The 40,630-nt window shown below is 42.6% G+C and carries 42 protein-coding genes; 34 read left to right on the top strand and 8 right to left on the bottom strand.

From position 1 onward, the window contains the following. The first annotated feature begins 295 nt into the window (after positions 1–295). The 3 genes from HGJ98_RS15185 to HGJ98_RS15175 all read left to right on the top strand — a co-directional run bounded on the left by HGJ98_RS15185 (position 296) and on the right by HGJ98_RS15175 (position 4,690). Positions 296–550, top strand: a complete 255-nt coding sequence (locus HGJ98_RS15185) for a hypothetical protein (protein WP_291352313.1) — start codon at positions 296–298, stop codon at positions 548–550. 198 nt (positions 551–748) lie between these two features. Next, positions 749–1,750: a 4Fe-4S binding protein gene (locus tag HGJ98_RS15180; protein ID WP_291352311.1), complete on the top strand. Its 1,002-nt coding sequence runs from the start codon at positions 749–751 to the stop codon at positions 1,748–1,750. 465 nt (positions 1,751–2,215) lie between these two features. Further along, entirely contained in the window at positions 2,216–4,690 is a 2,475-nt protein-coding gene (locus HGJ98_RS15175) for a PAS domain S-box protein (protein ID WP_291352309.1), read from the top strand. 115 nt (positions 4,691–4,805) lie between these two features. Here the strand turns inward: HGJ98_RS15175 and HGJ98_RS15170 are convergent, their stop codons facing one another. The 3 genes from HGJ98_RS15170 to HGJ98_RS15160 are packed head-to-tail and all read right to left on the bottom strand — an operon-like array spanning position 4,806 to position 7,900. Beyond that, positions 4,806–5,006 carry a MoaD/ThiS family protein gene (locus tag HGJ98_RS15170; RefSeq protein WP_291352307.1) on the bottom strand — a complete coding sequence of 67 codons (201 nt, stop codon included), beginning with the start codon at positions 5,004–5,006 and terminating at the stop codon, positions 4,806–4,808. Continuing rightward, positions 5,006–6,709, bottom strand: coding sequence for an aldehyde ferredoxin oxidoreductase C-terminal domain-containing protein (locus HGJ98_RS15165; RefSeq protein WP_291352305.1), 1,704 nt, complete (start codon positions 6,707–6,709; stop codon positions 5,006–5,008). The genes HGJ98_RS15170 and HGJ98_RS15165 overlap by 1 nt, the downstream gene beginning before the upstream one ends. A gap of 36 nt (positions 6,710–6,745) precedes the next feature. Next, on the bottom strand, positions 6,746–7,900 hold the full coding sequence (locus HGJ98_RS15160; protein WP_291352303.1) for an iron-containing alcohol dehydrogenase: 1,155 nt from the start codon (positions 7,898–7,900) through the stop codon (positions 6,746–6,748). A gap of 204 nt (positions 7,901–8,104) precedes the next feature. Between HGJ98_RS15160 and HGJ98_RS15155 the strand changes: the two genes are divergently transcribed. The 5 genes from HGJ98_RS15155 to larA all read left to right on the top strand — a co-directional run bounded on the left by HGJ98_RS15155 (position 8,105) and on the right by larA (position 13,653). Beyond that, positions 8,105–9,628: a helix-turn-helix domain-containing protein gene (locus HGJ98_RS15155; protein WP_291352301.1), complete on the top strand. Its 1,524-nt coding sequence runs from the start codon at positions 8,105–8,107 to the stop codon at positions 9,626–9,628. A 96-nt stretch (positions 9,629–9,724) separates the two neighbouring features. After that, on the top strand, positions 9,725–10,099 hold the full coding sequence (locus HGJ98_RS15150) for a hypothetical protein (RefSeq protein ID WP_291352299.1): 375 nt from the start codon (positions 9,725–9,727) through the stop codon (positions 10,097–10,099). A 38-nt stretch (positions 10,100–10,137) separates the two neighbouring features. Further along, positions 10,138–10,917, top strand: a complete 780-nt coding sequence (locus HGJ98_RS15145) for a transposase (protein ID WP_291352297.1) — start codon at positions 10,138–10,140, stop codon at positions 10,915–10,917. 534 nt (positions 10,918–11,451) lie between these two features. Beyond that, entirely contained in the window at positions 11,452–12,315 is an 864-nt protein-coding gene (locus HGJ98_RS15140) for a sugar diacid recognition domain-containing protein (RefSeq protein ID WP_291352319.1), read from the top strand. 78 nt (positions 12,316–12,393) lie between these two features. Then, a complete protein-coding gene (gene larA / locus HGJ98_RS15135) occupies positions 12,394–13,653 on the top strand; it encodes a nickel-dependent lactate racemase (RefSeq protein WP_291352296.1) in 1,260 nt (419 codons plus the stop codon). Between the two features lie 173 nt (positions 13,654–13,826). Here the strand turns inward: larA and HGJ98_RS15130 are convergent, their stop codons facing one another. Further along, positions 13,827–14,048, bottom strand: a complete 222-nt coding sequence (locus tag HGJ98_RS15130; RefSeq protein WP_291352294.1) for an alpha/beta-type small acid-soluble spore protein — start codon at positions 14,046–14,048, stop codon at positions 13,827–13,829. Positions 14,049–14,393: 345 nt separating this feature from the next. Here HGJ98_RS15130 and hypA point away from each other — a divergent pair, with 345 nt between their 5' ends. Further along, positions 14,394–14,735 (top strand): hydrogenase maturation nickel metallochaperone HypA, encoded by a 342-nt coding sequence (gene hypA, locus HGJ98_RS15125; protein ID WP_291352292.1) that lies wholly within the window; start codon positions 14,394–14,396, stop codon positions 14,733–14,735. 3 nt (positions 14,736–14,738) lie between these two features. After that, positions 14,739–15,419, top strand: a complete 681-nt coding sequence (hypB, locus tag HGJ98_RS15120) for a hydrogenase nickel incorporation protein HypB (RefSeq protein WP_291352317.1) — start codon at positions 14,739–14,741, stop codon at positions 15,417–15,419. 119 nt (positions 15,420–15,538) lie between these two features. Here hypB and HGJ98_RS15115 read toward each other — a convergent pair whose 3' ends face one another. From HGJ98_RS15115 to HGJ98_RS15100, 4 genes are read right to left on the bottom strand one after another with little or no spacing between them, the layout of a single operon-like run. Then, complete coding sequence (locus tag HGJ98_RS15115; protein ID WP_291352290.1) at positions 15,539–16,027, bottom strand: HyaD/HybD family hydrogenase maturation endopeptidase; 489 nt, start codon at positions 16,025–16,027, stop codon at positions 15,539–15,541. Positions 16,028–16,029: 2 nt separating this feature from the next. Further along, on the bottom strand, positions 16,030–16,620 hold the full coding sequence (gene cybH / locus HGJ98_RS15110) for a Ni/Fe-hydrogenase, b-type cytochrome subunit (protein ID WP_291352288.1): 591 nt from the start codon (positions 16,618–16,620) through the stop codon (positions 16,030–16,032). Between the two features lie 16 nt (positions 16,621–16,636). Continuing rightward, positions 16,637–18,199 carry a nickel-dependent hydrogenase large subunit gene (locus tag HGJ98_RS15105; RefSeq protein ID WP_291352287.1) on the bottom strand — a complete coding sequence of 521 codons (1,563 nt, stop codon included), beginning with the start codon at positions 18,197–18,199 and terminating at the stop codon, positions 16,637–16,639. Continuing rightward, positions 18,200–19,282, bottom strand: a complete 1,083-nt coding sequence (locus tag HGJ98_RS15100) for a hydrogenase small subunit (protein ID WP_291352285.1) — start codon at positions 19,280–19,282, stop codon at positions 18,200–18,202. A 405-nt stretch (positions 19,283–19,687) separates the two neighbouring features. On the opposite strand from HGJ98_RS15100, the gene hypF reads away from it, so the two are divergent. The 24 genes from hypF to HGJ98_RS14980 all read left to right on the top strand — a co-directional run bounded on the left by hypF (position 19,688) and on the right by HGJ98_RS14980 (position 40,170). Beyond that, complete coding sequence (gene hypF / locus HGJ98_RS15095) at positions 19,688–21,979, top strand: carbamoyltransferase HypF (RefSeq protein WP_291352283.1); 2,292 nt, start codon at positions 19,688–19,690, stop codon at positions 21,977–21,979. 1 nt (position 21,980) lies between these two features. Continuing rightward, positions 21,981–22,211, top strand: coding sequence for a HypC/HybG/HupF family hydrogenase formation chaperone (locus HGJ98_RS15090; protein WP_291352315.1), 231 nt, complete (start codon positions 21,981–21,983; stop codon positions 22,209–22,211). Further along, entirely contained in the window at positions 22,195–23,286 is a 1,092-nt protein-coding gene (gene hypD / locus HGJ98_RS15085; RefSeq protein ID WP_291352281.1) for a hydrogenase formation protein HypD, read from the top strand. The genes HGJ98_RS15090 and hypD overlap by 17 nt, the downstream gene beginning before the upstream one ends. Next, on the top strand, positions 23,287–24,279 hold the full coding sequence (gene hypE / locus HGJ98_RS15080) for a hydrogenase expression/formation protein HypE (RefSeq protein ID WP_291352279.1): 993 nt from the start codon (positions 23,287–23,289) through the stop codon (positions 24,277–24,279). It abuts the gene before it with no gap. 18 nt (positions 24,280–24,297) lie between these two features. Next, complete coding sequence (locus tag HGJ98_RS15075; protein ID WP_291352277.1) at positions 24,298–24,720, top strand: DUF3842 family protein; 423 nt, start codon at positions 24,298–24,300, stop codon at positions 24,718–24,720. A 69-nt stretch (positions 24,721–24,789) separates the two neighbouring features. Next, positions 24,790–25,710 (top strand): cysteine synthase A, encoded by a 921-nt coding sequence (gene cysK / locus HGJ98_RS15070; protein WP_291352275.1) that lies wholly within the window; start codon positions 24,790–24,792, stop codon positions 25,708–25,710. Between the two features lie 159 nt (positions 25,711–25,869). Further along, positions 25,870–26,292 carry a hypothetical protein gene (locus HGJ98_RS15065; RefSeq protein ID WP_291352273.1) on the top strand — a complete coding sequence of 141 codons (423 nt, stop codon included), beginning with the start codon at positions 25,870–25,872 and terminating at the stop codon, positions 26,290–26,292. Between the two features lie 124 nt (positions 26,293–26,416). Then, positions 26,417–27,160, top strand: coding sequence for a YebC/PmpR family DNA-binding transcriptional regulator (locus HGJ98_RS15060; RefSeq protein WP_291352271.1), 744 nt, complete (start codon positions 26,417–26,419; stop codon positions 27,158–27,160). A 110-nt stretch (positions 27,161–27,270) separates the two neighbouring features. After that, positions 27,271–27,654, top strand: coding sequence for a hypothetical protein (locus HGJ98_RS15055; protein WP_291352269.1), 384 nt, complete (start codon positions 27,271–27,273; stop codon positions 27,652–27,654). Positions 27,655–27,718: 64 nt separating this feature from the next. Then, positions 27,719–28,213: a crossover junction endodeoxyribonuclease RuvC gene (gene ruvC / locus HGJ98_RS15050; RefSeq protein WP_291352267.1), complete on the top strand. Its 495-nt coding sequence runs from the start codon at positions 27,719–27,721 to the stop codon at positions 28,211–28,213. Then, the gene (gene ruvA / locus HGJ98_RS15045) at positions 28,213–28,815 is read left to right on the top strand and encodes a Holliday junction branch migration protein RuvA (protein ID WP_291352265.1); all 603 of its coding nucleotides are present in this window, start codon (positions 28,213–28,215) and stop codon (positions 28,813–28,815) included. Before ruvC ends, ruvA begins: the two co-directional genes overlap by 1 nt. 30 nt (positions 28,816–28,845) lie before the next feature. Further along, the gene (gene ruvB / locus HGJ98_RS15040) at positions 28,846–29,871 is read left to right on the top strand and encodes a Holliday junction branch migration DNA helicase RuvB (protein ID WP_291352263.1); all 1,026 of its coding nucleotides are present in this window, start codon (positions 28,846–28,848) and stop codon (positions 29,869–29,871) included. A gap of 353 nt (positions 29,872–30,224) precedes the next feature. Then, complete coding sequence (locus HGJ98_RS15035; protein ID WP_291352261.1) at positions 30,225–31,583, top strand: SpoIID/LytB domain-containing protein; 1,359 nt, start codon at positions 30,225–30,227, stop codon at positions 31,581–31,583. 128 nt (positions 31,584–31,711) lie between these two features. Next, the gene (queA, locus tag HGJ98_RS15030) at positions 31,712–32,734 is read left to right on the top strand and encodes a tRNA preQ1(34) S-adenosylmethionine ribosyltransferase-isomerase QueA (RefSeq protein ID WP_291352259.1); all 1,023 of its coding nucleotides are present in this window, start codon (positions 31,712–31,714) and stop codon (positions 32,732–32,734) included. Between the two features lie 221 nt (positions 32,735–32,955). Continuing rightward, the gene (gene tgt / locus HGJ98_RS15025; protein WP_291352257.1) at positions 32,956–34,077 is read left to right on the top strand and encodes a tRNA guanosine(34) transglycosylase Tgt; all 1,122 of its coding nucleotides are present in this window, start codon (positions 32,956–32,958) and stop codon (positions 34,075–34,077) included. A gap of 88 nt (positions 34,078–34,165) precedes the next feature. After that, on the top strand, positions 34,166–34,456 hold the full coding sequence (yajC, locus tag HGJ98_RS15020; protein ID WP_291352255.1) for a preprotein translocase subunit YajC: 291 nt from the start codon (positions 34,166–34,168) through the stop codon (positions 34,454–34,456). A gap of 138 nt (positions 34,457–34,594) precedes the next feature. After that, complete coding sequence (locus tag HGJ98_RS15015) at positions 34,595–35,392, top strand: EcsC family protein (RefSeq protein ID WP_291352253.1); 798 nt, start codon at positions 34,595–34,597, stop codon at positions 35,390–35,392. Beyond that, positions 35,364–36,026, top strand: coding sequence for an HD domain-containing protein (locus HGJ98_RS15010; RefSeq protein ID WP_291352251.1), 663 nt, complete (start codon positions 35,364–35,366; stop codon positions 36,024–36,026). The genes HGJ98_RS15015 and HGJ98_RS15010 overlap by 29 nt, the downstream gene beginning before the upstream one ends. Positions 36,027–36,132: 106 nt before the next feature. Further along, the gene (secD, locus tag HGJ98_RS15005; protein ID WP_291352249.1) at positions 36,133–37,365 is read left to right on the top strand and encodes a protein translocase subunit SecD; all 1,233 of its coding nucleotides are present in this window, start codon (positions 36,133–36,135) and stop codon (positions 37,363–37,365) included. After that, a complete protein-coding gene (gene secF / locus HGJ98_RS15000) occupies positions 37,365–38,309 on the top strand; it encodes a protein translocase subunit SecF (protein ID WP_291352247.1) in 945 nt (314 codons plus the stop codon). Before secD ends, secF begins: the two co-directional genes overlap by 1 nt. 164 nt (positions 38,310–38,473) lie before the next feature. Continuing rightward, positions 38,474–39,328 (top strand): polysaccharide deacetylase family protein, encoded by an 855-nt coding sequence (locus tag HGJ98_RS14995; RefSeq protein WP_291352245.1) that lies wholly within the window; start codon positions 38,474–38,476, stop codon positions 39,326–39,328. A 146-nt stretch (positions 39,329–39,474) separates the two neighbouring features. Then, complete coding sequence (locus HGJ98_RS14990) at positions 39,475–39,600, top strand: hypothetical protein (protein WP_291352243.1); 126 nt, start codon at positions 39,475–39,477, stop codon at positions 39,598–39,600. 46 nt (positions 39,601–39,646) lie between these two features. Continuing rightward, on the top strand, positions 39,647–39,787 hold the full coding sequence (locus HGJ98_RS14985; protein ID WP_291352241.1) for a hypothetical protein: 141 nt from the start codon (positions 39,647–39,649) through the stop codon (positions 39,785–39,787). A 179-nt stretch (positions 39,788–39,966) separates the two neighbouring features. Beyond that, entirely contained in the window at positions 39,967–40,170 is a 204-nt protein-coding gene (locus HGJ98_RS14980) for a hypothetical protein (RefSeq protein WP_291352321.1), read from the top strand. Positions 40,171–40,630 lie beyond the last annotated feature (460 nt).

The raw sequence follows: 40,630 nt of genomic DNA, 5'->3' as shown, positions 1-40,630 counted from the left end.
AAGGACTATCTCTAACGAGGTAGTTCTTTCTATGTTCCATAATACTGCTACCGAACACGGAAGTTAAGAATCCACACTGCAGGAGCGTGCGTTATGAGTCGCAGTGTGGCGAAAAGCTCATTCGCTTTTCGTTCCAGGGCCAAGGATACTTGGGGCATAGCCCCTGGGAAAGTAGGTCATCGCCAGGTAACAAGCGAAAGGACTATCTCTTAATGAGTTAGTCCTTTCTGTGTTTCGTAATTAAGATACCGGGGTTCCACCCGTTCGGGATCCACACTGCTGGAGAGTGCTTTATATGTCGCAGTGTGGCGAAAGGCTCCCCTTCGCCACGAAGTGTTTCTTTGTGGTGGGTGGCTCGGCGATACTCTATCCTACGCCGGAAGGTATTCCTTTACGGATCACGGCTTCGGCGATACTCTCCACTGGAGACTATCGTGCCTTTCGTTCCAGGGTCAAGGATACTTGGAGCATAGCTCCTGGGAAATTAGGATCCAAACGGCAGGAAAATTCGTCAAGGGAAGCCAGGCAAACAGCAAGAAACTATCACTAACGAGGTTCTCTTTGAAACATTGCTGTGAGCTAGATCACAGACAAACTACTAAAAATCGCTTATAATTAAAACTGGTAAGAATCAGTGTAAAGTTCACATGTCTTTTTTGAATCCTGACTAGTATATTTCCATGCACATACTGGTTCAGGTTTTTTGTTGCCAGTACGGGGTAGTTCTATTCGGCTCAAAGGAGGACGTATGTTAAAGTGTAAAGAAAAATACACTTGGCGCAGGAGCATCCAATTTGTATTTGCAATAATGGTTGTTTTAATTGGTATACAATTTATTGGTTTTGTTCAGAGTATCTCTGATTCAGACGTAAATCTATTTAAAGGAAGACCTGCCGGAGTGGAGGCATTTCTTCCAATTAGTGCTTTAGTCGCTTTAAAAGCTTGGCTGACCACCGGATTTTTTGACCAGATTCATCCTGCGGGGCTTGTGATTTTTTTAGCTGCAATGAGCGTATCCCTTTTATGGAAGAGGGCATTTTGTTCATGGATTTGTCCATTCGGTACACTAGCAGAAGGTTTAGCTTTGCTGGGGCAAAAGATATTCAAGAAGAATTTTACGCCTCCGCGCTGGCTCGATTATGTTTTACGTTCTTTAAAGTATTTAATTATGGGTTTCTTCGTTTACTTCATTTTCGTCTTAATGGATGGGGCTTCCGCCTATGCCTTTTTGCAGACTCCCTATAACATGGTCGCAGATATCAAGATGCTGGAATTCTTCATTAATATGACTTGGGTAGGATTCTGCGTTATAACTGGTTTCATTTTTCTTTCTGTTCTCATTGAGAATTTCTGGTGTCGGTATCTGTGTCCCTATGGAGCGTTATTGGGTTTATTAGGTATGATAAGTCCTTGGAAGATACGAAGAGACCTCGACACGTGTATCTCCTGTTCACGGTGTTCGATGGCTTGTCCAAATCGTATCAACGTCGATAAAACTCAGATCGTATGGTCACCCGAATGTACAGGGTGTTTGAATTGTGTCAAGCAGTGTCCAGTGAGTGACACCTTGAAGTTTGATCTTCCCAAGCCCTCTTTCCCATTGTCGCAAAAGAGGTTAGCGTTATGTGTGGTCGGATTATGGTTCGTAATGATCGGAATCGCTCAGCTGACAGGTCACTGGGATACGAGTATCTCGATGGAAATGTATAGGATGTTGATTCCTAGGATGGATCAGTTTAGTCACTTTTAAGCAAATTTTGCAAAGGATTCCTTCGCCACGAAGTATTCCTTTTGGGGTGGGCGCCCCGGCGATACTCATCCTACACTGGTAATTATTTTTTGGAGAACAACGGCTTTGGAGAAACTCTCCGCAGGAGACTTTCGTCACCGGAGACTATCGAGGGTTTTCGTGTCTATTGAAATACAGAGGGACTATCTCTAACTGATAGTCCCTCTGTATTTCATAATACCATCAAATATAGATCATATTTGATTTAGAACTGGCCCTGTCGTGATATAGATACTATATAGTTACCTGACTGCAATTGCTTTATAGTGCTTCTAATCCTCAATTCTGGAATTGCCTAATCGGCATAGGGGTTTTAGGGTAGGACAATTATAATATAGAATTACTCATCATTTAAAGGATATTTTGATACATATGTCTAATTCCTCTAATTATAAATTGTCAAAACGAAAGGAGAAAAGGCGGAAAATGTCGGATGAAAGTGAATTTATAGAACTAAAGACGAATTCTGAAATACATGACCTTCTTTACGATCACTTATCGGAAGGGTTTGCCCTTGCCCAAATGATTTTAAATAAAAAAGACCAGCCCATCGATTACGAGATCCTGGAATTCGATATCTCATATACAATACATAAAAGTTTGAAACACAATCAAGGTTATGGCCACAGCTTTAAAGAGTTTTTGTCTGTTATTGAACCTGAGTGGACTCAGAAATTTGGAGATATTGTTCGATCCGGCAAGTCTGTAAAGTATGATAAATATATTAAAGTGCTCGCCCAATGGTTCGAGGTGCAGGCCTATTCTCTGCATAGAGATCGTCAATTTATTATAATTATTGCAGATATAACAGAGCGGAAAAATACTGAGGAAAAATTAACTCTACAAGCGAACCTCTTGTCTAGCGTTCATGATGCTGTAGTTGCATATGATGAGAATACTAACTTTATATATTGCAATAAGATGGCTGAACAAATATTTGGCTGGTCTGCCCATGAGTTAATGGGACAATCCATGAAAGAACTGTTTCCAAGTAATACCTCTAAGTCTCGGGCAAAGGCCCTTGCTAAGTTGTATGAGGAAGGCAGTTACATCGGGGAGATAGAGTATCGCCGCAAAGATGGGATGTTAATCAATACAGATGCTCACCTTAGAATGCTAGTAAATCATAAAGGAGAGTATAAAGGTTTAGTGGGTTCCTTCCGGGACATTACGCAGCGAAAACAGAAGGAAGAAGAACTAAAGATTCTCAAGGATGATTTGGCCGCCGAAGTTGAAGCCCTTAATAAGCTTCATTCTCTTAGCGCTCACTTCATTCTTAAGGATAATTTGCAGAGTATATATGAAGAGATTCTTGATGTGTCTATGAAATTGACTCATGCAGATAGAGGACATATTGCGATGCTCGACAAACAGGCTGGAAATCTAAAGGTCTATGCCCACCAGGGTTTAACAGAGGAAGGTATTAATTACTTTCATTGTGCCCCGGTTCAACATGGCAGGTCTGTTGCCTCAGCAGCATTAAAAACCTTACAGAGGGTTATCGTCGAGGACGTGGCACAAAGCCCCATCTTTAAGGGGACGCCAGGTTTATCGATCCTATTAAGTCGTGGGATTAAAACCATGCAAGCTACGCCCATGGTCAGCAGTTCCGGCAACGTAGTGGGCGTATTAGAAACAATGCATGAGGTTTCACACCTATTTAATGAACGTGAACTACGAATGTTGGACTTGTTAGCTCGACAGGCCGCAGATGCAATTGAGCGAACGATAGCTGAAGAAGCAATTCATCAAAACGAAAAACGTGCTATTGCTCTGGTTGAGGAATTGCGCAAAATGAATGAAAACAAAAATCAATTTCTTAGTATGCTCTCCCATGAACTTAGGAATCCACTGGCCTCTATTATGATGAGCCTTTCACTTTTGGATCGAGTGCCCCTTGGTGGAGAACAGGCGCGACAGGCTAAAGAAGTCATGAACCGTCAGACTGCCCAACTTTCTCGTTTAGTTGATGATCTGCTGGAAGTCACCCGCATTACGCGGAATATGATTAATTTGAAAAAGGAACCCGTCGAACTTAATGAACTTACTTCTAGGGCAGTTGAAGACTGTAAAGTACAGTTTGAAAAGAACAATGTCAGTCTTAAGGTTAAATTAACCGCTGCTCCGATATACCTGGAAGCGGATCAAGCACGTTTGACCCAAGCTATCGGAAACCTCCTGCATAATGCGTCAAAATATACATCAATAGGTGACCAAACCTTAGTAACAGTTTCAAAAGATGAGGATAATCAGGAAGCTGTGATTGATGTTTGGGATAACGGTTTGGGAATCAAGCCTGATGTATTACCCGATTTGTTCTTACCCTTTATTCAAGTAGAGAGCTCACTGGATCGGGGTGGTGGAGGGCTCGGCCTGGGACTGGCCATAGTAAAAGGCATAGCAGAACTTCATAACGGCAAGGTAATTGCTTTTAGCGAAGGATTAGGTAAAGGGACAAAATTTAGCCTTCGCTTACCTCTTCCAAAAATTAATTATCAGAGTCTAGAGAAACAATCGCAAGCTGATGAGAAATTCTCAAGAACACTTCGGATTTTAGTTATTGATGATATACGCGATGTCGCTGAAATTCTTTGTTTGCTCCTTAGGAATTTAGGACATGAAGTTGTATCCGCTTATAACGGGATTGACGGGATAGCCAAGGCGAAAGAGTTCCGTCCGGAAGTCCTAATCTGCGATATCGGACTGCCGGACATGAACGGCTATGAAGTGGCCAGGAGTATGCGATGTGATAATGACTTTACGAATACACTTTTAATTGCATTAACCGGTTATGTCCAACCGGATGATAAAGAAAGAGCCATTAAAGCAGGTTTCGATGTACACCTAGCTAAGCCAGTGGACTTAGCTGTACTAGAGAAGATATTGGATAAAGTCAGGTAATCGCAAAATTTTTAAACAGGCAACGCTAGGACCAAGTGGTTAATGAAAAAAAGGAGGGACAGGTTCCAATGTTTCAGTTGAAACAAGGAACCTGTCCCTCTGTTTATTGTTGATTTTAACCCCCTGAAACGATGGGAAACAGCTTTATATGAGAGCCATCTTCTAGGGTTTCCGTATAAGGTTGACCGTAGGGCAATAGTTTTTCGTTAACTATTACTAAGGTCAAGCCATCCGCGGATTCTTCAGCGGCCCTTAATGCATCAATCACTGTCATCCCTTTTTCATAGACGATTTCTCGTCCGTTAACCCTAATCATTAAAAATCAAAGAGTACATCCAATTCAAGGTCGATGATATCGAACTTTGAACCGGTTGCAACGGAACGCTCGTTGTAGAAGAAATCAGGCAGTCGGTCGTCTTTGACGGTCATTCCGGCCAGTTTGTTGAATGCTCTTTCAGTTAGGAGCGCTTTGATACCCATTGGGGCAATACGAGCCATACCACCTTGACCACCATATTGAGCTGCCATAAGATCACCAAGCAAAGGTAAATGTGTGACTGCATTAGCGAAGGCAAAGATACACATCATACTATCAGCAAAACTCATGGCTACTTGTAACTTGTTAGAAGCATAGGCCTGCGCTGCCCGTCCGCAATCATCGAAGGCACGGCCCATGGTAAGGCCGGCGGTATGGTCTGCACCCATCGGACTCGTGGAATAGGTGATACCAGTACCTTTGGTGTTGCGGGGATCGTATCCGGGTATAGACTGGTGTTTTACTACAGGGATACGTTTGCATCCCAGGCTCTTGCCCACGGCCTCGCATCCATTACCAATGAGGTTTCCAAACTCGGTACCTTCCATCATCTCCTGTAATAGAGCGAGAGCAGCAGCTACATCTCCCCACTGAATTCTACCACCCTCCATGCACATGGCTAGGGCATTGGCGATTTCAATCGTATCCACACCAAGATCATCACAGATGTGATCCATCTTGGCAATTACATCTAAATCATCAATGTGGCAGTTAGGCCCAAAGAGAGCTATTGTTTCATATTCAAAGCCCGATGTGAGATACTTTCCGTCTTTATCATTGTATGAGTTTGAACACTGTACAACACAACCTGGCTGGCAAGAGATCTTATTACGTCCTCCTCGAGCTGCTAAGTTAGACATGAATTTGTTTGAGCCAACCTCTGTATATTTAGGAAACAGTTTGCCGGAAAAGTTATCCACAGGAAGAACACCATTTGCACCAGTCACATCGATGGTAGAAATTGTCCCGATATTATGGAAAGCATCATTTTTGGCATTTTGAGCAACGACCTTATTAAACATTTGGCATATTTCATTAAACTTTTCTTCGTCGGCATAGGGTACCTTAAAGGGTTCTAAGGGTTTTTCAATTACGACAGCTTTAAGCCTCTTACTGCCCATTACTGCACCTAGTCCGCCGCGTGCGGCCGCACGGCTGGGATGACCCGAACCAAATTCTGAAACCTGTAAGGAAGCACTCTTATAAAGACGTTCGCCAGCACTTCCAATAGAAATAGTAGCGAGCTTATTGACGAAGCGTTCACGTACCTTCTCGACAAACTCGTAATTGTTGACTCCTTCGTACATCTTGGCGTCTTTCAAGGAAGCATTACCCTTTTCATCAATGTGTAAAAGCCAAAGATCATCATTGACGGGCAGGTTCTTTACAACTACTAACTTAATCCCTTGCTCTGCCAATAAGGCTGCTGCATAGCCACCAGCATTACTTTCTTTGATTCCACCAGTCAGAGGGCTTTTAGCTCCGACGGATAGTCGGTGCCCGGTGGTAAGCTTAGTTCCTGCAAACACAGTTGTGCACAGCAAAAGTTGGTTTTGATCGCTTAGGGGATCACACTGAGGAGGGACATTTTTCATGAGATAGGCTGCAACTAACGACTTGCCCCCTAGTTCCTGGTATTCTGCATCAAGAGGCTCTTTATTAACCGTTAGAGTTTTCATATCAATTACTAATTTTGACCACATAGTCATACTCTCCTTTCAATTCTTCAAGCAGTACAATCAAGCATCGTAAGCAGATTTTAATAGTTCTGCTACCTTTGCTGCAGTAATACGGTAAGGCACAAGGGCAAAACCCGTATCTGCAGTGATTAAGGGTGGTACTTTAAGTAATGCTTCAAGTGGAATACCGAGATCTTTTATGTTCGATATTCCAACCGATTTAATAAAGGATCGGAGGGCTGTACGAGCAATGGCTCCTATTTCCTCGGGAGTTGCATCCTCTGGGACGTCTGCCCCCAAACACTCGCAAATCATCCGTACCTTTTTGGATTCAGTTTTGGCCGCATACTCGATAACCTCTGGCAGTGTTACAGCGCAGGCAATTCCATGGGGTATGTGAAATTGAGCTCCTAGAGTATGACCAATTGAATGACCAAGATGAACTAAAGCATTCGTGAACGCCATTCCCGCAAACATGGAGGCAAGGAGCATATGTTCTCTAGCTTCAAGGTTTGAGCCATCACGATAAGCAACAGGAAGCCATTTGGCAATCAAACGAATAGAGTCCCTTGCTAAAGCATCCGAGAGAGGGTTGGAATGTGCGCCCGTTAAGGATTCAACAGCATGAGCTAATGCATCCGCACCGGTTGCTGATGTCATAGCGGGAGGTAATCCCAGGGTAAGATCAGGATCAAGAATTGCCAGAGTGCCTACGCATATTGGGCTTACAACGCTGTCTTTGTTTCCCCGTGAGGTGCAAGAGATTACGCACATATTTGTGACTTCACTGCCGGTACCGCTTGTTGTGGGTATAAAGATCATAGGTACACCTGGTTTGAGATTTTTTTGAACACCGAAGTACTTCATGATTGGAGGAGTATTGTTGATTAATACATTGATTCCCTTAGCTGTGTCAATGGCACTCCCTCCACCTATCGCAACAATGCCGTCAATAGTCTCATTACGGGCCATTTCTGCTGCCTCTTCAACCATAGTATCCGGAGGATCTGGGAGTACCCCATCAAAGCATACGGTTTTGATACCAGCATTTTCAAGATTCTCAACTATTGTATCTGCAATTCCGACGGCCTTAAGCCCCTTGTCATAGACTACTAGTACTTTTTTACAACCTAGCGCGCGAACTTTGATGCCTGTACGTAGGGATGCGCCACTACCCATTACTGAAGGAACAAATACTTCATACGATGTAATCATTTTACCTACCTACTCCTTCCATTTAGACGGTTTTTTTAAATAATTCTGACAACTTGTTGTACTAATGCTATCACAGAGATGTTTAATGATATATGTACTAACCTTACAAAAAAATAGAGGTCTATTTGTAACATTTGCACTATTAAAAATAGTTTCAACTTTAACGAAATATATTGTGGTATATTAGTACTGGGTGGTGAGAAAATGTATTATAAAGAGCTGATAGACATACTTCAAGAAACTTATAAAATTCAAATCAAAACGATCTGTGACTCTCCTGCTATTATGGATATAAGACGTTTGGATAGCTCCGAATATCACTGGAATGAAAACGTATTATATATTGGGAGCCTTTTGGAAATAAAGACTCCACCGGATCGGCCTATTATGCTTTTATCAGTGGACGAGCATCTACCAATACTGGAGGGGAGTAATCATGCCCGTATCTGTCCTGAGGATCTAAGTAGTATTTCTAGAGTAGCCAAAGATTTGATTTTAGAGGATTTACGAGGAGATGGTCTGTACTTCGAATTAGCGCAGCTGGCTTTGACTGAAAAAAATATTAAGACGATTATCAACAGTGCGGCAAGACTGTTGGGAAATGCCTTAATCCTCGTGGATTCCAGTCAGAAGGTATTAGCACATTCGACTCTTTATGAAATAGTCGATCCTCTTTGGGTGCAGAACATCGAAATGGGATTTTGCTCTTACGAATTTGTTCAGAAAGTTCGTTCCAATAACCATATGAAGGAATGGAGCAAACATGGAAGAGCAACTCAACTCATTACACTACCTGGTGATCTGCAACCAAAGTTGGTGGCGCGTATTACCCAACAGAACAATGTTGTTGGCGCATTAATCATGGTTGAACACCATTCTCGAATTCAGCGGTTTCATTATCGTCTACTTCCTCTTATTGGACGATTAATACTAGATATTTTTAATCGAGACTTGGTTTCCGAAGGAGCTCAGGGGTCCTTATTTGGTGCAACACTTTATAATTTATTAGATGAGGCAGAGATTTCGAACCCCCAGGAATACATTACAATGACAAAGCTAAAATTTCCTGAGAAAATGTTTGTTATTGTTGCTCGGTATGTTCACAATATAGACAACCGTTACCTTAAGAGAACTCTTAACGTGGAGTTGGAACGCATCTTTCCTAAAGGACATTCAGTAAAATACAAGAATTATAACGGCATTCTTGTACCATCCGTTTCCGAGGAACAAAGGGAGGAACTTAGCAAACTAGCTCAAAACGAAGATATTAGCATCGGTCTAAGTTGGCCTTTTAATAGTATTTTAGAATTTAAACGACATTTTAATCAGGCCGTTGCGTCTATAAAGCAGGCACAAAGGTTTGGACAAATCAATCAGGTCTTTGACTATTGTGATTATAACTTTTATGACATGTTATATAATTACACTGGGAAAATGATTTTGGAACATTATACTCATCCTGCTTTGAAGGTTCTTCGCAAATATGACAAAGCTAATAGCACCGAACTATTTAATACATTACGTGTTTTTTTGGAGAATAAAAATAACCTCCGCTCAACAGCAGAGGCTTTATTTGTCCATAGAAACACTCTTATTTACAGAATGAATCGTATCCAGCAGCTCACAAACTTAGATCTTAACAAAGTAGGGGTAGTCTATTCTCTGATGGATTCATTTAGGATTGATTTTTTTATCATCGCGCGGCGAGAAGACTCTCATCCTCTATAGGTGGTGACATGAATCGTCGCCCCAAAATATTACCGGAACACCTGTTCTAAAACTATTCTCCCTGTGGTAAAATAAGGGTAAGGAATGTTGGAGGGGGTGTTCAAAATAATCCGAGTCTTAAAGACAACGTTCCATACTACTAAAGACAACATAGAACGTCTCTTTGCCTGTAATCGCACATCTGCTCATGTTTGGAATGATTCTCTAGAATTTGCCAAAGAACATTTTCAAAAAACCGGTCGCTGGATTGACCGAGGGACGTTGCATTTAGCTACCAAAGGTCAATACCCATCCACAGTCAGTCCATACAGGCGGTATACGAAAAATCTATTGATGCTAGAGAAAATGCCCATAAAGCGAGAGCATTGGGATTCACCCAAATTCGGTACCCCTACAAAGAAAAAAAGCATTTCAATTCTAAGTGGAAAAAAGATGGGTTTCGGGTTGGCGAAAACGGAAAAATCTAGTTAGGTTTGGGGCTTTTCAGTGGTACACGTCAAAAACCTATAGTGATTAGAGTAAAGGATTTGCCCAAAATCAAGGAGATTGAACTTATCTATGACCGGGGTCTGCGGTTAGCTATAGCCTATGATGACGGCATAACTCCAAAAGAAAACGATAATCTAGGTATTGCGGCAATAGACCTAGGTGAGATCCACACCATAGCTGCAGTTTGTGATAACGATCAAGGAGTGATCATTACCGGTCGGAAGATCCGAAGTCTCAAACGATTACGTAATAAGAAAATGAAGGAACTGCAAAAGAAGATAGCCAAATGTCAAAAAGGTTCTCGTCAATGGAAAAAGTACCGGCGAGCTTTGAACTACATCTTGGATAAGAGTGATGCCCAGTTGACAGATGCCCTTCACAAAACCACCCGTAAATTTGTAAATTGGTGTCGAGAAAATAACGTCAAGGAAGTCGTTGTAGGCAACATGGAAGGTATACAGCGACATACTTCTCCCAAAAAGAAAAAGAACAAGCGTAAACGTTCGAGTAAACACAATCAAAAAATGTCTCAATGGCAATTTGGTCGAACCACAGCCTACCTACAATACAAATTGGCAACCGAGGGAATAAGCCTACAAAAAGTAGATGAATCCTATACAACACAAACGTGTCCCGTTTGTGGGAGGAGAAAGAAAACATCCTCTAGGAATTACAGTTGTACTTGCGGATATCGGGAACACAGGGATATCCACGGAGCGAAGAACATCTTGAGCAAATACAAATATGGGAAGTTCCGGGAAATATCATTGGATCAACAAAAGTATCTACGGATCCCCTAAAGCGGGAAGTAGTAGATGCCATGAACCTGGCCCGTATGCAACAATTGCATATAGTTGCCGGCCTTACCGAAATAATGTACTCGCGCCTTGGGTGAGGTATCTCTAAGCGAGATGCCATTGAGACATACATTTTGGGCTTGCCGGAAGCCCCTATCCTTCAGCGAAAACAGTGTTTTCGCTCTAAACGTAGTTTAGGTGGGGGAGGTTCACTCAGTCATAATGTGAAATCGTAGATACTTTTAAGTCCGCCGATAATTATTTTTTAAGCATGGTAGCTGAATCTATCAAACGTAAGTATATGTTAAGACACTAGACATCTCATTTATTTTACTAAGAAACGAGACTATCCCCTTAATAATGGGGTAGTCTTATTGTATGTCTAACCTTACAGTTGTGAACAATATATCATACTTCTCCCTAAATAATGTGGTAAAATATAGTCAATAGTTTATTTAATGTTACTGGTCCGACCATCAGACAATGCGATATTATCTGGCTTGGTGGGTGATTAGGCTTAAAAAAGGGGATGAAGTTGTGGTCGCTAAGCTTAGTGAATTTGTTGCTAACAGAATAGTGGATTTTATTCATGAACAATGTGGGTTTTCTGTTATTGTTTGTAATGAGCAAGGGATAATCGTGGCAGATTCTGCTCAGACTAGAATTGGAGTACAGCATAAGGGAAGCCGACAAATTATGACCACAAATATTGACTCAACAACAATTACATCGGCGGAGGCTGAAGCTTCTGAAGGCAAGCTTAAAGAGGGCTATAACCAAGCAATTAAAATAGATGGCATAAAAATTGGTACTTTCGGAATAGCTGGACCGTTAGAGATCGTTAGTCCTGTTGCCAGAATTGCTGCTGGTATGGTCGTAATGATGTTAAGAGACGAAGAATTAAAAGACGTCATTCGCAATCAAGTACAAGTTTTAGGTAATGCAATAGAGCGAGCTGCTAGCGCAGTGCAACAAACAGCTGCTTCCGCACAAGAAGTAGCCTCTATTAGTCAAGTTATTGCGGCAGAAGCACAAGATGGAGAAAACCAACTTCAGTCTACCTCTGACATTTTAGAGTTAATTCGTAGGGTGGCTAAACAAACCAATCTCTTAGGATTAAATGCAGCTATTGAGGCAGCTCGAGCGGGAGAACATGGTCGTGGCTTTTCCGTTGTAGCAGGTGAAGTTCGTAAACTTGCGGATGAAAGTAATCGATCAGCTAATGAGATAAGTGTGCTTTTACTGGAGTTTCAATCCGTCATCCAAAAAATAGCAGCAAGTTCGTTACGCAACAGTACTATTACCCAGGAACAAGCACAGGCTAATCAGGAAATTGCAGTTTTAATTGAAGGTCTGCAAAAAGTGAGCGAGGAATTGAAATCCATGTCATTAAGTTTATAGTTCTTATCTATAGAAGAGCAATAATAACTTGTCTATACATATTATTAAAGCAATGTTACTTAAAAAGGAGAACAGACTATGGATGTTTCTTTAGCCTATGGTAAGACGGGGTTAAATATCAATGTTCCAGAACATACAAGAATTGTTGAACCAAAACACATGAAATTACCCAAGGATGACCACGATCTTGTAGTTGAAGCCCTTCGAAACCCTATAGGTACAAAACCTCTTCGAGAAATGGTTAAGTCAACTGATAGGGTAGTTATAGTAATTAGTGACATTACCAGACCAACACCAAACCATAAACTCGTTCCCTGGTTACTTGAGGAACTCTCCCATGTTGCTATAGAAAACATTACGATTTTAAACGGACTTGGAACTCATCGTGACCAAACAAGAGAAGAGTTCATCGATATGTTAGGTGAAACAGTTGTAAATACTGTACGGATTGTGAATCATCATTGTCACGAGAAATCGGAACTCTCCCATCTAGGCACAAGTAGCTTTGGCTGTGAAGTATATTTAAATAGAGAATATGTCGAGGCAGATTTTAGAATTGTAACAGGGTTTATCGAGCCGCATTTTTTTGCGGGTTTTTCTGGTGGACCTAAAGGAATTATGCCTGGTGTAGCGGGAATTGAAACGATTCTGACCTTCCATAACGCCAAAATGATTGGACATCCTATGGCAACTTGGGGGAAATTAGACAATAATCCTCTTCAAGAAATGACCAGAGAAGTCAATAATTTTTGCAAACCGGATTTTCTTCTAAATGTAGCTCTAAATGGTGAGAAAGAGATTACAAATGTCTTTGCCGGTGAATTGGTTGAGGCTCATGCTATTGGATGTGCTTATGTCAAAGAGCAAGCCATGATTAAATGTGATCAGCGTTATGATGTTGTAATTACAACAAATGCGGGTTACCCTCTTGATCAGAACCTATATCAGGCTGTAAAGGGTATGGATGCTGCACGAATGATTGTCAAACAAGGTGGTACAATTATCTGCGCTGCTGAATGCAGCGAAGGCATGCCCGAACATGGAAACTTCGTTCAAATACTACAAATGCGCAACTCACCAAAAGAGCTTCTGGAAATGATTAATGAACCAACCTTTCAAATGTTTGATCAATGGGAAGCCCAACGCCTGGCTATGATTCAGGAGTGGGCAGATGTCTACCTCTATTCTTTGTTACCAGAAGAATCAACAAAGATTGCTAATCTTACTCCTACGAACAATATTGAACAGACGCTAAAGGACCTAGTTAGTAAATATGGTGAAGAAATGAGTATTGCAGTATTACCACTTGGTCCACTTACGATACCGTATGTCGAGTAAGGTTATAATGACCAAACCCCTATACTGCATAGAAAAGTATTACAACGAAAAGCTTTGTTTTTCTTTAGATTAGAATTAGGAGTCTGTGAAATAGATATAAAAAGGTAAACGTACCTAAATAAGACAAGGGACACGTTAAAAACGTTGTCCCTTGCAATTTTTAGCTCTTGATCCTAATCTATAATATCCGAACCTTGTTCCGCCATTTCTTTCTCTGCGAAGCTAATCATTTTTTTGACCATATTTCCACCAATTTGACCAACTTCTCGGGTTGTCATGTTTGCAAACCCTTTTTCTTGAATATCGTCGTCTAAATGGAGCTCTTCGGCTACTTCCCACTTAAGTTCGTCCAACTGTTTTTCGGATTCCGGAACTTCAGGTGTATTTCGACTCATATGACCATCCTCCTTTTTCAGTTGTTTAGCACAGTATTATACTAACCATCAAGAAGGACTCTATTCATGTAACAATTACATAATTTATTCCAAGGACTGTTTAGGTAAATTTAAATGAGGTATCTGATGATTCTGCATTTTTAAAGGTTCACCTAAAGGATATCTACACCTCCTGTCGAAGTATTTATAAGTTAAGGGTTGTTTAGTATCTGGCTGTTATTAGGAGGAGTATCGGTCAGTGTACTTGTTCTAGGGGCCCTAACCTTGAATTATAAACTTGGAAAGAAAAAGAATACTAGGAAAGGATAGTTAAGTTTTTCCGGGTTTTCTTAACTGAGAAATGATGTGCATGAAATGTCTTTAATGGGAGGAGTATTTGAAGTCATTGAACAGACGATCTCCCAGCATAACGTAGAGAAAGTACTCCAGGTTAAACTTAAAGTCGGAGAACTAACGAATGCGGAACCAGATGCCCTTCAAATGGCCTTTGAAGCTTATAGCAAGGATACCATCTGTGAAGGAGCGGAGCTGATAATAGAGCGCGTTTCTGTGCAAGCTCGCTGCCGTAACTGTCATCAGGAGTTTAATGTTAAAAGTATGTTTTTTCTTTGTCCAAACTGTCAGAATACAAGCATTGAAATAATTCAAGGCGAGGAACTTTTACTTGAAAGCCTGGAGGTGGAATAATTGCTGGAATCTAACCGTCGTGAAATAGAAGTAATGGCTAATTTACTTAGTTCAAATGATACCCAGGCAGAAATAAATCGTGCCTTTTTCCGTAAGAGTCAATGTTTAGCAATTAATATTATTGGCTCACCGGGAGCAGGAAAAACCACACTCCTAGAAAAGACACTGCCTCTGTTAACTAAAAGTTTGCAAGTGGGAGTTATCGAGGGAGATATTTTTACCAGTAAGGATGCAGATCGCATTGCTACCCATGACATACCAGTCATTCAGATTAATACTGGTGGAGGGTGTCATCTTGACAGCAAAATGGTCAGTAAGGTTCTGCCGGAGTTTGATTGGAATGCCATGGATCTAATGATTATTGAAAACGTCGGAAACTTAGTATGCCCCGCTGATTTTGATCTTGGTGAAGCATTTAAGGTCATTGTGTTAAGTATTGTTGAAGGGGATGACAAGCCTTCTAAATATCCCGTAATTTTCCGTAATGCAAAAGCGGTTGTTCTTAATAAAATGGATCTTGAAGCGTTGACTGACGTGAACATGGAGATCATGAAACAAGATATTCTAACGATTAATCCACACATACGGATTTTCGAAGTATCTTGTCGTAATGGTAATGGGCTTAGTCAATGGATTAGTTGGCTGAATCAAGAGGTTTTAAATTTCAAGGACCAAAACTTATAGTTCAAGGAAGAGAATTCTGATTCTATTGTGGAGATCCGGACGCTAACTAAGGTAATCATAGTGATATTAAAGAGCCTTACACTCACTTTATTCTTAAAGTGGTGAAAGGCTCTTCGATTTTATGCCGATGTAAATTTCCCTTCGTGCAGTATGGAATCAATTTCTTTGCGAACTAATTCCGAAAGACGAGGAAATAGTGCCAAGATCTCTGGGCTTACTTCGAGTCCCCATTCTAAGCTTTTAGGCTGGATACCAAAAATTAAGGTATGTGGAGCTTGCCCTAATACATTAGCCATGGCGAGAACTTCTACGATGCCAATTTGATGAAATGAAACTTCATATTGTTCTGGGATTACTTGGAGGTCTCCTGGTTGAAAGCGGAATAATGCCCCTGGCTCAGCGTTAGCATTTAAGGCATCGACAATAATCAGAAAGTCTACATCTTGGATTAGATGAACGAGTTCAAGGCCTGCTGTACCCCCTTCGAGAACCTCTACATTTTCAGGAAGCTCTAGCTTTGTCAATTCATCTAAAAAGCGAACGCCCAAACCCTCGTCTGATAAGAGGATATTTCCTACTCCCATCACCATAATTCTTGGTGATTGCATTATTATATGCTCTTCTCCTTTCGTCGTTTGCCGAAGAACATGAATAAAAACTGCTCATAGGCTGAAGTGAAAACAAGATAAACATGAACGGCGATCACGGCGATAAATAACCACATAAGGAGGTAATGAAATCCTCTAACCGCAGCTAAACTCCCAAAATAACTGGCAGCACCTGACAATTGTTCTGGCCTGTACAGTATGAACCCTGTCACAGCTTGAACCACTGCCATAATCGGTAAGGCAATATAGGCCATTTTTTGTAGGGGATTGTATTTTCCGGTTTTTGGGTGCTTACCGATAAATAGGTAGTACTTAATTTGGGGCCAGATTGTTTTGACATCTTGTGAGTTAAAGAAGAAGGTGTCATAATCTTTATGTTTGCCAAAAAAGGAATAATAGAAACGGACAATGCCATTAATTATTAAGAGATACATAAATATAAAATGTAAATTACGCATTAGATTCATGGGCATTCCAGGATAAGGGGAATGAATAAACCAACCGGTAATTGTTAATATCAAAAAATTGATTAGATTGATCCAGTGGCTAACGCGCTGAAACAATGGGTGATCTAAGTCTAATTGGCTAGACATGTGCTTCCCTCCTTCACTACCAGCCGATCTGGAATTTCTTTATATCGTTGGTTACTGGATTAATAAGGTGAATTGCACAGGCAAGGCAGGGATCATAGGAACGAACGACTCGGACAATGTTGACAGGATTATCCAGGTCAGGTACAGGCACTCCAATCAGAGCTTGCTCAACCGGACCACGGATTCCCTTATCATCCCTAGGTGAGAAATTCCAAGTGGTCGGAACAACCATTTGATAATTCTCTGTTTTGTGATCTGCAACCTTGATAAAGTGACCAAGTGAACCCCGAGGTACTTCGGTCATACCCGCACCTTGCCCGGTAGCTGGGGGATTCCAATGATCTGTGTCGTGAATGCGGAATTCCTTAGAACCCATCTCCTTTTCTAAGGCATCTAACCAATTGAACATATCTTGGGCCATTAGGAGAGTTTCATAAGCGCGTGCAGCGTGACGTGCGACAGCACCCGGCTTAATACTATACTTGGCGATGATTTCCATAAGACCTTTTGGCTGCATAACGAGCATCCGGGCCAGAGGTCCAACTTCTATCGGTTTGCCATCATAGCGAGGAGCTTTAACAAAGGTGTAGGCACCCTTTTTATCTAGATCAGGCACCGTATCCTCGGTATAGGGGGTTTTTCCATTAGCGCTGGCCTTATACCAAGAGTATTGGACGTCTTCAGTGATTTTAGCCTCATCGACTGGGATAATATTACTTAAGTTACCATCCATGATCACGCCTGCTTTAAAGAATAAATCTTTTCCAGCATCATCACGGGCAAAGCCACCATAAGAAAGGTAGTTAGGACTCCCTCCGCCGACACCCGCTTGGGCTAAGGGCAGAAGTGGCCCTGTGCCAAAGGTTAACACATCTTGCAAGTATGTTTTCTCAATAAATTCAAGCTGCTCATAAAGCATGGAACGGAATTGCTCAACCATTTGAATATTGGGAAGCATCGTTACGCCGCCAACAACGATTGAAGATTGGTGGGGCTGCTTTCCGGCAAATAACGCGGACATCTTTTTAGCCTTCGCCTGCATCTCCAGAGCCTTTAAGTAGTGCGCAACGGCCATGGTCACCAATTCTGGATCGTTGACGCTGAAGTCATCGGGCTTGTAGCGCGGGGTTAGGGGAGCAGTATCGCCGGCTGTAACGAGTTTAACAAGTTTATCTTTAACTGCCAGAAGGCCAGGGTCTTTCCCTTGATATTGAGCAACAGCCATTACATCTATATAATCCAGAGCGCTCAGATGATAAAAATGCAAGGGATGATCATGCAGATACATAGCTCCAATAATTAGATTTCTGATAAGTCTGCCACCGGCTGGAACATTTGCTCCAAAGGCTTTGTCTAGGGCAAGAGAGGATGCCCAGCCATGGGAACCAGCACAAACTCCGCAGACTCGTTCTGTAACATACGTAGCATCTCGAGGATCACGTCCGCGGAGCATTGCTTCTATCCCCCGGTACATGGTCCCTATGACATGAGCGTCAACGACTTTACCATTCTCGACTTCTACTTCAACCCTTAAGTGTCCTTCAATGCGTGTTAAGGGATCAATAACAACTTTAGCCATCTACATGTCCTCCTTATGATCCTTATTGCTCAGTCTTCCGCTGGCTGCTGTAGCAATTAAATGGGCTCCAAGACCTATTGCTGCAGCTCCACCAATAACGGTCCCGACCGTATCTGCATCGACTTGACCGATACCTGGAAGCTTAAACATTTCTTGTTTGGAGTAGAGCGGGCTGAATCCATTATAAAACTCTTTTTCTGAACATCCGGAACAGGGAGATCCAGCATTAATACAGAAGTTGGCGTTGTCATTCCACCATACTTGGGCACAATCTGTATAAGTTTTAGGACCTTTGCATCCCTTTAAAATCAGACAATACTCTTTTTGCAGAGGGTCATTCCAATCTGTAAGATAGTTTCCATTCTCGAAGTGACCGCGCCGTGGACAGTTGTCATGTAGTAAACTGCCATAAAAGGCTACCGGTCGATTTTGGGAATCAAGCTCTGGGGCTTTTTGATAAGTTAAGTAGTATAGAATTGTGCCAATTAGAGTTGTAGGTTTGACAGGGCAACAGGGGAGATTAATGACTGGTTTGTCAATCCCCTCGTTTCTGAGGAGTTCTGCCACACCTACGGCACCAGATGCACACGCTCCCGGAATTCCAGCCCCCTCAGAGGCACAGCTTCCGATGGCGAGAATCACCTGGGCCTTCTGAGCTGATTCAATAAGAATTTCACGGAATGGTCTACCCCCAATCATACAGAAACGGTCTTGCTCTTTTGTACCAGGAGAGGATCCTTCTACAACGAGAACAAATTTTTCTTTAAGAGCTTCATGGTACGCTTCCTCTGAGGTATAACCAGACCCAGCCATAATGGTTTCGTGATAACGAATGGATAGCATGTCTAAAATGAGTTCAGCAGGTGAAGGATTTAAGGTAGAAATGGCAGATTCTGTGCACCCGGTACAATCCATCCCTTCTAACCAGATAACAGGTGGCTTCTTTAGTGCCTGCTCTGCTGCGTTAGCTACTTGAGGGACTATAAGTTCTGGTAATCCGAGTGCTGCTGTTGTTGCTGCAATTACTTTCATAAAATCACGCCGAGAGATCCCTTTAACTTTGAGTAAATCAAAATTACCCATACTTTGCAGAACACCTCCTGAATTTGAATCGTTCCTTCATCTACAAAAAAATTTAAAAAGATATATTTTACATATATTCTTCAAAATAGATATGATTCCCTTTGTTTACTTAAGAATATTTTGAAAATTAGCAATTTAATTATATTATTTAGTAATTAGAAATTCTGATGGCAGGTACTTGTCGAAATATTTGTTATAATAATGTACTTGAAGGAGTTAGAGTTAGACATGTACAATAGGGGTAATATAGTGAATGTGACCTAACGCTAAAGCATCAATACTTCGGTGACGATAGTTAACAGTGGAGACTATCGTCACCAAACGAGATATGGGGATACCCATATGAAGTGAGTTATCCCATAATTAAAAAAATGTATTGTTAATTGAAAGCTGGTTTTTTATATTATGAAACTAAACGCAAAGGCTATCTATTTTAATGGCATCGTTCAAGGGGTAGGCTTTCGACCGTTTGTTTTTAAACTTGCAGAAGAACTAGGTATTAAGGGTTGGGTGAATAACTCGAGCAATGGTGTAACCATCCATGCAGAGGGAAATAACCTGGACCTGTTCTATCAGCGTTTAAGGACGGAGGCCCCTCCTCTGGCTCAAATCCTGATAGCACGATCCGAGGAGATTGGGATTAAACATTATGGAACCTTCGAAATAGTTGAGAGTGAGAGTGAGACAGAGTCCGAGGCAGATGTTTTGATTTCGCCGGATGTTGCCACATGTAAAGATTGCCTTCGAGACATGGATAATCCTAAGAGTCGGTTTTACCAGTTTCCGCTTACAAATTGCACAAATTGTGGCCCTCGCTATACGATTATTCGTGATATTCCGTATGACCGTGCATTAACAACAATGTCTAAATTTCAAATGTGCAAGACCTGTGCAATGGATTATAAGAATCCGAAAAATCGACGTTTTCATGCCCAGCCAGTTGCTTGTGGAAATTGCGGACCAAAGCTTCAACTCATGGACGATCTCGGTAAACCGCTTCCAGGTATAGGGCTAGATCAGCTTGCGCAAGGCGGGATAATCGCAGTCAAAGGTCTAGGTGGGTTTCATCTCGTTTGCGATGCCCAAAATACTAAGGCTGTTCGTCGTTTGAGGGAACGAAAAGAACGGGGAGCTAAGCCCTTTGCTGTTATGGCTCGGTCTATCGCAAAAGCGCGAAACGAAGTCAATATTAGTACTAAGGAAGAGAAGTTGTTAAGAAGTTCTGCTGCCCCTATTGTTGTTCTGGAACGTAAGCAGGAAAGCACTGATTCTTTACCAGAGGAGATTGCGCCAGGTTTACATACTTTAGGGTTCATGCTTCCCTATACTCCTTTACACTATCTACTCTTTGAAGGGCCATCTGATTTTTTGGTCATGACAAGTGCTAACTTGAGTGGACGTCCCCTTATTTATACAAATGAGGAGGCCCTGGAAACCTTACAGGGAATCGCAGATTTTTTCCTTATCCATGATAGAGACATATTTCATCCTTGTGATGACTCAGTTGTTCAAGTCATCGGAGAGGAAGAGGTTTTTTTTCGACGTGCCCGTGGCTATGTTCCCTTACCTATCTTAATGTCGGCCTATCACGTCAAGGTCCCACAACTAGCTGTTGGCGGAGATCTTAAGAATGCTTTTTGTCTGGCAAAGGGGCATAGGGCTTTTGTCAGTCAGTACCTAGGAGATATGGAAGGGTACGAAAATTTCCAGCGCTTTCACCAAGAACTAGAATCCTTTCAACGAGTTGTCAACATCACCCCAAGTTTACTTTCTTACGATATGCATCCAAACTACCAAATGACGAGATTTGCCCTGGAACAGCCTTGGCCCAAACAATCTGTACAGCATCATCACGCTCATCTTGTCAGTGTGTTAGGAGAATGGGATAGAACAGAACCGACCCTCGGAGTTATCTGTGACGGAACTGGTTTGGGAGAGGATGGTTGCATCTGGGGATTTGAATTTCTGTATGGTAATTCCTTGGGCTATGAACGCAAAGCTCATCTTGAGTATTTGGGGCTGCCGGGGGGAGATGTAGGTGCAAAACACCCTCTGCGCATTGCTTATTCTTATCTTAGGACTCTTTTAACAGATGAGACGTGGGATAAGACGAAGCACCTATGGTCATCCCTTTCTACACTCGAACGGCAAATCCTAGATCGTCAACTTGAGACTGGAGTTCAGGTCTTTCAAACCTCAAGTGCAGGGCGGCTCTTTGATGCAGTCAGTGGATTGCTGGGTACTTGTACAAAGGTTACTTATGAAGGACAAGCCGCAATAGAACTAGAAAGTGCAGCAGTAAGGTTTTTTAAATCCAACAAACAATACCAAAACAAATACGAACAGTTTTCTTATCCTTATGAAGTTAGGGTAGAAAACGAGGTTTTTATTCTTGGTGTCGGAGTACTTCTTGAAGAATTAGTCTATGACCTTCTTAAGGGCGTGAGTCCCGAAAAAATTGCCTATCGCTTCCATGTTACCCTTGCCCAAGCTATCGTTGATTTGGCAGTGCGCTTAGATGTTGAGAGTGGTCCTTTGGTTTTAACCGGAGGGGTATTCCAGAACAAGCTATTAACTGAAGCAGTGCTGTCGAACTGTAAAGAAAAAGGGATTAGAGTCTTGCGGTCTCGCACACTCCCTCCCGGGGACGGTGGACTGGCCTTCGGACAACTATTAATAGCGAATGAGGTGTTGTGAAATGTGTTTAGCCATTCCTGCCAAAGTAGTTACGCTGAAGGGATCAATTGCTCAAGTGGATATGATGGGAAACGAACGGATTATTAGTACAGACTTAGTACCGGAGGTTAAACTGGGTGATTATGTATTAGTTCATGCAGGATTTGCCATTGGAATAATTGACGACGAGAGTGCGAAAGAAACAGAAGAACTTTTGTTGGAGGTAGCCAAAGCCTATGAAGAAGAGGAGTAAGGATTTACTGACTAAGGCGGGTGACTATCAAGCAGAGATCAAGGAACTGGCTAAGAGTCCGTATACAATCATGGAGGTCTGTGGAACACATACGGTCACCATAGCTAAAAACGCTATTCGAGAGCTGCTGCCAAACACGGTGCGCTTAATTTCTGGTCCGGGCTGTCCAGTCTGTGTGACGGATAGCAGTGATATTGACCGTTATCTGTATTTAGCTGCCCAGCCGAAGGTTATTACTGCAACCTTCGGGGACATGATTAGAGTACCGGGTACGGACAAAAGTTTGCAGGTACTAAGAGCGGAGGGGGCGGACGTTCGAATTGTTTATTCAACTCAAGATGCTCTGGAACTAGCCCATAGAAATCCTGATAAAGAGGTTGTTTTTTTAGGGGTTGGGTTTGAAACCACGATCCCAACCGTTGCGGTAAGCTTAGAAATTGCGAAACGAGAAGGAATCAAGAATTATTCTGTGCTATCCATGCACAAAGTCGTTCCCCCGGTTTTAAAACTGTTGGCGGAGGATGACCAATTGGCTGTTAATGCCTTTCTTCATCCTGGTCATGTCTGCTCAATTATCGGAATCGAACCGATTGAGTTTATGGCCAAAGACTATGGTTTACCCGGAGCAGTGACAGGATTTGACGCTCTTGATATTTTAGAAGGGATTGTTATGCTTCTGCGTCAACGTGAAGAGGCACGTTCAGATATCGAAATCCAATATCAACGTGTGGTTAAGGCTGCGGGGAATCCTAAGGCCAAGAATTTCATTGAGCGGGTTTTTGAACCGGTCGATGCGTCCTGGCGAGGTATAGGGCTTATACCACAAAGCGGCTTGGGTATGCGGGAGGAATACAGTCTTTGGGATGCAGCACGCAAATTTTCCTTACCCACGTTTAATTCACCGGAAACACCGGGGTGTCGTTGTGGTGATGTATTAAGGGGGCTCATCTATCCCACACAATGTCCCTTGTTCGCTAAACACTGTACGCCGATGAAGCCCATTGGCCCTTGCATGGTTTCGACGGAAGGGTCTTGTGCGGCTTATCACCGCTACTCTCAAAGGAGTGTGGATTGAATGGAACGCATTATGTTAGCCCATGGAAGCGGTGGACGACTGAGCCACGAACTAATTCGTGACCTTTTTCAAAAACATCTTGGAAATAAGTACTTAGATCAAATGAATGATGCAGTACTGTTGCCTGGCCAAGAGCAACTCGCCGTAACCACGGACTCTTTTGTGGTGTCGCCTTTATTTTTTCGAGGCGGGAATATTGGTAAGCTAGCAGTCTGTGGCACGGTCAATGATCTGGCGGTTAGTGGTGCAATTCCTAAGTTTTTAACCCTTGCCCTTATTTTAGAAGAGGGTCTGGGCATGGATGAATTGGAACAGATTATTAAAAGTGTTGCTGAGACAGCCGCTGAAGCCGGAATAGTTATTGTAAGTGGAGATACAAAAGTTGTGGAACGCGGAAACGCTGATAAGGTATTTATAAATACGACTGGGATAGGGTATATTACAGATCGTTTAGTAGGGCCGGATCAGATAAAGTCCGGTGATGAGATTTTGATTAGCGGGACGATAGGAGATCATGGGATTGCAATTTTGTCGGAGCGTGAAGGGTTGGAATTCCAGACTCCTGTACTTAGTGACTGTGCCCCTTTAAATAACTTGATTGATGCTTTTTATCTGCCGGGAGTTAAATGTATGAGAGACCCTACCCGTGGCGGCGTGGCAACTACTCTCAATGAATTAGCCCAACAGGCCGGAGTGAGTATGCTATTAAATGAAGAACAATTACCTGTGTCTCCCAGCGTACAAGGTGCCTGTGAGATGTTAGGACTGGATCCCCTTTATTTAGCAAATGAAGGAAAAGTGCTAGTCATTGCGGCATCAGACATTGCTGATCAAGTACTCTTGAACATGCAGGCTCACCCATTGGGCCGAAAGGCAGCTCGCATCGGACGAGTTCAAGAAGGAAAATCAGGGCTCGTGCTTTTGGAAACGTTTCTCGGGGGGAAACGTATTGTTGGTATGCTCGAGGGTGAACACCTTCCCCGGATTTGTTAGAAAGTATGAGGCGGTATTATGAGGATAGCAGTTATCGATGGACAGGGTGGGGGTATCGGCAAACACATTGTCGAACAGTTGCGCAAAAGACTCCCTGAGTTGAATATCCTTGCACTAGGTACGAATGCACTGGCAACCGGGGCAATGCTACGAGCTGGAGCAACAGAGGGTGCATCTGGAGAATCGGCCATTTGTTATAATGTGGAGCGGGTAGACATTATTGTGGGCTCGGTAGCTATTATGATGGTCTATGGCCTACTAGGAGAGATTACGGCGAATATGGCTACAGCAATTTCAGGCAGCAAAGCAGATAAATTACTTCTCCCCATCCAACGTGGAAATATTCAGCTCATAGGTGTACACCGCATCCCTCTGCCTCATCAGATTGAAGCCCTAGTGATAGAAGTAGAAGAACGACTTAAGAACCGTCCCCTTGTCTAGACTTGACAAAGGGTTTAATGATTGCTATCATTAAACCATAGTAATTTGATATGAAATGGGGTATTTGATGTGAGGGTTGTAGATAACATTACAGACTTAATTGGGAAGACCCCTTTGATTCGTCTGCAGCGTTTGGTTCAACCAGGTATGGCTAACATCTATGTTAAAGTTGAGTCTTTTAATCCTGGCGGGAGTGTCAAAGACCGTATTGCTTGGGGAATGATCATGGATGCCGAGGAACGAGGGGTGCTTCGTCCTGGCGGAACAATTATTGAGCCTACAAGCGGGAATACGGGGATTGGATTAGCGATGATCGCAGCTGCCCGGGGGTATCGATTGATTTTGGTCATGCCTGATTCCTTAAGCGTTGAACGACGGATGCTTATGTCTGCTTATGGTGCAGAGTTTGTTCTAACCCCTGGGGCCCAAGGAATGAATGGGGCAATCACCGAAGCAAAACGCTTGCTCAGTGAGAACCCGGATTACTTCATGCCGCAACAGTTTGAAAATCTTGCTAATCCAGAAGCTCATAGAAAGAGTACAGCGTTAGAACTTCTTGACCAGTTGAAGGATATCCATGCTTTTGTCGCTGGAATCGGGACAGGAGGGACAATCACTGGGGTTGGTGAGGTTTTAAAAGCCCGGCTTCCGGAAATAAAGATCATCGGGGCGGAACCGGCCGCTTCACCGGTTATTTCAGGCGGAAAACCAGGACCACATAAAATTCAAGGAATTGGTGCGGGATTTATACCAGACGTTTTAAACAAGACGATCTTAGATCAAGTTGTTCAAGTGAGCAATGAGGATGCCATGGATACAGCGCGTCGTATGGCACGGGAAGAAGGACTTTTGGTAGGAATTTCTTCTGGAGCAGCAATCAGCGCAGCTCTCCAAGTTGCCGCAACTTTAGGGGAAGGCAAAAACCTCGTTGTCCTAGCCCCGGATACAGGAGAACGTTATTTGAGCACTGAACTTTTCAGCAACCGCTAAATGAAACAGGGGGACAGGTGTGGTGTTTCGGTATTGTAACACCGCACCTGTCCCTGTGTTTCTCCATGTGTTTCTCCAAAGGAGCTCTTTTTTGGAGCTGCCGGTATTCTGTCACAGACATCGAGGAATTGCGTAGTCTTTTTAAGATAGGTGAGAGGGATGAATGAAACGATTAAACTGAGGTTTGCGATTGTCTTTTCTGTAGTTTTGGTTGGAGCGATTATATTTGGTGCAGTATATTGGGGTTCAGTTTCTTTTGGTAACAAGATTTCATATAAAGAAGTATCACTAGAGCAAATCGTTGCCAAGGAAGAGATTCAAAAAATAGAGAGTCAAAATGACTCAGGGAACCCATCCTGTGGTGTTATGGATAGTGGATTTAAAAACTACGCTACAATCATACCCCCAAAAGGGCAAAAAGTTGAAATTATTTCAGTGGGGAAATCAGAAAATGTAGGAATAGATATTGTTTATGATATTGTTGATGTATCTGATAACAATGCCCTGCCAGAAGGTATTGCCATAGAGTTTATAAATCTTTTTGGGTCCCCAGTTGGATTTGTCCAAAACCGGAGCAAATAGTATGCAATTTGGAAGTGATTGCTAAATATTGCATGTAACCACTCCTGTTTGCCTAATATACCTTTACAAGAGAAATTAGCTTGTGCTAAACTATTTAAGATTAGCATAAGGAGGCTTTAACAACATGTCGGGACATTCAAAGTGGTCAAACATTAAACATAAAAAAGGTAAGGCTGATGCTCAAAAGGGTAAAATATTCACGAAGCTGGGTCGAGAGTTGTTAATTGCTGCCCGTGCTTGTGGAGGAGACGTTAACGACTTTCGCTTAAAAATTGCCATAGAAAATGCTAAAGCCCAAAACCTGCCAAATGAAAATATTCAAAGGGCCATTCAAAAAGGGGCTGGTGGGACAGAAGGGGCAAATTATGAAGAGCTGCGTTATGAAGGATACGGTCCGGGTGGGGTAGCCATTATGATCGATATCTTAACGGATAATCGTAACCGAACTGCTGGGGAAGTACGTCATATTTTTTCCAAGAATGGTGGAAATATGGGGGAGACCGGCAGTGTAGGCTGGATGTTTGAAGACAAAGGGCAGCTGAGAATCCTGCGTGAGGGCCTAAAACTAAGCGAAGATGATTTAATGTTGACTGCCTTAGATGCAGGAGCTGAGGATTTTGAAGCAGATGAAGAAGGATTTGTTGTCTATACGACTCCTCAAGATATGGAGGCTGTGCGTCAAGCCCTTCTCGATCAGAATATCCCGGTTAATGAAGCGGAACTTAGCCCCATTCCACAAAATTCTATTGAAATCACTGACCCAGAACAAGCTCGTAAACTGGTTAATTTGATGAATAAGTTAGAGGATCATGATGATTCACAAGGAGTCTATTCCAATTTCGAATTGGCGGATGGTCTTGACTTCTAATGTATGACGATTACTAAGTTCATTCAAATCCACCATAGCTGAAGACGATTAAATTAAGCCCTCCTGGCAAGACTATAGCCAAGAAGACAATGTCAGGAGGGTTTTTCATTATGTCCAGGTGGAAAGTCATGAGTATGGTTCTTATAATAGGGGTGGGAATTGGTTGCTTGGTACCTGTTGCAACCTTATGGTGGTCCACGAATCATCGCGCCCATTCCGCATTGAATACGTTGAATCCAGAAAGCATAGTGGCAATTAATTCGGGAAGTGAAAGTGAAAGTTATCATTTTGGATTTGACCAAGGGGTGCTTTCCGTGATTGAAGGAAAGCCAGGTGAGAGCGGCAATGTAATTGTCACGGGATTAAATGTTGAGTCTTGGCCAAAGGAGATTTTAGATATGGCCCCGACGGTCGAATTCTACTCTTTAGATGAAGTTCAATCCTTTATTGATACTGCACAAGAATTCCCTGTGGCTGGAGTAATAACAGATTAGAGAAGAGAGAAAGGGAATCATCCGTCTTCTGTCGAAATCTACAAAGACTGAAAGGAAGACGAACATGATTATTTTAGGAATTGACCCAGGAACTGCCATTATGGGGTATGGCTTAATTGAACAAAAAGGAAATAGCTTAAACGCCCTTGCTTATTCTTGTTGGCGAACGCCTGCTCATACCCCTTTGGCAGAGCGTTTATTGATGTTGTATGAACAAATTGACCCGTTTCTGAGTGTACATCAACCGGATCACATTGCGGTGGAAGAGTTATTTTTTAATAGAAATACAACTACTGCTTTAGCAGTAGGACACGCAAGGGGTATCGTTTTATTGGCTGGTGCCCAACATGGTATTCCGATTTATGAATACACCCCCTTGCAGATCAAACAAGCTGTGGTAGGGTATGGGAAAGCTGAAAAAAAACAGGTCCAACAAATGGTAAGAGGATTATTAGGGCTAGATGAAGTTCCGAAGCCAGACGATACAGCAGATGCTCTAGCGGTTGCGATCTGTCATGCCCATAGCTATGTTTTGAACCGCAGAATGGGGGAATTCTGATGATTGGCATGTTGCGAGGTAAAGTTTGGGAGATACAATCTGAACGTTTAGTGATCGATGTACAAGGAACAGGGTACTTGCTTACTGTGCCCTATGGACTATTGGCAAAAGCACACCCAGGACAGGAACTTGTCGTGTATACCCACGTGGTTATGCGTGAAGATGATCTATCCCTTTATGGGTTCTCCTCCTTTGAAGAAAAGCAACTCTTTCTTCAAATGTTAAGTGTTTCAGGTATTGGTCCTAAAGCAGCTATTTCCCTCCTTTCAACCTTTGGCGCGATTCAGATTGAAAGTGCGATTGCTAGTGAAAATCTTAGTTTATTGACGAAGGTCCCTGGCATTGGCAAAAAAACGGCACAACGACTCATCCTTGAACTTAAAGAAAAGTTTAGGGGGCATAATTCACTTCAAGCTGAAGGTGTCTCGTACTCCGAACCTTCTACGAACACACAATCTGAGGCATTACAAACCTTATTGGCCTTAGGCTTTGGATTAGACGAAGCAAGACAGACCCTTGGTCAGGTCCTAAAAGTCGGTGGTGAATTAACGACTGAAGAACAGGTAAAGAAGGCCTTGCGTTTACTCGCACCAAGAAGTTAAATTTAGTCTGACAAGAGGGGGGGCTAGACTATGACTGAGCGTCTGGTTGCGCCACAAGAACAACCTGCAGATACTGAAGGGGAAGTACTGCGTCCTCAGCGCTTAAGTGACTACATAGGGCAGAAAAAGGTCAAAGATAACTTAAGTGTCTTTATTCGAGCCGCGTCGACTCGTGGAGAAGCGCTAGATCATGTCTTATTATATGGACCGCCCGGCTTGGGAAAAACCACTCTAGCAAATATTATTGCAGCCGAAATGGGCGTAAGCATTCGAACAACTTCCGGTCCAGCTATTGAACGTCCTGGAGACTTAGCAGCGATTCTAACCGCCTTAGAGCCAAGGGATGTTCTTTTTATCGATGAAATACACCGTTTAAGCAGTACGACGGAAGAAATCCTCTATTCCGCCATGGAAGATGGGTGTCTAGATATTGTAATCGGAAAAGGACCGAGTGCCCGTTCCATCCGCTTGTCTCTTCCTCCATTCACCTTAGTAGGAGCTACAACCCGAGCAGGTCAGCTAACCTCTCCTTTGCGTGATCGTTTTGGGGTTATCAGCCGTCTGGAATTCTATGAAGTAGAGGATTTAAAGGCAATCATTTCACGAACAGCAAGTATACTGCGCTTGAGTATTACTGAGGATGGTGCGGAGGAAATTGCCCGACGTTCTCGTGGTACGCCAAGGATTGGAAACCGCTTATTAAAGAGAGTTAGAGACTTTGCTCTAGTTTGGGAAGACGGAACTGTTAATCAGACAATAGCCAGAGAAGCACTAAATCGCTTAGATGTTGATCCAGAGGGCTTGGACCAGATTGACCAGAAAGCATTAAAGACGATTATTATGACCTTTGCTGGTGGTCCGGTGGGGTTAGAGACACTTGCTGCAACCATTGGAGAAGAATCTGTGACGCTAGAAGATGTAGTTGAACCCTTTTTACTGCAAATGGGATTTTTGCAACGTACTCCCCGGGGACGAATGGCCACTGCAAGAGCCTATCAGCATTTAGGCTTTTCACTTCCTCAGAGCAGGACTGAAACGATCCTTTTCCAGGATTAATGTGACCCATCTCACGACCAGAAATAAGGGGACATTGCTAAGTGAACACATTAGAGGAGTTCACGATAAAGCGAGTGCCGATTCTGAAGAGTTTATTGAGCCCAGGTTCACTTTCTGAACAACCTAGAGGTTGGCGCAATTCCTTGGGAATCCAACGAGAGAGCGCTGACACAAGGATGTGTCGAGCAAGGATGGCATAGGGCTTACTTTCATAACCCTAAATGAACTCACAAACCATCCCTTCGGTTCCCTGGAAAAATATTTGGAGCATAGATGCAGAGGAAAAAGGGCAATCTGAGCATAAACCCACCATTACGTGATTCGGATTAATGTGGAAAAGGGTGTGATTGAACATGCTCCAGATTGTGTATCGGTTACCCTTTTTGTGGATAGTGTCATTAATATTAATGCTGGCCCAAGCGACACCCTGTCAAGCAAAAATGATTTCGGTAGAGCTTGTATGGAATCTGAGTCAGGCCGGTTGGGTACAAATAGATATTAAAAAGGGCGACTATCAACTTATTTTAGACACTACAACTCGTAAGTTTCCAGCGGGTTCTACTCTGCAGGTTGGCTGGGGAGGATGGACTCCTGTCTTGCGAGTTAATCATGAAGAATTTCAAGTCTTCAGCGGGTCTGTTTTGGAAGTCAAAGAAACGAACCCGGGTAGTCTTCATGTTAAAACACCTGAAGGTATAGACGCAGTTTACCGTGGAGGTTTACAACTCAATTGGCAAGATGGTCATTGGCGGATAATTAATCAACTGGATAGTGAGGATTACCTAAAAGGGGTTGTGCCGATTGAAATGAGCAATGAGTGGGCAAAAGGAGGCGTGGAGGCGCTTAAGGCCCAGGCTGTAGCAGCTCGCACTTATCTTGTCAGACAGACCGAAAATGGCAAAAAGATGATTACAGATTCTCCGGATATACATCAGGCTTACGCGGGCATGAAGGTAGAAGGAGAGGCGTCAAAAGCAATCGAGGCTACTCGAGGGGAAATCATTGTTGATGCCAAGACCAAGCAACCCATTGATGCCCTTTATTCTTCCCATAGTGGAGGATATACTGAGGACGCTCAAAATGTATGGGGGAATATAGACATCCATAATATATCTCACCCGGATCTCTATTCCCAGGGAGTTGGGGGGCCGGTCAATCGATGGCGTTTCATTGTCTCTGCTCCGCTCCTGGGCTCAAAGTTTGGTTTAGGACCAGTACGAAAGGTAACACTTGATAAGTTTCCCTCGGGTAGGGTAAAAAGTGTCCAGATAGAAGATGAATTTGGACAAAATAAGACGGTTAAAGGTAGAACCTTTGTTCAAGCGTTTTATCCTTTTGGCCAGCCAATTCGCAAGGAAGCCTTTTTAGGAAGCTTATTTGAGGCTAAGGACGTTAACACAAACCGGGAATTGTTCAGAAAATCAGATTCTACAGAGTCTTTTGGTCCACTTGGATATTCAGGATTTTCCGAATTAGCAAAGTTGTATCAATCTAGACAAGGGCCTTTGTTATCCAAAGTAATGAGTTCATCCCTAGGTACCAGTGAGGATCCCCAGCCCTTTGGGGTCTTTATCTTTGAAGGCAGAGGTTGGGGGCATGGAGTCGGTATGTCTCAATGGGGTGCTTATCATATGGCCCAATTGGGGTATAAATATAATGAGATAATTGCGTATTACTATAACCATATTTCTATTGGGCAAAGCAGCCTCTAGTGATTTCGTCATGCCGTCACGGAGACAATCGTTACCAATCTAGAAAACAGGGTAGACGGTTAGAGTGCAAGAGTGAGATTGATTTATATAGTCTATGCTGATAAGCTTGACAGAAGGAGAAGGATACATTGAACGTCTCGGATTTTGATTTTGACTTACCGGAATCCTTAATTGCGCAACATCCGGTAGAGCCTCGTGATACCTCCCGGTTAATGGTGGTTGATCGGGAAAATGGAAGGATAGCACATCATACCTTTAGAGATCTTAGCCTGCTGTTAAGTAAGGGCGATGTCCTTGTACTTAATAACACTCGAGTTATTCCTGCGCGTTTAATCGGAGAAAAAGAGGGAACTCAGGTTAAAATCGAGATTCTCCTGCTTAGGAGACTCGAACTGGATGTTTGGGAAGCTCTAGTTAAACCAGGAAAGCGTCTTAAAGTTGGGCAAAGGGTCAGCTTAGGCCAGGGAATTTTGGTGGGAGAACTACAGGAGATTTTGGCCAATGGAAATAGAAAGATCCGTTTTAGTTATACAGGGGTTTTTGAAAGCATATTGGATCAGCTCGGGGAAATGCCTCTTCCGCCGTACATCACGGCTCAGTTAGAAGACCAAGAACGTTATCAGACGGTCTATGCTAAAGAGCGCGGATCAGTGGCTGCTCCTACGGCAGGGTTACATTTCACGCCGGAACTTTTGGGTGACCTCCAGAAGAAGGGCGTGGAAATCGTGGAGATTCTTCTCCATGTCGGCTTAGGAACCTTTCGCCCAGTCAAAGTAGAAGATATTCGTGAACATGATATGCATTCAGAATATTATCGAGTTGACATAGAAGCTGCAGAGCGAATTAATCGAGCTAAACAAGAAGGGCGCCGTGTCATTGCAGTGGGGACAACTGCCGCGCGGACGTTAGAATCAGTGGGGCATGAAGGAAGAGTTGAACCAGGAGAAGGGTGGACGGATATTTTTATCTATCCAGGCTATTCGTTTCAGGTTGTTGATGCCCTTTTGACGAACTTTCACTTTCCTAAGTCAACCTTGGTCATGTTAGTGAGTGCCCTAGCTGGGCGTGAGCTAATATTGAAAGCCTATGAAACCGCTGTTCAGGAGAAATATAGGTTTTATAGTTTTGGTGATTCTATGTTTATTGTGTGAGCCGACAGTATTTGTGTGAGCCGAAGGGTATTGGCAACAAGGGAGGTTCTATACCACTATTGGCGATGCACTTAATATGAGAGCCACGAGGTTTGAGGCGCAGGCACAACGAAACATCCTGAGTGTTCGCAAAGGATCTAGATCCTTCAGTCGTTCCTCCTTCAGGATGACATAGCACTTAAGTTGCGTTCCTATGATAAAAAAAGAAGGAAGTGAAGGGTTTGGCCTCGGTTTATTTGGAAATACTTAAAGAAGATTCCCGGACAAAAGCACGGTTAGGGAAGTTGCATACGCCCCATGGAATTATGGATACGCCGGTATTCATGCCTGTTGGAACACAAGCGACAGTAAAAACAATTACCCCGGAGGAAATCAAAGAAATTGGAGCAGGGATGATCTTAAGTAACACCTATCACCTATTCTTGCGTCCAGGTCATGAGCTGATTCGGGAAGCTGGAGGACTTCATCGCTTTATGAATTGGGATGGAGCAATTCTAACCGACAGTGGTGGATTTCAAGTATTTAGCTTGGGCGATCTGCGGACTATAAAGGAAGAAGGCGTAGAATTTAGATCCCATATTGATGGTTCACGACAATTCCTAAGCCCGGAAATTTCGATGCAAGTTCAGATGGCTTTGGGTTCTGATGTGGTCATGGCCTTTGATGAGTGTGCGCCCTACCCATGTACTCATGAGTATGCCAAGGATTCCCTAGAGAGGACAACTCGTTGGCTTAAACGTTGTAAGGATACGTTGACAACAACAGAAACTCAATCCTTATTTGGAATTGTTCAAGGCGGTATGTATGAAGATCTTCGACGTCAGAGTGCTGCAGAGATTACGGAATTAGACTTGCCTGGATATGCTGTTGGGGGTTTGAGTGTTGGGGAACCAAAAGAAATGATGTATGAAGTTTTGGATTATACTGTTCCCTTGCTTCCAAGAGAAAAACCACGTTATCTTATGGGTGTTGGTTCCCCGGATGCTCTTATTGAAGGGGTTATACGGGGAATAGATATGTTTGATTGCGTACTTCCAACGAGGATTGCCCGCAATGGTACAGCGTTGACTCGTTATGGTAAAGTGATTGTCCGCAATGCTGGATCAGCCCGGGATTTTGGTCCGATTGATCCTTCCTGCGACTGCTATACTTGTCGGAATTATTCCCGGGCTTATATAAGGCATTTGCTCAAGGCAGACGAAATTTTAGGTCTCAGACTAATGACGATTCATAATCTGCGTTATCTACAGATCCTAATGCTAGAAATTCGGGAAGCGATCAAGGAGGATCGTCTGCCAGAGTACCGTGAAAAGTGTTTTGCAGATTACGGATACGATGACTGAGATCGGAGGTTATAATTTTTAGCTATCAGGAAGGATTTTCACCCTGATACGGTGAATAGTTCAAGTATAAATAAAGGGGGAATACAAAGTGGATCAATCAACATTGACATTAGTTCTATATTTTGTGGTCTTTTTTGGGATTATGTACTTTCTCATGATTAGGCCTCAGCAGAAGCAGGCTAAAAAGCGGGCTGCTCTAATGAGTAGTCTACGCACTAGAGACCAAGTAATCACAACGGGTGGAATCTATGGTAAGATCACAAAAGTGAAGGAAGATTCCGTTATGTTAGAGATTGCGGACAAAGTAGAAATTGAAATGGCCAAAAGTGGAATTGTAAGTGTAGAAAATCGTGAGATTGAGCTCGAAAAGGGTAAGTAGAGTTCAATTAATTAAGTCTGGACAAATATTGTCAAAAGAAGTTAACTATAAATGCCCAGAATAGTAATTATTAATAAAAGCAAGTGGCATAAACCACTTGCTTTTAAGCTGTTATTAAGAGTAAAAAGAGGTGACACTGTGCCCTTGTATAGAGATCCGAGAAATCATGAGCCATCTTATGAAGACCATGTGCGAGCAGAGTTAAACGTTTGGGTTAGGAAATTGTTACAAAGGCCGGGATTATTGGAACGCACCTCAAAGGTTATACAGACTAAAATAAATGAGAGAGTTATTCCAGAAAAGGTTCATACCATAATAACTGCAACGGTTAAAGGATTGGTGAAATCGGTTGTCTTTGGACTTGAGTATATTCCTAATAGCCCTGTCTATTATGGAATTGGGTTACAAGAACGTGATCAAAAAGCTCAGAGACTTCTTTCGAAATACAGAAAGATTGCTGCTGCTGAAGGGGCTGGGACTGGAGCAGGAGGTTTTACCCTCGCTGTCGCCGATTTCCCGGCCCTTATCGTCATCAAAATGAGGTTTCTCTTTGAATTAGCGCATAATTATGGGTTTTCTACTGAAGATTATCGAGAGCGGCTTTTTTTGTTATATGTCTTTCAATTAGCTTTTTCGAGCCAAGAAAAACGTCCTGAATTATACAAAATCATTCTGAATTGGGATAAAACCATAAAAAGTTGGCCAGAAGAGAAAGAGGGTATAAAGCAAGTTAATTGGGAACAATTTCAGCGGGAGTACCGAGATGCCATTGATTTTAGAAAAACCCTCCAACTCATACCTGGGTTGGGAGCGATCGTGGGTGCCTGGGCGAATTACGGACTGGTCGATGATTTAGGAATGGTGGGTATCAATTGCTATCGATTGAGAATTTTGGGAGGGGTTCAGGTTGACAAAAGTCACTCTGCAAGATATTAAGGCGGATCCTTATGTACAAGCTCTGATTGATGCGGGAAACCGCCATCTCGCAGCTATTGGTTTTACGGAACACGGACTTAGACATGCAGGCTTGGTCTCTCATATTGCTTCAAATATTCTAGAAAAAATGGAGCATCCCGAAAGGGAGTGTGAACTAGCCGCCATTGCAGGATACTTGCATGACATAGGAAATGCTGTAAACCGTGTAGCTCATGCCCATTCAGGGGCAATTCTGGCGGCAGGGATTTTAGAACGGCATGAGATGCTGCCAGAAGAAATTGCGATCATCATTGGAGCGATTGGGAATCATGATGAGCAGGATGGAAACCCTGTCAATGTTATTTCAGCTGCCTTGATTTTAGCTGACAAGTCCGACGTTCATCGTTCCCGTGTTCGCAACCATGATCTGGCGAAGTTTGACATTCATGATCGAGTTAATTATGCAGTTGAACGATCTTTTCTGCGTGTCTATCCAAAAGAGCGAATTGCTTTAGAACTCACTATCGATACCGAGATATGCCCTGTAATGGAGTACTTTGAGATTTTCCTAGCACGGATGCTTTTGTCCCGCAAAGCAGCTGAATTCCTACTAACCAGGTTTGAACTAAAGATCAATGATGTAAAGTTACTCTAAAATTGGTGTTTTCCCGTTTTTACCAGATTGACATTGTAAACTTGAAGGTTTTATAATGGAATTTGGCATGGGCTAGTCCCATTCAATTAAAAAGGGAGGAAAGCAGATGAGACGGGGAAACATCATCAAATTGGTAGCGCTTGTGCTACTTGTAGCTGTAGCCGTTGGGCTATCGATTAAACCCCTTGTGGATCCCGAAAAGGGCATCCTGTTGGGACTTGACCTACGTGGTGGAGTACACTTGGTGCTACAAGCCGAGCCAAATGAAGACGGTACTCCAATTACAAGAGATGATATAGACAAAGCGAAAGCGATCATCGAAAAGCGGGTTAATGATCTGGGGGTATCTGAACCTATAGTCCAGGCGGATTATAATAAAAACCGAATTGTAATTGATTTAGCAGGGGTCACCGATCCGGACAAAGCAGTTGATATCCTGAAAACGACGGCTAAGTTAACCTTTAGAGATCCTAAAGGAAATATTGTATTAGAAGGGGATGACCTCAAGGATGCTAAGGGAGGACAAGGTCAGCAACAAGGGTATGTTGTTAATCTGACATTTTCGTCGGAAGGTGCCAAAAAGTTTGGAGACATAACGACTCAGCTGGTGGGACAGAGACTTGGCGTTTATCTCGATGATGACCTTTTGACAAATCCAACGGTGAATACTCCGATTCTCAACGGTCAAGCAGAGATCACTGGTTATGGAACATTGGAAGATGCTGCAAATCATGCGGTTCTCATGCGTTCAGGTTCATTGCCTGTGAGTATGAGCATTTCTGAAAAACGTCAAGTAGGAGCCTCTTTAGGAGTAGACTCCTTGAACAGAAGCATTAATGCAGGACTATATGGTCTGATTTTTATCTTCGTCTTTATGTTAGCTTTCTATCGTATACCGGGGGCAGTAGCGAATTTTTCATTGTTTGTCTATGGGCTTATTGTTCTTTGGATTTTCTGGATGTTTAGAGTCGTATTGACCCTTCCAGGTATCGCTGGGTTTATTCTTTCGGTTGGGATGGCTGTAGACTTTAATATCATTATTTATGAACGTATAAAAGAAGAAATAAGGGCTGGCAAATCCCTAAGAGCAGGTGTAGAATCAGGTTTCAGCCGGGCATTTATAACAGTTATTGATGCTCATGTAACGACCCTCATTGCTGCCTTAACACTCTTTTACTTTGGGACTGGGGCCATACAAGGGTTCGCCTTGACCTTAGGCGTGGGGATTGTTGTCACTTTATTTACCGGTATTACCTTTACCCGACAAGTACTGCGATGGATTGTGGGTATTAGTCCTAAGATGAACCCAACATGGTTTGGCGTTAGGAGGGATGTATAATGAAAACTGGACATCCAGAGACTAACGATGGAGTGAAGAAGATCCATCCACTCTACTTTAATATTATGAAGAGACGGTATTGGTGGTTTGCCCTTTCGTTATTAGTTTTGATTCCTGGAGTTATTTCCCTCTTGATGCAGGGACTCAATTTAGGAATTGACTTTAAGGGCGGTTCGATGCTTGACATAACGTTTAACAAACCTGTGACCCAAACAGCGATTTCAGATACAATGAAATCCGTGGGACTTGAAGGACCAGTGCAACTGTCTAACGGGGATACTTCAGCGTTAATACGAACTGAAGCCCTCGAAGAGGAGAAACGTAATGAATTACTGAAGGCCTTGCAAACCAACGTAGGAGAATTGGATAAAGATTCTCTTAGAGACGATAAAGTGGGCCCAGCAATGGGACAAGAGCTGACCAGAAATGCTTTATGGGCATTACTGATTGCTACAATCTTGATGATCGGCTATATTACGATTAGGTTCCAGTTCGTTTTTGCTATCTCAGCGATTCTAGCTTTATTACACGATGTTTTAGTAGTAGTTGGGGTTTTCTCGTTGTTCCAATGGGAAATCGATTCTACATTTGTAGCAGCTGTTTTAACTGTTTTTGGATACTCTATTAACGATACCGTGATTATATTTGATAGGATTCGCGAGAACGAAGGGAAAATGAAAAGGGCAGACAGTTATGAGGATATGATGGATAAATCTGTATGGCAGACCATGCGTCGTTCCATTAACACGTCTCTCACGGTACTCATCGCCTTGCTCTCGATATTTATCTTGGGCGGTGAATCGACTAAATTGTTCTCCTTAGCGATGCTGATTGGAGTGTTTACAGGATCCTACTCCTCGCTCTTTATCGCAAGCCCAATCCTTCTGGAAATGAAGAAACGTATGAAGAAGTTACGCAGAGGCGGTAAAGCGGTTCGGGTTTAAGCTTAAGTGAACTTATATTTAAAAGAGATCTCGAGAATTATTCTCGAGATCTCTTTTGAATTCTATGTTAAAATACGTTTATTATTATCTTTAATTTAACCGCGACGACTAGAAGTTTCCCACAATTTAGGCGGTGGGAGTATATCCCCGTAAAGGAGTTAGTGATGCTAAAGAAAATCATTAGAATGCAATTTTTATTGGTTCTTTTCCAAGTAGTGCTACTACTTGGAGTCAGTGGTTGTAGTAAAGAGAAGGCATTAAGTCCGACTTCTCAAATGCAAGCTGATTTAGTAAAGCCAAGTCAGACATCGAGTGAAACATCAAACACAACTGGCTCACCAAGTTATCAAAAGCCCATAGAGGTCCCTGTTCTGTACTATCATTCGGTACTATTAGAGGAAGGTAATAAAGTTAGAATGCCTCCTGACCAGTTCGAGGCTCAAATGATCTACCTGCGGGATAAAGGGTATGAAAGTGTATCTTTAGGACAGTTATACCAAGCCCTATACAAGGGAGGGGACCTTCCGGCAAAACCTGTGGTCATTACCTTTGATGACGGTTATGAAGATAATTACACCATTGCCTTTCCAATTTTAAAAAAGTATGGATTTACTGCTTCGGTTTTCGTCGTCTCAAGCTATATAAACGGAGAGGGATTTATGTCTGAGCCCCAGCTCAAAGAACTAATTGCAAATGGATGGGAAATTGAGGGACATACGGTTAGCCACCCTTATTTAACCCAGATGGATAAACAGACAGTGATTAATGAGCTTAAGCACTCTAAGGAACAATTAGAAAAAGTGCTTGGACAACCTGTGAATTTTTTTGCATACCCTTATGGAGATTATAATGTTGATGTTGCACAGGCAGTGAAAGATACTGGATATCTAATGGCTTTTACTACAGAACGGGGTTGGGTAAATCCTAATCTTGATGAATGGCATTTGCAGAGGGTTTATTGCTTTACCGATATGGGCCTGAACGAATTTTCCCGACGTCTTCAAGATCCTAATTACTAAATAAGTAGATTTCTAACCCGCTCATCAAAGAATGAAGAGCGGGTTAAATTTTAGGCTTAATCATTATTGTTAAATATTAACACATTTGGTATTTGATACATATGTTACTATCGAGACCAAGAAAAAAATAAATGGAGGTAGTTAATATGGCATATGGTGTAGGTGCAGTTGAAGGTGTCGAATGTGTTCCAGCAGGTCCCAATTTCTTACCAGGAATTGCAGTAGTTGTTGTAATCATCCTTCTGCTGATTGCAATGGGTATAGTATTCTAATCTAACTCTTCTTTAGAAAACTTTAGGAAATTAAGGGGGATATACCATGTACGGATATGGATATGGGGCTGGAGCTGGCTACGGTGCAGCTGCTTGCCCACCTGTTGCACCATTCGGAAGCGGAGTTGGAGCAGGTATCATTGCAATTGCAATTCTGATCTTAATTGCATTAGGCGTTATATTCTAAAAATTAAAGCCTAAGTAGGCATTAAAGGGAGGCCATCAGTATGTTTGGAGCAGGTGGAGCTGGCGTCGGCGCAGGAATTGCAATAGTTGTTGTAATCATCCTTTTGCTTATCGCAATGGGAATTGTATTCTAGATAGATTAGCTTAAGTAATTACAAAATACAATAAGGAGGAGATACTATGTACGGATTTGGTGGTTTAGGAGCAGTTAATGCATTTGGAGCAAATGCCTATGGAGCGGGTGCCTATGGAGCTGGACGTGGATGTTATCCTGCAGTTTGTTGTCCAACAGTTGCCCCAGTCGCCCCAGTTGGAACTGGTGTAGGAGCAGGGATTATCGCTATTGCAATTTTGATCTTAATTGCCTTAGGCGTTATATTCTAAACGATTTAAAGTTAAAGCAGATAAAAGGGAGGTTATAAGTATGTTCGGAGCCGGATTTGGAAACGGTGCAGGGGTTGGTACAGGAGTCGGTGCAGGAATTGCAATAGTCGTTGTTATCATTCTTCTGCTTATCGCCATGGGGATCGTATTCTAGATTATTTCTGTAATGGTTGTGCTTAAAAGCGACCTTTGGAGGTGAGTTCATGTACGGATATGGTACTGGTACTGCTGCTGGTGCTGGAATTATAGCTATTGCCGTTCTAATTCTAATTGCTTTAGGAGCTATCTTCTCGTTCTAAGTCTTCACAAACAAAGACCCCCTGCAGGGGGGTTCTTTGTTTGTCTCTGTGCCTTTCTCGATACACATTACGTTAAAAACTATAATGCTTTACTGTAATAAGACCCCACTAGTTTTTTATACCTTAATCTCAAGCTAATTGAGATAAATAAAAAAGCGCTA

Origin of the sequence: Desulfosporosinus sp. (assembly GCF_014237355.1) — a bacterium.
Lineage (GTDB): Bacteria > Bacillota > Desulfitobacteriia > Desulfitobacteriales > Desulfitobacteriaceae > Desulfosporosinus.
The sequence above is the reverse complement of the archived record's forward strand: the minus strand, read 5'-3'. Positions and strand labels throughout refer to the sequence as shown.

What these genes read in the sequence shown, in the direction of transcription:
- HGJ98_RS15185 (WP_291352313.1), top strand. Translation starts at nt 296, where the DNA reads ATGTCGCAGTGTGGCGAAAGGCTCCCCTTCGCCACGAAGTGTTTCTTT.
- HGJ98_RS15180 (WP_291352311.1), top strand. Translation starts at nt 749, where the DNA reads ATGTTAAAGTGTAAAGAAAAATACACTTGGCGCAGGAGCATCCAATTT.
- HGJ98_RS15175 (WP_291352309.1), top strand. Translation starts at nt 2,216, where the DNA reads ATGTCGGATGAAAGTGAATTTATAGAACTAAAGACGAATTCTGAAATA.
- HGJ98_RS15170 (WP_291352307.1), bottom strand. Translation starts at nt 5,006, where the DNA reads ATGATTAGGGTTAACGGACGAGAAATCGTCTATGAAAAAGGGATGACA.
- HGJ98_RS15165 (WP_291352305.1), bottom strand. Translation starts at nt 6,709, where the DNA reads ATGTGGTCAAAATTAGTAATTGATATGAAAACTCTAACGGTTAATAAA.
- HGJ98_RS15160 (WP_291352303.1), bottom strand. Translation starts at nt 7,900, where the DNA reads ATGATTACATCGTATGAAGTATTTGTTCCTTCAGTAATGGGTAGTGGC.
- HGJ98_RS15155 (WP_291352301.1), top strand. Translation starts at nt 8,105, where the DNA reads ATGTATTATAAAGAGCTGATAGACATACTTCAAGAAACTTATAAAATT.
- larA (WP_291352296.1), top strand. Translation starts at nt 12,394, where the DNA reads ATGGATGTTTCTTTAGCCTATGGTAAGACGGGGTTAAATATCAATGTT.
- HGJ98_RS15130 (WP_291352294.1), bottom strand. Translation starts at nt 14,048, where the DNA reads ATGAGTCGAAATACACCTGAAGTTCCGGAATCCGAAAAACAGTTGGAC.
- HGJ98_RS15115 (WP_291352290.1), bottom strand. Translation starts at nt 16,027, where the DNA reads ATGCAATCACCAAGAATTATGGTGATGGGAGTAGGAAATATCCTCTTA.
- cybH (WP_291352288.1), bottom strand. Translation starts at nt 16,620, where the DNA reads ATGTCTAGCCAATTAGACTTAGATCACCCATTGTTTCAGCGCGTTAGC.
- HGJ98_RS15105 (WP_291352287.1), bottom strand. Translation starts at nt 18,199, where the DNA reads ATGGCTAAAGTTGTTATTGATCCCTTAACACGCATTGAAGGACACTTA.
- HGJ98_RS15100 (WP_291352285.1), bottom strand. Translation starts at nt 19,282, where the DNA reads ATGGGTAATTTTGATTTACTCAAAGTTAAAGGGATCTCTCGGCGTGAT.
- hypF (WP_291352283.1), top strand. Translation starts at nt 19,688, where the DNA reads ATGAAACTAAACGCAAAGGCTATCTATTTTAATGGCATCGTTCAAGGG.
- HGJ98_RS15090 (WP_291352315.1), top strand. Translation starts at nt 21,981, where the DNA reads ATGTGTTTAGCCATTCCTGCCAAAGTAGTTACGCTGAAGGGATCAATT.
- hypD (WP_291352281.1), top strand. Translation starts at nt 22,195, where the DNA reads ATGAAGAAGAGGAGTAAGGATTTACTGACTAAGGCGGGTGACTATCAA.
- hypE (WP_291352279.1), top strand. Translation starts at nt 23,287, where the DNA reads ATGGAACGCATTATGTTAGCCCATGGAAGCGGTGGACGACTGAGCCAC.
- HGJ98_RS15075 (WP_291352277.1), top strand. Translation starts at nt 24,298, where the DNA reads ATGAGGATAGCAGTTATCGATGGACAGGGTGGGGGTATCGGCAAACAC.
- HGJ98_RS15065 (WP_291352273.1), top strand. Translation starts at nt 25,870, where the DNA reads ATGAATGAAACGATTAAACTGAGGTTTGCGATTGTCTTTTCTGTAGTT.
- HGJ98_RS15060 (WP_291352271.1), top strand. Translation starts at nt 26,417, where the DNA reads ATGTCGGGACATTCAAAGTGGTCAAACATTAAACATAAAAAAGGTAAG.
- HGJ98_RS15055 (WP_291352269.1), top strand. Translation starts at nt 27,271, where the DNA reads ATGTCCAGGTGGAAAGTCATGAGTATGGTTCTTATAATAGGGGTGGGA.
- ruvC (WP_291352267.1), top strand. Translation starts at nt 27,719, where the DNA reads ATGATTATTTTAGGAATTGACCCAGGAACTGCCATTATGGGGTATGGC.
- ruvA (WP_291352265.1), top strand. Translation starts at nt 28,213, where the DNA reads ATGATTGGCATGTTGCGAGGTAAAGTTTGGGAGATACAATCTGAACGT.
- ruvB (WP_291352263.1), top strand. Translation starts at nt 28,846, where the DNA reads ATGACTGAGCGTCTGGTTGCGCCACAAGAACAACCTGCAGATACTGAA.
- HGJ98_RS15035 (WP_291352261.1), top strand. Translation starts at nt 30,225, where the DNA reads ATGCTCCAGATTGTGTATCGGTTACCCTTTTTGTGGATAGTGTCATTA.
- secD (WP_291352249.1), top strand. Translation starts at nt 36,133, where the DNA reads ATGAGACGGGGAAACATCATCAAATTGGTAGCGCTTGTGCTACTTGTA.
- secF (WP_291352247.1), top strand. Translation starts at nt 37,365, where the DNA reads ATGAAAACTGGACATCCAGAGACTAACGATGGAGTGAAGAAGATCCAT.
- HGJ98_RS14995 (WP_291352245.1), top strand. Translation starts at nt 38,474, where the DNA reads ATGCTAAAGAAAATCATTAGAATGCAATTTTTATTGGTTCTTTTCCAA.
- HGJ98_RS14990 (WP_291352243.1), top strand. Translation starts at nt 39,475, where the DNA reads ATGGCATATGGTGTAGGTGCAGTTGAAGGTGTCGAATGTGTTCCAGCA.
- HGJ98_RS14985 (WP_291352241.1), top strand. Translation starts at nt 39,647, where the DNA reads ATGTACGGATATGGATATGGGGCTGGAGCTGGCTACGGTGCAGCTGCT.
- HGJ98_RS14980 (WP_291352321.1), top strand. Translation starts at nt 39,967, where the DNA reads ATGTACGGATTTGGTGGTTTAGGAGCAGTTAATGCATTTGGAGCAAAT.